This window comes from Aminobacter sp. AP02 (assembly GCF_003148805.1).
GTDB lineage: Bacteria > Pseudomonadota > Alphaproteobacteria > Rhizobiales > Rhizobiaceae > Aminobacter.
In genome coordinates, this window is the sequence record NZ_QGGX01000001.1 from 171,995 (window position 1) to 229,033 (window position 57,039).

Here is a 57,039-nt window from a genome sequence, read left to right on the forward strand (position 1 = left end):
GAACTGCTTCCAGCGGCGCAGCACGGCGACCGCTCAGGCTGACACGGTGCCCATTCGCCGCAAGCGCAATAGCGATGGCGCGGCCGATGCCGCTACCGGCACCGGTGACCAAAGCGTGACGCCCGTTCTTGCCTTGATTGTTCATGCCTTGCCCGTGGGTGCCGCCGCCGCGCGTGCGAGGTTGTTCTCGTATTGCGCGCGGGCCGTCCGGTACTGCTTCGGCCAGGCCTGCTCGGCATAGCCGATCTTCGCCGCCTCATGGATGACGAAGGACGGATCGGCGAGATGCGGACGGGCGACGGCGCAGAGGTCGGCGCGGCCGGCGGCGATGATCGAATTGGCGTGATCTGCCTCCGAGATCGCACCGACGGCAATGGTGGGCACCTGGATCTCGTTACGGATCTTGTCGGAGAACGGAGTCTGGAACAGGCGACCGTAGACCGGCTGCTCTTCCTTCACCACCTGGCCTGACGAGCAGTCGATCATGTCGGCGCCGGCATCCTTGAACATCTTGGCGAAGATCGCCGCATCTTCGGGCGTATTGCCGCCCTCATACCAGTCGTGGGTGGACAGACGTACTGAGATCGGCTTGTCCTCGGGCCACGCCGCGCGGACAGCGCGGAACACTTCAAGTGGATACCGCGCCCGGTTCTCGTGGCTGCCCCCATATTCGTCGTCGCGCAGATTGGTCAGCGGCGACAGGAAACTCGATAAGAGATAGCCGTGCGCGGCGTGCAGTTCGAGGATGTCGAAGCCAAGTGCGGCTGCCATCTCGGTAGAACGGACGAAATCGGCTGTTACGCGGTCCATGTCCTCGCGGGTCATTTCGCGCGGGGTGTCGGAGTTCTTGAGATAGGGTAGCGCCGAGGCCGAAATCAACGGCCAGGCGCCTTCCGTCACCGGCTGGTCGATGCCTTCCCAGGCAAGCTTGGTCGCGCCCTTGCGCCCGGCATGGCCGAGCTGCATGCCGATCTTGGCCGGCGTCTGATGGTGGACGAAATCGACGATGCGCTTGAAGGCTTGCGCTTGCTCGTCGTTCCACAGCCCAAGGCAGCCTGGGGTAATGCGGGCGTCAGGCGAAACGCAGGTCATCTCGGGGAATACGAGAGCGGCGCCACCCATGGCACGCGAGCCCAGATGGACGAGATGGAAATCGTTGGGCAGTCCGTCGGTGGCCGAATACATCGCCATGGGTGAGACGACGATGCGGTTCTTGAGCGTCAGGCCGCGAATGCTGAAGGGCGTGAACATCGGCGGTGGCACCGAACCATTGGGTGCGGGGTCGACGCCGGCGCGCTCGGCGAACCAGCGCTCGTAGCCTTCCAGCCAGTCCTTGTCGCGCAGGCGCAGGTTCTCGTGGCTGATGCGCTGCGAACGCGTCAGCATCGAATACATGAACTGCTCGGGCTCCAACGTGTCGGCATAGCGCGTGCCGACCACTTCGAACCACTCCATGGCATTGCGCGCGGCGTTCTGGATGCGGGCGACGTCGACCCGGCGCACCTCTTCATAAGCTTCGAGCACGGCGGGAATGCTGGTCTTGTCGTGGCCAATGATGTCGAACTGGCGGGTCAGCTCTATAGCGTCGTCGATGGCAAGCTTGGTGCCCGAGCCGATGGCGAAATGGGCGGTGTGGGCGCTGTCGCCCATCAGAACGACATGGCTTTGGCCATTGAAATGGCTCCACTTTTCGCAGATCAGGCGGCCGAAGTTCAGCCAGGCCGAGCCGCGCAGGTGGCGCGCATTGGTCATCAGCTTGTGGCCTTCGAGCGTGCCGGCAAACAGCTTCTCGCAGAACGCGATGGACTGGTCCTGGTCCATCTTGTCGAGGCCATGCGCCTGGAAGACGTCGTCGGTGGTTTCGACGATGAATGTCGAGGTGTTCTCGTCGAAGCGATAGATATGGGCCTGGAACCAGCCGTGCTCTGTCTTCTGGAAATCGAAGGTAAAGGCGTCGAAGCGCTTGTCGGTGCCTAGCCAGATATAGCGGTTGGGCCGCATCACCATGTCAGGCTTGAAGATATCTGCGTATTTGTGGCGGATACGCGAATTGACACCATCGGCCGAAATGATCAGGTCGGCGTCGGGGAAATCCTGGTCGCCCTGAACGTCGGTTTCAAACACCAGCTCGACGCCGAGATCGAGGCAGCGCTCCTGCAGGATGTTGAGCATTTTCTTGCGGCCGATGCCGACAAAGCCATGGCCAGTGGTGCGGATCTTGCGGCCCTTGAACACCAGTTCGATGTCGTCCCAGTGATTGAAGGCAACCTCGATCGTCTCGGCGGTTGCCGGGTCCCACTGGCGCATCGACTGCATGGTGGCGTCGGAGAAGACCACGCCCCAGCCGAAAGTGTCGAAGGGGCGGTTGCGCTCGACCACGGTCACGTGGTGCGCGGGGTGCTGCTTTTTCATCAGGAGTGCGAAATAAAGACCGGCCGGCCCGCCACCGATACAGACAATGCGCATGCCGTTCTCCTCCGAAGTGCCGCTGTGCCGCCAAGGCGGAGTGGGTCCCAGCCTTGACCTGAGCCCACCATGAACGCGTTTCGGAGAAACTTCAAGCTTAAAGTTATTTGCGCCGCCGGGCGGGCAACCGCCCGCCGTCGGGATGGCGGAGGCTCGGCGTTTGCTATCGCGCGAGGAAGTCGCCAGTGCTGATCATCTCGGCGTAGCCGAACGCCAAGGCGGCCATGACGGCGTCGTGGACCTGGGAGGCAGGAACGGTCTTGCCTTCGAACTCGAGGTCACGGGTGGCGCAGGCATCGTGGACGACGACAGTCTTATAGCCGAAGTCGGTGGCGGCGCGGGTGGCGCCTTCGACGCACATGTGGCTCATGGCGCCGACGATCACCACCTCGTCGATGCCGCCAGCGTCCAGCGTTGCTTTTAGGTCGGTCTCGCGGAACGAATTGACGAAATTCTTGGTGATGACCTTTTCGCCCTCGGCCGGAGCGACAGCGGCGTTGATTTCGATGCCAGGCGTACCGGGCGCGAAGATCGGGGCATCCGCTGCCTTGGAGAGGTGGCGTACGTGGATGACTGTGTCGCCCTTGGCGCGGGCCGCGTCTATGACGCGAGCGGCATTGGCCGTTGCCTGTTCGATGCCGACGAGCGGCATGCGGCCCCCCGGGAAATACTCGTTCTGGATGTCGATGGCGATCACCGCACGCTTGCTCATGTCCCTGCTGCCTTTGCTGTCTGGGGAGGTGTTGCCAGGAATATGCGTTGGTTTATGGTGACGCGCCATTGGCGATATCGACATAACAAGGGGTGATTTCGACAAATGGAAAAAGCCGGCGTCATCGAGATCGGGCTGGTGTTCTATCCAGGTGCTCAACTGTCGGCCGTGCTCGGCATTACCGACCTTTTCGACCTTGCCAACCGCACGGCCGGGCGCAAGAGCCGCGGTGCGCCGCCCTCCGTCCTGCGTGTCAGCCACTGGCGTATGGAGGAGCTGGGACAAGCCCCGACACGGGTGTTCGACACATGTCCTGATGCGCCAGGTGTTCCCGAGGTCTATGTCGTGCCGCCTGCGCTTGGCGACCCGATCTCGCCCGAACATGCAGCCCCGGTGGCTGGCTGGCTGCGCCAGCGTCATGGGGCAGGCGGGGTGCTTGCCTCAGTCTGCGCGGGGGCCTTCGTGCTCGGTGAGACCGGACTGCTGGCGGGAAGGGCGGTGACGACGAACTGGGTCTATGACGAGGTGTTCCGGACACGCTTTCCCGACGCAAAGCTCGACACCGACAGGTTGCTCATCGACGACGGCGACATCATTACCGCCGGCAGCCTGATGGCCTGGACCGATCTCGGCCTAAAGCTCGTTGACCGCTTCCTCGGGCCGACGGTCATGATCGAGACCGCGCGCATCCTGGCGCTCGATCCGCCCGGCCGTGAGCAGCGCTACTACAGTGCCTTTGCGCCGCGTCTCAGCCATGGCGACGCGGCCATCCTGAAGGTGCAGCACTGGTTGCAGGCGGGTGAGGGCAAGGACCTGAACCTCGCAACGCTGGCTGCGCTGGCAGGGCTCGAGGAACGGACGTTCCTGCGGCGCTTCCAGAAGGCGACCGGACTGACGACGACTGAATACGGCCAGCGGCTTCGCGTCGGCAAGGCGCGTGAACTGCTCCAGTTCACCACGCAGTCGGTCGACAAGGTTGCGTGGGAAGTCGGCTACGGCGATCCGGGGTCGTTTCGCAAAATATTCATGCGCATCGTCGGGCTGACGCCGAGCGACTATCGTGCCCGGTTTCGGGCCTAGACGGTTTCGACTACGCGCCCTTGGCGAGCGAGGCGACCACGGAACGCTTGAGCTTGGCAAGCTCATCCAGCAATACCGCACCGTCCTTTGGCGCCAGATTACCGAACAGGTCGGCGATCCAGTCAGCGTGGGCCGCCGCCATCTTTTCGAACTCGGCGCGGCCGAAGGCGGTAAGCGCAATGATCTGCACCCGGCGGTCGGTCGGTGACGTCGTGCGGCTGATATGGCCGCTTTCGGCGAGCCGCTCGACGAGCACGGTGATGTTGCCGGGCGACACCATCATGCGCTTGGACACCTCGCCGAGCACCATGCCATCCTTGGCGCGCTCGAGCTGCGCCATCAGGTCGAAGCGGGGCAGGGTAGAGTCGAATTCTTCGCGCAAACGGCGGCGTATCTCGGTCTCAACCAGGGTAGAGCAGGTCAGCAGACGCAGCCACAGCCTGAGTTCGGTCCCGTGATCGGCGGGCGCTTCCTGCACCTTGGTCTCGCCATCGACCCATCCGGTGGCGCTCGCCGCTTCCTTGCGTTCGTCCATATCTGCCCGGTCTTTCCTCAGCCAGCGAACCGGAAAACAAGCCGGTCCGAACAGGCTTTGTAGTGCCGTTTCGCCGGGTCTTACAAGCTTGAAAGATTCAAGGCTTGGGAATGCCGCCAGCCAGCACCTTGGAATAATCCCTGGCGTCGATGTTTCCACCCGAAATGACACAAACGACGTTTCCCTTGGCGTCATCGCTCTCCATGGCGGCGGCAAGCGAGGCAGCACCTGCACCTTCGGCGACGATCTTCGCCTTCGCAAACAACAGGCGCATTGCCTCCGTCACCTGTTTTAGGCTGACGGTAACCGCGCCATCGATCAGCTCACGCGCCACTGGCCAAAGCTGCGGCACAAGCGATGGCCCGCCAATGCTCTTGATGAAGGAGGGACGGGTTTCGATCTCGACAATGCGCCCGGCGGCAAGTCCTGCCGTCACGGGTGCTGCATTCTCGTCTTCGACGGCAAGCACTTTTGCCCTGGGCCGCAATGCCTTGACGGCACTGGCGACACCCGTGGTCATGCTGCCGCCGCCATAGGGGGTAAGCACGACGTCAACTTCCGGAAGGTCTTCGACGATTTCCACGCCGATCGAGCCGTTGCCGGATAGAACGGCCTGATCGGTCACAGGATTGATGAGCAGTTCAGGGAAATCCGGACGGTCAGCACCGATGATGTATTGCCACCAGGTTTCCATCGAAATGAAACGCACCTGGCCGCCACGGCGGCGCACGCCATCGATCTTGGTCTGTGGTGCACCGGCATACATGTAGGCAGCCATCGGGATGCCGAGCTTGTCGGCGGCCCATGCCATGCCATAGGCCATGTTGCCGGAGCTTGTGGTTGCGACGCCATTGCGCAAGGCATCCGCATCGCGCGACAAAAGCGCATTGAGCGCCGGCCTGAGCTTGAACGCCCCGATGGGAGAAAGCGTCTCGAGCTTGAGGAAAATCTGCCGGTCGGGAAAACCGAGGTCGAGCCGCACAAGCGGGGTGCGTGGAACATAGGGTGCGATCCGCGCCCGTGCGGCAGCGATTTCGTCGAGTGTCGGGCGATAAGGCGCGTTCATTCGGCTGCCGACCTTGATCTCAAGCTGCCGGCGCGCGCGGCGTGCTTGTTTCCGCTGTAGTCCTCGGTGTGCACGTAGACATGCAGTGTGTAGCCGATGTGGTCGATCATCAAGGCTTTTGCCTTTTCGAGGTCGCGGTCGAGCGCAGCTTCCATCAGTGCTGTATGCGGGCCGATCGACTGAGCCTCGCCGAGAGCGGCCATGGCTTCTTCGTAACCCTGCTTCTGGCCCTCGGCAGCACGCAACGTTGGTGCGAGGCCCAAAAACCGATGGTGGCGCCGCAGCTGGTCGGAAATCGTCGAGCGGAAGCGCAAAAGCCAGTTCGACGTCGCAGCGCTCAAAAGTGCGGAATGGAACGCCTCGTGCTTTTCGTCCCAGTCGTCGACGGCAGCGTCGGAAGGGTCTTCGACCGCTGTCTTGCAGCGCGACAGCCTGTAGTGGGCGGTGACGACAGCCGATTCCCAATCGCTGTCACCCTCTTCGATCGATTCCAGCAGCAGTGGCAGCTCTACGACCATCCTTGCACGCGCGAGGTCTTCGAGTTCGGTCCGCGAAACGGGAGCGACGGCAAATCCGCGATTGGAAATGGCCGTGACAAGGCGCTCGGCCTCCAGCCGCGATAGCGCCTCTCGCAACGGTGTCCAGCCAACACCGTATGCATTGCGCAGCGCGCTCAGCTTGAGCGGCGCGCCGGGCATCAGCCGGGTGGTCAGGATATCGCGACGCAGCAGCCGGTAGGCCGCTTCCGTCTTGGTGGAGTGCTCGTCATCCTGCATCGCATTCGTCCATGTGCTCCGCAAAAATTATATATCATGGGAGCGTGTGGCAAGAATTATATATAATGTTTGACAGACCCCTCCGGACTGCCCATGATTGCCCCCATGCTGCCGTTCAGTGAGCGGTGCTTGTCAAATCTGGGAGGAATAGATGAGAAATTTGAAGTCCGGTCTGTTGTCGGGTCTGGTACTGGCCGGCGCGCTCGCCGCCAGCCTTGGTGCAGCCGCCGCCGATCCGATCAAGATCGGCGTCGCCAATTTCGGCGAGCACCCGCAGCTCAATGCAGCCGTCGCCGGATTCAAGAAGTCGCTGGCTGACAATGGCTTTGTCGACGGCAAGGACGTTGTCTACACCGAGAGCCACACCAATTTCGACGCGTCGCTGGTTCCCCAGATGATCGCAAAGCTGCAGGCCGAACAGCCCAAGCTGATGTACACCATCACCACCCCGGTTTCGCAGATCGCCAAGAAGGCGCTCGCCGGCTCGGGCATCGACATCGTCTTCGCAGCCGTCACCGATCCAGTCGCAGCGAAGCTCGTGCCTTCGTGGGAAGCTGGCGATGACGGCATGACAGGCGCCACCGACCTGCAGGACGTCGCCGCAGTGATGGAGTTTACCAAGAAGCTGCTGCCGAACGCGAAGCGCTTTGGCGTGCCGTACAATCCGGGCGAGGCCAATGACGTTGCTCTCGTCGAAAAGATCAAGGAAGCCGCACCTGCCGCAGGCTTCGAAGTCGTTGAAGTCGGCATCGACAACGTCAACGACATCCAGCAGCGCATTGCCTCGCTGGCCGGCAAGGTCGACGTGATCTACGGCCCGACCTCGAACCTGATCCAGCCGGCCATCCCGGCCGTCGCCGCTGCGGCCCGCCAGGCCGGCATCCCGGTCGTCAATGCCGACGACAACGCCGTCCGCGACGGTGTCGTGCCTGCCAGCTTCGCAGTGAACTACGAGCAGGTCGGCATCAACGCCGGCAAGATCGCTGCGGAAATCCTGAAGGGCAAAGACCCCAAGACCATCGCGCCCTCGCGTCCGGCCTATGAAGACCATGCTGCGACGATCTCGAAGAAGGCCATGGCCGCGTTCGGCATCGAAATCCCGGCATCGCTCGCCGACTGCAAGTGCATCGTCGACTGATCCGGCACTTCGTCAAACCAGGTGGCGGCGTCTTTGACGCCGTCACTATTTCGGGAGGGACGGATGCTCGAAATCCGATCTGCACGTAAAGTTTTCTACAAGGGCCAGGCCGACGAGAAGGTCGCTCTGGATGGTCTCAGCCTCAAGCTCGCCACCGGTGAATTCGGCGTCGTCATCGGTTCCAACGGCGCAGGCAAGAGCAGCATGCTCAATGCCATTTCGGGCGCACTCGTTCTTGACTCCGGCCAGATCATAATCAATGGCGACGACGTGACGGACATGCCCGTCCACAAGCGCGCTGTCCGTCTGGCGCGCGTTTTCCAGGACCCGATGAAGGGTACCGCCGCCTCGATGACGGTTGCAGAAAACATGCTGCTCGCCGATCTGCGCAGCAAGAAGCGCACCTTGCGCCAAGGTCTCAACGCTGCCCGCCTTGCCACTTACAAGGAGCGCCTCGAGCTGCTAGGGCTCGGCCTCGAAAATCGCCTCGACACCCGCGTCGAACTACTTTCGGGCGGCCAGCGCCAGTCGCTGTCGCTGATCATGGCAGTTGGCGGCTCGCCCGATCTATTGCTTCTCGACGAGCATACTGCGGCCCTTGACCCGCGCACTGCCGACATCGTCATGAAGGCGACCGTGCGCGCGGTCGAAGCACTGAAGCTCACCACCTTGATGGTGACCCACAACATGCAGCATGCCGTCGATTTCGGTCACAGCGTCATCATGCTCGATGCCGGCAAGCTCCGGCTCGAAATCACCGGCGAGGAAAAGGCCAAGGTCACCGTTGTCGACCTGATCGGCCATTTCTCCGTGAAAACCGACCGCATGTTGCTGGCGAGCTGATCATCATGGACCTTATCCAGACCGTTTTCACGAGCTTCGTCTCGCTCATTCCCGTTACGCTGGCACAGAGCCTGATCCTGGCATTCGTCGTGCTCGGCATCATGATTCCGTTCCGCACGCTTAACTTCCCCGACCTCACCAGCGAAGGCGCGTTTCCGCTCGGCGGCTGCGTTTGCGGCGTGCTTCTGGCGGCGGGCGCTTCACCGCTCGCCGCGATTTCCGTTGCACTGATCGCCGGTTTTCTTGCCGGCTGCTGCACCGCCTTCATCCACCTGCGTTTTCGCATTCATACTCTGCTCGCCGGTATCCTGATGATGACGATGCTCTACAGCATCAACCTGCGCATCATGGGCAAGTCCAACCTTTCGGTGTTCGGCGCGCCCACCGTGTTCGATTGGGCTCCGTTCGTCCAGCCGGGCTTCCCCGCCAGCAAGATCATCATTGCTGGCCTGATTGGCGCTGTCGTCTTCATCTTGCTCAACATGTTCTTCAAGACCGAGAAGGGCACGGCGATCCGCGCTGTCGGTGCCAACCCCGACATGGCCGAAGCACAAGGCATCAATGTCTGGGTCGCCACCATAGGCGGCGTTGGCCTCGCCAGCGCGTTCTCCGCAACCAGCGGTGCGCTGATGGTGCAGTCGCAAGGTTTTGCCGACGTCAACATGGGCCTCGGCATCCTGATCAACGGCCTTGCCGCGCTGATGATCGGCGAAGCAATCGTCGGCAAGCAGACAGTGCTGCGCCAGCTCGCCGCCCCGTTTGTCGGTGCGGTGGTCTACTACCAGCTCGTATCGTTCTGTCTGGCCGCCGGCATGCCACCCCCCGACCTGAAGCTCGCCACCGGCCTGTTCGTGCTCGCAATGCTTGCTCTTCCGAGCCTCAAGCGCAGCCGGGGACCGGCACAAGCACGCGAAACCATTCGCGAATAATCAAGGATAGCCCGCATCATGACCGCAATTCCTGACCTCGCCGCGATCGAGGCAATGGACGCCGCCGATCCGCTGCGTTCGATGCGCGACCGCTTCATCCTGCCGGAAGGGGTGATTTATCTCGACGGCAACTCGCTGGGGGCTGCTTCGCATGCCGCCTTCAGCGAGCTCCAGGCGGCCGCGTCCAAGGAGTGGGCGCAGGACCTGATCCGCGCCTGGAACACCGCCGGCTGGTTCGACATGCCGACCGAACTGGGCGACCGGATTGGCCGCCTGATAGGTGCCGCACCCGGCCAGACTGTCGTTTGCGACACCACCTCGACCAACATCTACAAGGTGCTGCATGCGGCATTGGCGCTGCGGCCCGATCGTTCGGTCATCGTCGCCGAGGGCAACAGCTTCCCGACCGACCTCTATATGGCCGAAGGCGTTGCCTCGACGCGGGCCGGCACAAAGCTTCGTCTCGAAGGCGTCGACGCGCCAGGCATCGAAGAGCTGATCGACGACAAGGTTGCCGTGGTTCTGGTCAACCACGTCAACTACAAATCCGGCGAACTGCGCGACATGGCGGCGTTGACCAAGAAGGCCCATGCCGTGGGCGCGCTGATCGTCTGGGACCTTTGCCATACCGCAGGCGCCCTTCCGGTCGACCTCGACGGCGCCAATGTCGATTTCGCCGTTGGGTGCACTTACAAATACATCAACGGCGGCCCCGGCGCGCCGGCCTTCATCTATGCCGCAACCCGGCATCTCGCCGATGTGCGCCAGCCGCTGAGCGGCTGGTGGGGCCATGCCAGGCCTTTTGCTTTCGAGCAGGGCTATACGGCGGATGCCGGCATCCGCCGGTTCTTGTGCGGCACCCAGCCGATCCTGACGATGCGTGCGCTCAAGGGCGCCCTCGACGTCTGGGACGACGTCGACATGGCGGCGCTGCGGACAAAGAGCATCGCCTTGACCGACCTGTTCATAAAGCTGGTCGAAGCCAAATGCGGTGCGTATGGCCTCAAGCTGGAAAGCCCGCGCGACGGGTCGAGGCGTGGCAGCCAGGTCTCGTTCGAGCATGAAAACGCCTATGCAATCATGCAGGCGCTGATCGCGCGTGGCGTCATCGGCGATTTCCGTGCACCGGCCACCGTTCGCTTCGGCTTCACCCCGCTTTACGTCGGCTACAAGGATGTGTGGAAGGCGGTGGAAGTGCTCGAAGACATCATGCGCACCGGCGCCTGGAAGGAAGCCCGCTTCGCCGTCAAGTCGGCCGTGACGTGAGCGGCCAGAGCCAGGCTGGATAGAATAGGGAAAGGGCGGCTCAGCCGCCCTTTTTCATACACCGAGATAGCGGTCCTGAACTTCAGGTGTCAGCGCATCGGGCGTCCCGGAAAAAACCGTCACGCCCTTCTCAAGCACAAAGCAGCGGTCAGCTACCGGCAGAAGCTCCGACAACGTCTTGTCGACCACAAGGATCGACTGGCCAGAAGCCTTGAGCTTGCGGATCGCCGCCCAGATGTCGTGGCGGATCACAGGTGCAAGGCCCTCGGTCGCCTCGTCCAGAACGAGCAGGCTTGGATTTGTCATCAGCGCGCGGCCGATGGCCAGCATCTGCTGCTCGCCGCCCGACAGCGTGTTGGCATATTGGTCGCGGCGTTCGCCGAGACGCGGGAACAGATCGACCACCCTTTCCAGCGTCCATTCGCTGCCGCGGGCTGCGGCGAGCAGGTTTTCCAGAACGGTCAGGTTTGGAAAGCAGCGCCGTCCCTCTGGCACCAGCCCAAGCCCTAGACGCGCGATGCGGTGCGGGCGCATGCCGGCGACCTGGCGGCCGCCAAAGCTGATCGATCCCGAGCGCGGTTTTGCAAGCCCGAGTATGGAGTTAATCGTCGTCGTCTTGCCCATGCCGTTGCGGCCCATCAGTGCGACGACCTCGCCTTCACGCACGTCGAGCGTAACGCCGAACAGCGCCTGCGATGCGCCGTAGAAGGTCTCGACGCCTTTGAGTTCGAGCAGGCTCACGCGGCTTCTCCGAGATAGGCCCGTCGCACTTCGGGATCGTTGCGGATATCGTCCACCGTGCCCGTTGCGATCACGCGACCGTAGACAAGGACCGAGATGCGGTCGGCGAGCGCAAACACGGCATCCATGTCGTGCTCGACCAGAAGGATCGGTGCTTGCTGGCGCAAGCCATCGAGGAACTTGGTCAGCGCCTTTGAGCCCTCCGGTCCCATGCCGGCCATGGGTTCATCAAACAGGAAGGCTTTCGGCCCAAGCGCCAGCGCAATGGCGATTTCAAGCTGGCGACGTTCGCCATGGGAAAGCTCGGCGGCAGGCACGTGGGCGCGTTCGGCGAGGCCGACGCGTTTTAGCATCGCCATCGCCGGTTCGGTCAGGCTCTTGTCGCTCATGACAGGGCGGAAGAAGCGGAAGCTCGTTCCCTGACGCGCTTGCACCGCAAGCATGACGTTGCGCAGCGCGGAAAACTCCTGCGCAAGCGAAGAAATCTGGAAGCTGCGGCCAAGGCCGAGACGGGCGCGTGCTGCCATGTCGAGCCCGGCTATGTCCTGGCCGAGGAAGGTGATCGTGCCGCTGTCGGGCCGGAATGAGCCTGAAAGTTGGTGGATCAAGGTGCTCTTGCCCGCACCGTTGGGGCCGATCAGCGCGTGGATCTCGCCCGGCATGAGATCGAGGCTGACGCCGTCAGTAGCCTTCAGCGCGCCGAAGGTCTTCTTGAGGTCGCGGATTTCGAGGACTGGCTCAGCCATGACGCGCCTTTCCGGCCAGAAGGCCAAGCAGTCCGCCCCGTGCGAACAGGACGACGCCGAGCAGGATCAGGCCGAGGAAGAACTGCCAGCGCTCGGTGATGCCGCCGAGTGCGAACTCGAACAGCACATAGAGCATGGCGCCTGCGACGGGGCCGAACAGCCCGCCCTTGCCGCCGAGGATGATGAGCACGATCAGCTCGCCCGACATGTGCCAGGACAGCATAGAGGGGCTGACGAAGCGGTTGAGGTCGGCAAACAGCGCGCCAGCCAATCCTGTCACCATGGCCGAGATGGCAAAGGCAACGAGCCTGATGTTGAATGGCGCGATGCCGACGGCGGACAGCCGCGTCGCGTTCTGCCGCGCCGCCTGCAATGCGGCACCGAAGCGGGAGCCGCGCAGAAGCCAAAACAGGCCAAGCGCTGCCATCAGCACCACATAGCAGATCAGGAAATAGGGCAGGGGTTGTGCCGTGTTGACGCCGGGAAAGGCGTTGCGGACATAGATCGACAGCCCGTCCTCGCCGCCATAGGCTGGCCAGGATATGGCGAAGTAGTAGATCATCTGCGCGAAGGCGAGCGTGATCATGATGAAATAGACGCCTGTCGTACGCAGGCTGATTGCGCCGATCGGTAAGGCGACGAGACCGCAGACCATGATCGCCACCAGCCAGATGACCGGCATCGAAGTCGTGCCGGGCAGGCCAAAAAACAGCGGTTCCGCATTGAAGGCGTGGGTCGCGAGTATACCGGCGGCATAGCCGCCAAGGCCAAAGAACGCGGCATGGCCGAAGGACACCAGCCCGCCCAGCCCAAGGGCGATGTTGAGGCCGGTGGCGGCGAGTGCCAGGATGGCGATGCGCGTGGCGAGCGTGACGTAGAACTGTTCGCCCATGGCTGAGGCGCCGAGCGGGATCGCCAGTAGCAACAGGGCCAGCACAATGTTGACGATGGTTTCGCGGCTCATGGCGCTTCTCACGACTGTGCCGCAAACAGGCCGCTCGGCCTGAAAGCAAGGATCAGGGCCATGACGATGTAGATCAGCATGGAGGCGAGCGCGGCGCCGATCAGCCCTGCCTGTGCCGCCGGCATCATCAGGGCCAGCGCCTTGGGCAACAGGAAACGGCCCATCGTATCGACGAGGCCGACGAGGATCGCGCCAAACAGCGCGCCCTTGATCGAACCGATGCCACCAATGACGATGACGACGAAGGCGAGGATGAGTGCTGGCTCGCCCATGCCGACCTGCACCGACTGCAAAGCACCAACCATGGCGCCGGCAAGGCCGGCCAAGGCGGCGCCCAACGCGAAGACGACCGTGTAGAGCGTGCGGATGTCGACACCGAGGGCCGCGATCATCTCGCGGTCGGATTCGCCGGCGCGGATGCGCATGCCGAGCCGGGTACGGGAGATCAGCAGATAGAGCCCGAGAGCAACGGCTATGCCCACGCCGATAATAGCAAGGCGGTAGAGCTGGTATTGGCCACCGCCGGGCAGGGGCACTGCCCCTTGTAGCAGCGGCGGGATGTCGAGATAGAGCGGGAACGAGCCGAACAGCCAGCGCGTGCCTTCAGAAAAGATCAGGATCAGCGCGAATGTCGCCAGCACTTGGTCTAGATGGTCCCTGTCGTACAACCGGCGAATGACCGTCATTTCCATGATCGCGCCCGCCGCGGCAGCCGCAATCAGGCTTGCCACCAGTCCGATCCAGAACGAGCCCGTGGCGGCTGCGACCGCGGCACAGGCAAAAGCACCAACCATGTAGAGCGAGCCATGGGCGAGGTTGATCAGGCCCATGACGCCGAAGATCAGCGTCAGGCCGGCGGCCATGAGGAACAGCATCACCCCGAGCTGCAGCCCGTTGAGAACTTGTTCGAGGAGCAGCGCTAAGGACAAAGGGACGCTTTCACTGGCTGGGTTTAAAGATGCGATGAAGACGCCTCCCTCTCCCCGTTCATGGGGAGAGGGTAAGGGTGAGGGGCAGCTCGGACGTTTGAGCGTATGCGTCGTCCCTCATCCGCCTGCCTGCACCTTCTCCCCGTGAATGGGGACAAGGAAGCCTACATCTTGCATTGCTCGGCGTAGGCGTCCTTGTGGTCTTCGAAGGCGGTTCCAACGATCTTGTTGGTCAAGACGTCGCCTTCCTTGATCACTTCGCGGACATAGATGTTCTGGATCGGGTGATTGTTGGTGTTGAAGGTGAACTCGCCGCGCACCGACTTGAAGTCTGCGGCCTTGAGCGCCGCACGGAACGCGTCCTTGTCCTTGACGCTTGCCTTGGACAGCGCCGACAGGATCAGGTTCGCCGTGTCCCAGCTCTGTGCAGCATAGACCGAAGGCAAGCGGTCGTACTCGGCCTTGAAGGCCTCGACGAACTGCTTGTTGGCTTCGTTGTCGAGGTCCTTGGACCAGCTCGACGAGTTCTTGACGCCGAGGGCCGCGTCGCCGACCGCAGGCAAAATGTCCTGGTCGAAGGAGAAGCCCGGGCCCATGACCGGGATATTCACGCCCGACTGGGCGTACTGCTTCATGAAGGAGATGCCCATGCCGCCGGGTAGGAAGAAAAATACCGAGTCTGCACCGGAATCGCGGATCTGGGCGATCTCGGCGGCGTAGTCGGTCTGGCCAACCTGGGTGTAGACCTCGCCTACCAGCTCGCCCTTGTAGTAGCGCTTGAAGCCCGTCAGCGAATCCTTGCCCGCAGGATAGTTGGGGGCGAGGATGAAGGTCTTTTTGTAGTCCTTGTTGGCGTATTGCCCCATCGCCTCATGGAAGTTGTCGTTCTGGTAGGCGACGTTGAAATAGTTCTTGTTGCAATTGGCGCCTGCGAGCGCCGACGGGCCGGCGTTCGGCGACAGGTAGATGATGTCCTGTGCCACAGCGTTCGGTACCACTGCCATGGCCAGGTTCGACCAGATGATGCCGGTAAGCAGGTCGACCTTGTCGCTCTGGATCATCTTTTCGGCGAGCTGGACGGCGATTTCGGGTTTCTGCGCATCGTCTTCGATGACCAGCTCGACATCCTTGTTGCCGGATTGCTTCATGGCCAGCGCGAAGGCATCGCGCATGTCGACGCCGAGGCCCGCGCCACCGCCCGAAAGCGTGGTGATGACGCCGATCTTGACCGATTCGGCATAGGCCAGGCCGGACGCCGCCAGCGACAAGGTGAACATGCTGGCTGCCAGAATATTCTTCATTTCTCTCTCCCTCCCAGTGATTTCTAAAATAGATAAAATAGCTTCAGAGCCGGGTGCGAACTTTCCAGAGTTCAGGAAACAGTTCAACCTCCAGCATCTTCTTCAGATAAGAAGCGCCCGACGTGCCGCCGGTGCCGCGTTTCATGCCGATGATGCGTTCGACCGTGGTGACATGGTTGAAGCGCCAGCGCCGGAAATAATCCTCGAAATCGACGAGCTTCTCGGCCAGTTCGTAAAACATCCAGTAGCGCTGCGGATCGCGGTAGATTGCCTGCCAGGCGACCAGCACTTCTTCGCTCTCGGTGCGGGTCTCGCGCCAGTCGGTGCGCCTGGCGTCTGCACCGACATCGAAGCCGTTGCGGCCAAGCAAAAGGATTGCCTCGTCATAAAGCGACGGCTGGGCGAGAACCGCCTCCAGCTTTTCGGTGAGTTCGGGCTGGTGCGCGTGCGGGCGCAGCATGGCCAGGTTGCGGTTGCCGGCCATGAACTCGATGGCCCGGTACTGCCACGACTGGAAACCCGAGGACTGGCCGAGCGAGTCGCGAAACTCGGTGTATTCGCTCGGCGTCATCGTCCTCAGCACGTCCCAGGCGCTGTTGAGCTGCTCGAAGATGCGCGACACGCGCGTCAGCATCTTGAAGGATGGCTCAAGCCTGTCGGCCCGGATTGAGCGGATCGCAGAGCCGATCTCGTGGAGGGCCAGCTTCATCCAGAGCTCCGAGGTCTGATGCTGGATGATGAACAGCATCTCGTCATGCGCCGTCGACAGCGGAGCCTGGGCGTCGAGGATCTTCTCCAGATGCAGGTAGTCGCTGTAGGACATGCGGTCCTTGAATGACATCTGCGCGCCCTCGGTGGAGGGATCGTATGGCTTGCTCAATTCATCTTCTCCGCGCGCAGCCGGAAGCGCTGGATCTTGCCGGTCTGGGTTTTGGGCAGGGCGTCGATGAACTTCACCGATCGCGGGTACTTATAGGGCGCGATCGTTGCTTTGACATGGTCCTGCAGACGCTTGATCGTTGCGGCATCGGCAATCACGCCCTGCACCAGTACGACATAGGCTTCGACGATCTGGCCGCGCTCGCCGTCATCGGCCCCAATGACCGCGCATTCGGCGACTTCAGGATGCGAAAAGAGCGCGGCTTCGACCTCGGGTCCGGCGATGTTGTAGCCGGCGCTGACAATCATGTCATCGGAGCGGGCGGCAAAATGGAAGAAGCCATCGACATCCTGGATGAAGGCGTCGCCGGTGAGGTTCCAGCCGTCGCGGACATATTCGAGCTGGCGGTCGTCGGACATGTAGCGGCAGCCGGTAGGTCCACGCACGGCGAGCTTGCCGACGGTGCCGCGCGGCACCTCGTTCATGTCGGCGTCGACGACGCGCGCCTCATAACCGCCGACGGGCTTGCCGGTGGAGGCAGGCTTCATGTCCTCGAAACGGTTGGAGATGAAGATGTGCAGCATCTCGGTGGCGCCGATGCCGTCGAGGATCGGCTTGCCGGTCTTTTGCGTCCACTCCTCGAAGACGGGTGCGGGCAAGGTCTCGCCGGCCGAGACGGCAACGCGCAGCGACGACAGGTCGGCGCCTTCGTCCATGGCTTTCAGCATCGCGCGATAGGCGGTGGGCGCGGTGAAGGAGATCGTCGCCTTATAGGTCTCGATGATGTGGATCATGTTGGGCGGCGTCGCCTGCTCAAGCAGCGTCGCGGCGGCGCCAAATCTTAGCGGGAAAATGGCGAGGCCACCGAGGCCGAAAGTGAAGGCCAAGGGGGGCGAGCCGACGAAGACGTCGTCGGAGGTGACCGAAAGGACCTCTTTTGCATAAGCGTCGGCGATGATCAGCAGGTCGCGATGGAAATGCATCGTCGCCTTTGGCACACCAGTCGTGCCCGAAGTGAAGCCAAGCAGGGCAACATCGTCGCGGCCGGTCTTCACTGCTTCAAAGATCACGGACTTGTCGAGTGCGACGCGATCAAGCTCGGCGTCATGGTTGGCTGTACCGTCGAAGCCGACAACCTTCTTGAGGAACGCACTGTCTTTGGCGCAGGCGATCATCTCGTCCATCAGGCGTGTATCGCACAACGCGATGGTGATCTCAGCCTTGTCGACGATCTTGGCGAGTTCGCCGGCCCGCAGCATCGGCATGGTGTTGACCACGACGGCGCCCGCCTTGGTGGCGGCGAGCCAGCAGGCGACCATGGCCGGGTTGTTGGCCGAACGGATCAGCACGCGGTTGCCGGGCTTGACGCCATAGTTCTCGACCAGCGCATGCGCCAGGCGGTTGGTCCAGTCGGACAATTCCTTATAGGTGCGACGACGACCATTGCCGATCAGGGCTGTATGGTCGCCCAGGCCCTTTTCGACCAGCCGGTCGGTCAGCTCGACGCCGGCATTGAGGAATTCGGGATAGTTGAAACCGTCGAGCAGGAAGTCCGGCCACTGACCTTGTGGTGGAAGGTTGTCGCGCGTGAACGTGTCGATATGCGCTGACGGTCCAAGCATTCTGCGGCTGTCCCCTGGATGCTCATCGCCCCGGCGATTTTGCCGTGCGTGTGATTGAATGCGTAACTTGCGGGGAGGCGTTGCGCCGACGCCGGGCTGTCCGTCCGGCACATGCGGCGGCACCTGTTACGATCGAAGATGCGATCGGCCTTGGCACAGCGAGACCTCCCACGCTCTCGACTGATGGGGGAGAATTGCACCAGTCCAAAATTATTTCAAGCATAAAGTTTTTGGAGTTGACCCATTGACGGCTTCCAGCGTGCTGGCCATTGCTAGGTTGCTTGAAACCATGCCGCCAGAGGAGGGCGCCGGTGCTCGAACATCACATCGCCGATTGGGACAACGCCTACACCAACGGCGCAAACATCGCCGGTGGCGACCGTTGGCCTGCGGCATGGGTCGGCCCAGCGCAGGCGTTTCGCGACGCACAATTTGCTGCAGGCAGAGCGAAGCTTGACATCGCTTACGGCGACAGGCCACGCAACCGGCTCGACCTGTTCCTGCCTGAAAGCACGGCCAAGGGGCTCGTGGTGTTCGTCCATGGCGGTTACTGGATGGCGCTGGACAAGAGCTACTGGTCGCATCTTGCCGCAGGCCCGATCGCCAACGGTTATGCGGTGGCAATGCCGTCTTACACGCTATGCCCTGAAGGTCGCATCGGCGGAATCGTCAATGAGATCAGCGCTGCCATCGCCAAGGCGGCCGAGATGGTCGAAGGCCCGATCATGCTGACCGGCCATTCGGCGGGCGGGCACCTGGTCAGCCGGATGATCTGCGCCAACACACCGCTTGCGCCCAGCGTTCAGCGCCGCATTCGCCATGTTGTGTCAATCTCAGGCGTTCACGACCTCCGTCCGATCATGCGCACCGGCATGAACAAGACGCTTGCTATCGACGAGGCTGAGGCCCTCGCAGAAAGCCCAGTCTTGCTGCGACCAATGGAAAACGCGCGCATCACCTGCTGGGTCGGCGGCGGCGAGCGGGCCGAATTCCTGCGCCAGAACGCGCTACTCGCCAATATCTGGACTGGACTGGGCGCTGCGACCAATGCCGTGGTTGAGCCAGACCGCCATCATTTCAGCGTCATCGACGGCCTGGCCGATCCGAACCACGCGCTAACACGGACCTTGATCGGTTAAGATATGAGCGGGCGACCAATTCGCCCGCCTCGATCAGTGTACGGACTGGATAGGTGCTGGTTCGCCGCGCATGCTGACGACAGGCTCGCCTTGCGATGTCGGCGCCGCCAGACCGGTCGCGACAACCGACACCTTGAACTGGCCTTCGAGCGAGTTGTCGAAAATGGCGCCGACGATGATGTCGGCGTCGTCGCCGACCTCTTCGCGAATGCGCGTGGCGGCCTCATCGACCTCAAACAGCGTCATGTCCATGCCGCCGGAAATTGACACCAGAACGCCCCTGGCGCCCCGCATCGAGTTCTCGTCGAGCAGCGGATTGGCGATCGATGCCTCGGCGGCCTTGGTGGCCCGGTCCGGGCCGCTGCCGACGCCGGTGCCCATCATGGCGCGGCCCATGTCGCGCATCACGGTCTTCACGTCGGCAAAGTCGAGATTGATCAGGCCTTCCTTGGTGATCAGATTGGTGATGCAGCTGACACCCGAGTAGAGAACCCGGTCGGCCATGCCAAACGCATCTTCGAAAGTCGTCTTTTCCGTCGCGATGCGGAACAGGTTCTGGTTCGGAATGACGATGACGGTATCTGCCGCCTGACGCAAAAGCTCGATGCCTTGCTCGGCCATCTGCATGCGGCGCTTGCCCTCGAAGGTGAAGGGCTTGGTGACGATTGCAACCGTCAGGATGCCAGCTTCGCGTGCAGCCCGCGCGATCACAGGTGCCGCACCGGTTCCGGTGCCGCCGCCCATGCCTGCCGTCACAAAGCACATATGTGTGCCAGAAAGCTGATCCATGATTTCGTGGATGGATTCTTCAGCTGCAGCCTGGCCTATCTCCGGCAAGGAACCGGCGCCCAGGCCCTCGGTGACCATGGCTCCTAGCTGGACCAGCCTTGTGGCCTTGGACATCGTCAGCGCCTGCGCATCGGTATTGGCGGCAATGAACTCGGTGCCTTCCAGGCCCTCGGCGATCATGTTGTTGACGGCATTGCCGCCGCCGCCACCGACACCGATGACGGTCAGCTTGGGCCTCATTTCCGAGATTTCAGGTTTCTTGGAAGTGCTCATGGTTCCGTTTCCTGCGCAGCGCCCCTGCCCGAATCGGACTGGCTCAGGGAATCAGATTGATCGGGAAGCTGCAAGGAATAGCCTGCGGATTGCGGCTTTAAACCGGCAAGATCCGATTTTGTGGTGGAAAGGCGCGATTTGGAGGTGCGGCACTTTTGGCTGCCCAACGGCTGCGCCCCAGCGCAGCCGTTGGGCGTCAGTCTAAAGCGACTTGGCCGCCTCATCGATAAGTGCGCCGGTCTCTTTCGGATGCGAGGCCAGCGAAGCTTGCGTCCAGCGTGATGGTCTTGCGTGTCTTCATGCGATCGGCCATCCAGTACTCGGTTTCGGGCGGGATCATGTGGTCGCGACTCGAAACCTGATGCCAGCTTGGCTTGTTATGCCATGCCGCCGGCCTCGATTGTGTTCAAAGCAGCGCCCTGAGATCGGCTTTTGCGTCACCGCCATTACCAGGGCATCAGCCGCGCTGAGATCCTGGCCGAAATTTTGGTGGAAGCTGTCCTGGGCGAGCCACAGGAAACCGTCCTTGTCGGCACGGATGCTGGCCGCGCCCGAAGGTAGCTCATGCCGGGCAAAGATAGCGCCAAGGCTGTCGCCCTCATCAGGTGCAAAGGCGGCGATATAGACCCGCCCAGCGACGTTTGGAGCATGACCCGCACGGTGATCACCGCTGCTCCATAAGAATGGCCGACCAGTAGTGTCGGCCCCTCCTGGGCGGCGGCAAGCTTCCTTGTGCGCTCGATATCGTCGGCCAGCGCCGTCAATGGGTTCATGAACCGCGGCGAGCTTGTTACGCTTGGCGTGGAGCAGCAGAATGACATGACGCTGGTGCCAGTCTCCTTGTTTAGTTGGAGCCGTTTTTGCTTCCGGTGGCAGGTTGTCTTGATAGATGGCACGCCGCTCCAGCGCCTCAGGCAGGTTGCAACCGGCAGGCTGAGATACACGAACTAGAGGTTCTCCTTGAGCAGGACCTCGATGCGGATGCGCTCCTGTGAGGCCAGGAGCTCGCGGTGGTCGGAGCGGGCGCGCATGATCCGGAGCGCACTGCGAACTGCGTGGCCGGGGTCCTGAGCAATCACGGCGTCGATGCGCTCGTCCATCAGAGCCTGTTCGCTGAAAGGGGTGCGTTCGTGGGCGACGACAGTGAGGGGGCGGGAACCTTGCGCGTTCCATACCGCAGTCAGCGGCACCCTCGCTTCCGAACTCAGGACATAGACACCCACGGTATCCGGATTGTGCTGCAAGGTGCGCTGGATGATGAGGTCGGCGCGCTTTTCATCCGCATAGGTTTCCAGTGACGGCAGGCTCTCGAGATGCGGGAACTGAGTATTGATGATGCTGTCGAAGCCGAGGCGACGCTGGATACTGTCGAGTGCCATCATGGTTTCGGCGACAATCATGATCTTGCCGGCTTGCGCGCCGAGGAAGCGGCCGGCGATCTTTCCCGCAGTCGCGCCGGCAGCAAAATTGTCGACGCCGACGTAATCCGCGCTTTCCAGACGCTCCTGGCCGGAAAGGAACTGCACGACCTTGACGTCGCGCTCGACGAGACGCACCAGCGCGTCGCGCACCTGCGGCGATTCCGGTGCCATCACGGCAACTCCGTCGACCGAGCAATGGTCTATGGCGGTCAGGTATTTGGCGACGTGGTGCGGGTCGATCATCGGGATCCGTACGACCTCGACCTCGGTGGATTCGGCGCGCAACACGTCCTTTGCTTCGCTAACCCGGGCGATAAGTTCGGTAAGGTACTGGTCGCCTGACGTCGGCAGGACGAAGCGGAAGCGATAGGTCTTGTTGCGCGCCAGTGCCACTGCGGCAGGGTTGCGTATGAAGCCGATGCGTTCGATGGCTTCGGCGACCTTCTTCGCGGCCTTGGGACTGACGTTCGGGCGTTCGTTGAGGACACGGTCGATGGTTGCGAGACTGACGCCCGCGGCTTCTGCCAGGTCTTTTGCGGTTGGCCGCACTCTTTTGATCTCATTTGCTGCTTCGAACCGGATTTCTCCAACAAAAGCAGATGAAAAGCAAGTTTTGAGGTGCGCACCTCAAATTTTGCTTGCCTTGAGGTGCGCACCTCAATTATGACTCTTGCTGTGGGCGCTCGGAGGATAGTAGCGAGCCACGCAGGCGGCGCGGAGGAGACGAGCCCGCCGGGAAGGTCATTCCGCGTCAGATGCCCGCAGAGGGCGTTTCAAGCTTCCGATGGAGGTCGGGAGCGGGAAGGGAGGTCCCAGCCATGAACTTTCGCCATTCCAAGTCCTTGGCCGCTTTCGCTGCCATGTTGGCCGCTGGTGTCGCCGGCACGAGCCATGCAAACGCAAAAGACCTGACGCTCTGCTGGGCCGCCTGGGATCCAGCAAACGCGCTCGTCGAGTTGAGCAAGGACTTCGAAGCCAAGAGCGGCGTCACGATGAAGTTCGAGTTCGTGCCCTGGCCGAATTTTGCCGACCGCATGCTCAACGAGCTGAATTCGGGCGGCAAGCTCTGCGACCTGATGATCGGCGATAGCCAATGGATCGGCGGTGCCGCGGAAAACGGCCAGTACGTCAAGCTCAATGATTTCTTCGACAAGGAAGGAATCAAGATGGACGATTTCATTCCGGCGACTGTCGTCGGCTATGCCGAATGGCCCAAGAACTCGCCGAACTATTGGGCGCTGCCCGCCTTCGGCGATGTCGTCGGCTGGAGTTATCGCAAGGACTGGTTCGAGCGCCCCGAACTCCAGGCCGAGTTCAAGCAGAAATACGGCCGTGATCTCGCGGTGCCCAAGACCTTCGCGGAGCTCAAGGATATCGCCGAGTTCTTCCAGAAGCGCGAGATCGACGGAAAGACGGTCTATGGTGCGGCGATCTACACGGAGCGCGGTTCCGAAGGCATCACCATGGGCGTCATGGATGTGCTCTATAGCTACGGATTCCAATACGAAAACCCCGACAAGCCCTATGAACTCGATGGCTTTGTGAACTCCGCCAAGGCGGTCCAGGGGCTGGAGTTCTACAAGCAGCTCTATGATTGCTGCACGCCGCCTGGGCATTCCGACGCCTACATGTCGGAGGACATCGATGCCTACAAATCGGGCCAGGTCGCCCTTCAGATGAACTTCGCCTTCACCTGGCCGGGCATCAATGCAGACGCCAATGTCGGCGGCGACAAGTCAGGCTATTTCCCGAACCCCGCCGGTCCCGATGGCGTCGCCTTTGCCCAGCTAGGCGGCCAGGGCATCTCGGTGGTCTCCGCCTCGGAGAAAAAGGACGATGCGCTTGCCTACATCAAGTGGTTCGCCCAACCGGAAATCCAGCAGAAATGGTGGCAGATGGGCGGCTACTCGGCGCTGCGCAAGGTTGTCGAGGATCCGGGCTTTGCGACCAGCCAGCCTTATGCGCAGACCTTCCTCGACTCCATGGCCATCGTGAAGGACTTCTGGGCCGAGCCTGCCTATGCCTCGCTGCTGCAGGCGGCGCAGAAGCGCTTCCACGACTATGTGGTCGCTGGCCAGGGCTCCGCCCAGGACGCGCTCGACGGTCTTGCCAAGGACTGGACGCAAGTCTTTGATGACGACGGCAAGTACTGACTGCTGATAGCCTCGGCCCGTGCCTCCCAGCGGGCCATGGCGCGGACGGAGCCGGGTTCTGCCCCGGCTCCGTCGCCGCACCGTCGCAAATCAGGGGACCACTATGCTGCATTCACCGGTGGATCGGGTCGCTGAGGCGACGCCGCGCGCCATTGCCAAACGTTTCAGGGGCCTGTCGGATCGTTCGCTCGCCTGGCTCTTCGTGGCCCCGACGATCGTGCTGCTGCTTGCGGTGAACATCTTTCCGCTGATCTGGACGATCCGGCTGAGCTTCACCAATTTCCGCGTCAATCGCCCCAATGCGGAGGTCGAGTTCGTCGGCCTGAAGAACTACATCAGCATCCTGTCCGACAAGGACATCTGGCTGACGATGCAGGCCACCGCCCACTTCCTGATCTGGACGCTGGTGCTTCAGGTCCTGATCGGCTTCGCACTGGCCTATCTGATCAACAAGAAGTTCCGCGGCAATGACCTGTGGACGACGATTATCGTGCTGCCGATGATGCTGAGCCCGGCGGTGGTCGGCAATTTCTGGACCTTCCTCTATCAGCCGCAGATCGGTCTGTTCAACTACGCCGTCGGCTTCCTGACCGGAGCCGATCCGTCGAGCTTCTCGATGATCGGCGATGTCACGCTGGCGCCCTGGGCGATCATCATCGTCGACACCTGGATGTGGACACCGTTCGTGATGCTCATCTGCCTTGCAGGTCTGCGATCCATTCCCGACAGCATCTATGAAGCGGCCGAATGCGACCGCGCCAGCAAATGGCGACAATTCTGGACGATCACCATTCCGCTCGTCCTGCCGTTCCTGATGCTGGCCGTGCTGTTCCGCGGCATCGAGAATTTCAAGATGTTCGATCTCGTCGTCCAGCTCACCGGCGGCGGGCCCGGCTCGATCACCGAGCTTACCTCGATCAACCTCAAGCGCGAGGCCTTCGAGAAGTGGCGCACGGGCTATGCCTCGGCTTACGCGGTCATCCTCTTCGTCACCGTATTCGGCCTTGCCTCGATCTACGTCAAAGCCCTGAACAAGGTGAAGCAGCGATGAGCAGCTATTCCGTCACCGAGCCATCACGCCGGCAGAAATGGGTCGCAGGCATCCTGGTCGTGCTCTACGCGCTGATCACAATCCTGCCGCTGGTCTGGATCATCGGCACGAGCTTCAAGACCCCGTCCGATGCCATCGCCTATCCGCCGAAGACCTTCTTCACGCCGACAGTCGAAGGTTATGTCAACGTCTTCACAACGCGCACCCGTCTTACCGAGGAGCAGTTGCGGGCGATCGGCGAGCCGCAGACCTGGTACGACAGGCTGGTGCGCAAGGACGGCCTGGTTATCTCAGGCCCGTCGCGTTTTGCCGAACGCTTTACAAACTCGATGATCATCGGCTTCGGCTCGACTGTGCTCTGCATCGTGCTCGGCACGGCCGCCGCCTACGCATTCTCGCGCTTCAAGGTACCGCTGAAGGACGACCTTCTCTTCTTCATCCTGTCCACCCGCATGATGCCGCCGATCGCGGTCGCCATCCCGATCTTCCTGATGTTCCGTTCGCTCGGCCTCAGCGACACCCATGCCGGCATGATCCTGCTCTATACAGCGGTCAACCTGTCGCTCTCGGTATGGCTGCTCAAGGGCTTCATCGACGAGATCCCGATCGAGTACGAGGAGGCGGCGCTGATCGACGGCTACACGCGCTTTCAGGCGTTCTACAAGGTCGTGCTGCCGCAGGCTGCTACTGGGATCGCCTCCACTGCGGTCTTCTGCCTGATCTTTGCCTGGAACGAATACGCCTTCGCGGTGCTTCTGACTTCGGGCAACGCCCAGACCGCGCCGCCATTCATCCCGACCATCATCGGTGTCAGCGGCCAGGATTGGCCGGCGGTTGCGGCGGGCGCCACTCTGTTCCTCGTGCCGGTCATGGTGTTCACCATCCTGCTGCGGAAACACCTCCTTCGCGGCATCACGTTCGGAGCTGTACGTAAATGACCAGGTTCTTCGACGGATTGCTCCACTTTCGCCGCGGCGCCTGGGAAATGCTGGCGTCGGTGCTGATCGCTGCGGGCGTGTTCATGCTCATGCAGCCCTTCGCCCTGGTCCTCTATTCCTGGTCCTTCCTCGTAACCCTGCTGGGCACGGTGATGTTCATCATCGTCAGCCATTTTCCGGAGTAGGCCCGTGGCGCAGATCAGAATCCAGAATGTGCGCAAGGAGTTCGGCGCCTTCACCGCTGTCCGCTCCTCGAGCTTCACCATCGAGGATGGTGAATTCTTCATGCTGCTGGGGCCGTCGGGCTGCGGCAAGACGACAACGCTCAGGATGATGGCCGGCCTCGAATTGCCGACCTCTGGCGAGGTCTTCATCGACGGCGAGGAGGTCGGCATGAAGCCGGCCAGCCAGCGCGACATCGCCTTCGTCTTCCAGATGTTTGCGCTCTACCCGCACATGAACGTGCGCAAGAACATCTCCTATCCGCTTGTCAGCCAGGGGATGAAACGCGAGGACGTAAGGACTCGCGTCCAGGCGGTCGCCCGCATCCTCAAGATCGAGCACATCCTCGACAAGCCCGTCGGCGGCCTTTCCGGCGGCGACCGCCAGCGTGTCGCGCTCGGCCGCGCCATCGTGCGGCGACCCAAGGCGTTTTTCATGGACGAGCCTCTGGGCGCGCTCGATGCCGAGTTTCGCGAGCACATGGCCGAGGAGCTCAGGGCGCTGCACAACCGCATGGGCGCGACGACTGTCTATGTCACGCATGACCAGCTCGAGGCGATGCAGATGGGCGACAAGATCGTGGTCATGAACCATGGCGTGGTCGAGCAGTTTGGCCGGCCACAGCAGATCTACGATTGGCCGGCGACGAAGTTCGTCGCCCAGTTCATCGGCTCGCCGCCGATGAACTTCCTCGACTTCGAGGGCATGATCGGCATCGGCGGCGACAGCATCGACCTCGGCGGTATCAAGGTGAAGGTGCCGGTTTCGCGGGAGGGCCGAGCCGGCCGCCTGGTGCTTGGCGTTCGCCCGGAGCATGTGACGTTCCGCGACGATTCCGCCTACCGTGGCAGGGTGAGGGCCGTCGAGTATCTCGGCACCACCCAGATCGTGACACTGGCCACCGGCCATGGCGACCTGAAGGCGCGTATCCCTTCCGGTCATGCCATACGCGAAGACGAGACGATCGGCCTCGACTTTGACGCTCGAACGCTGTCGCTATTCGATGCGGAGAACGGCAAGGCGCTGCTCTCCGAGGCCAACGCGGGAGTATTGGGGCATGGCTGAGATCGTCCTCGATAACGTGACGAAGACGTTCGGCGGCACGGTTGCGCTCGACAATGTGTCCCTGACGGTTCCAGACGGCTCCTTTGTCGTTCTGCTCGGCCCGACTGGGGCAGGCAAGACGACGACGCTGCGGATGGTCTCCGGCCTCGACATGCCCGACAGCGGTGAGGTCCACATCGGCGGCCGGCCGATGAAGGGGCTTTCGCCCGCCGAGCGCAACGTGGCGATGGTGTTCCAGCAATACTCGCTCTACCCGCACCTCACAGTGCGGCAAAACCTCGAGTTTCCGTTGAAATCCCCCCTGCTCAAGACGCCAAGGGAGGCGATCGACCGCAAGGTGCAGGAGGTCGCGGAAGTCCTCCAGATCGCGCACAAGCTGGAAAACAAGGCGACCGCACTTTCCGGCGGAGAGATGCAGCGTGTTTCGATCGGCCGTGCGCTCGTGCGCAACCCGAAGATTTTCCTCATGGACGAGCCGCTGAGCTCGCTCGATGCCAAGCTGCGGGCCGACCTGCGCATAGAGCTGAAGCGCATCCAGGCAAAGTCGGGCGCGACGCTGCTTTATGTCACCCACGACCAGATCGAGGCAATGACCATGGCGACCCATGTCGGCGTGCTCAACGAGGGCAGGCTGGTGCAGTTCGGCCCGCCGCGCGAAATCTATGAGCAGCCGGTCAGCATCTATGCCGCGACGCGCCTCGGCCAGCCGCGCATCAACGTGCTGCCGGCCGACCTCTTCGCCGGCGCCCCTGCGGGGGCTAAAAGCATCGGTCTTCGCCCGGAACATATCATGCAGGGTGAAGGCGAGGAGGCGCTCGTCAAGCGGGTAGAGCATCTTGGTGACCAGACGCGCCTCCATCTCACCCTGAAGAAGCACGACCTGATCACCGTCACCGATGCGCATACGCGGCTGAGAGGCGGCGAGACGCTTCGGATCCAACCGTCACGGCCGCTCTATTTCGATGCGGCGGGCATGCGCATAGCTTGAGGAGATATCCATGGCGCAATTCATCAACAGGCGCGAAGACGTCGTCACCGAGGCGATCGAAGGGGTACTTGCCCTTTCCGGCGGCGCGCTGACCCGCCTCGACGGCTATCCGCATATTCGCGTCGTGTTGCGCAGCGACTGGGACAAGTCGAAAGTGGCGCTCGTCTCGGGCGGCGGCTCCGGTCACGAGCCCGCCCATGTCGGCTTCGTCGGCAACGGCATGCTGACGGCGGCCGTCTGCGGCGACGTCTTCGCCTCGCCCAGCGTCGATGCGGTGCTTGCCGGCATCCTGGCGGTCACGGGGCCAGCCGGATGCCTGCTGATCGTCAAGAATTACACCGGTGACCGCCTCAATTTCGGCCTCGCCGCCGAGCGCGCGCGCGCCTTCGGGCTGAACGTCAGCATGGTGATCGTCGGCGACGATATCGCACTGCCCGACCTGCCTCAGGCGCGCGGCGTCGCCGGCACGCTGTTCGTGCACAAGATCGCAGGAGCGCTCGCCGAACAGGGCGCTGACCTGGAAACGGTGACTGCGGCGGCAAAGCGCGTCATTGCCGCCACACACTCGATCGGCATGTCGCTTGACACCTGCAGCGTTCCGGGCTCTCCCAAGGAGGATCGCATTCCACAAGGCATGGCCGAGCTCGGCCTTGGCATCCATGGTGAGGCCGGTGTCGAGCAGATCGACTTTGCCGGCGCCCGCGCTTCCGTGGCAACGATGGTTGAGCGGCTGGCGTCCCTGATGGGCGAGGGGCAGCATGTGGCGCTCATCAACAATCTGGGTGGCACCTCGGTCGTCGAGATGTCGGTGCTTGCGCACGACCTTCTCCAGTCGTCCATTGGTGAAAAGATTACCCATGTTGTAGGCCCGGCCCCGCTGATGACCTCGCTCGACATGCAGGGCTTTTCCATCTCAGTCTTTCCTGCCGACAGGGCGGAATTGGAGCTGCTGAGCGCACCAGTCACGATGCCTTCCTGGCCAGGGCTCTCACGCGTACGGACAATTGCGGTCGCGCCCATGCCTGATGGGCTGACGCCGATCATGCCGATGCCGTCGAACCATACGGCGACGCGCGCCTTCCTGGTCAATTGCTGCAACGTGCTGATCGCCGCCGAGCAGGACCTCAACGCGCTCGACGCCAAATCGGGCGACGGGGACACCGGTTCGACGCTGGCGGGCGCCGCCCGTGCACTAATCAACGCACTCGACCGCCTGCCGCTGTCCGACCATACCCAGCTCCTGCGCGCCATCGGCCAGGAATTGAGCCAGACGATGGGCGGATCGTCCGGTGTGCTGCTCGCCATCTTCTTCGCTGCCGCCGGCGACGGTGCATCGAGTGGCCTGCCAATGCGCGAGGCGTTGCGAGCGGGACTGGCCCGCATGCAGGAGATCGGCGGTGCAAGAGTCGGCGACAGGACGATGGTTGACGCGCTGTCTCCCGCGCTGGAAGCTCTCGATGAGAGCTTCTCGGCTGCAGCCAATGTGGCTCGCAAGGGCGCAAATTTCACCTCGACCCTGACCCGCGCCAAGGCCGGCCGTGCCGCCTACATCAATGCCAGGCAACTCGAGGGTCACGTCGATCCAGGCGCTGAGGCTGTGGCAAGGCTGTTCGAGCATCTGGCGGGCTAAAGGCAGCCAAGGTGACTGTGCGGCTGCCCTACCTACATTTTGCGCTACACTTACCAGGCAAGGGTGCAGCCGCTCAGACGGAACGGGAATATTTGTCCCTGTCTCAAGGTAGTCTGGAGAACCACGTTGCTGTTAGATAGCGGCTGGAAGCATTGTCGCCAGATTGCCGGACCGCCTCGATTGCATGAACTCGACGGCGACAACGTCTCACGGCTTTCTTGTCTGCAGAGACCCGCCGATTGAAGAGCGAAGCCCACACAAGAGGGTATGGAACCTGAGCTCAGGGATCAGTTTCCCCCAGGCGCGAGCGGCTATTGGCCACGCATGTATTCGCTGTGTTTCCATCATAGCGAGGCCTGCATAAGAACCGCTTGCTATATCGAGACTAGGGAAACCTGTCGGCCGCTGCGAGATGTTGCAAGAACGCTAACAACGTGGGGTTTTCCTCCCGCGAACCGCCAGGGAGGCTCGTTCTTAGGCGCAGCACCCTTCACGGAGCTTTCCCGACCTCAATCCGTCGCCTCAGGCTCAATGCTCTTCGGCAAGTTGTCGAGGCGGGCCTTAAGGTTCGGCGGCGCAAAGTCGAGGAGTGAGCGCAGTTTGGCAGCCATGAAGCGTGTGAGAGACTAGACGAAGCTGACGGGCAGGGGCGACGGCTGATAGTCTTGCGCCAATGGCGTGAGCTGTTCTGATCGCATTGGCCACGTGATAGCAAATGGCGACTGCCATCCTAATGCCTGCGCGCGCATTCCGTGTGTGTTGGAGGCATTCATTACGTCTGTACCTTCTGCGCGTAGATGCCTGTCTCCATGATCACCCCGGTGTACAACCTCATACGATGATGCCCTTTGCGGTCGCTGAATGCGGCCGGCTTACCTTGTCTGGTATGGGAACGGCATCGTGATTGACACTTCAGTCCACTTTGAGACGCAAGTCAGCCACTTTGCTCGTTCGCTCATACGGGCAGCGATCCAAGCCTAGTCCTTCTTCTGACGGTTATTCTCTTTGGACGCCTCCCCGAGCGGTGAGGCGCAGGTGTCTCTATGATCCTGTTCAGAGAAAAACATCCTCACGACGTTAGCAGCACCGTTTCGTTGCCCCATTGCACCTTGGTGCGCGCTGTTGCGCAGTCCGACAAGTCCGCCGCCAAACTCCAGTCGTGCCTGCTGAGGCGCGGATATCAACCCTACGAGCGCGCGGTGAATATGTTGCCAGGTGCCGATGGAAGCGTCGGATGAGCCATCTATCTTGACGCCGTGCAAAATACGGTGACGCGTTAGGTTCAGGAACACAACTCTGGGTGTCCGCCGCCGGGCACGAGGACTTTAGGTTCCACTTCAGTGGTTTGGCTCTTGGGCAAAGACAATGGCCTTCCGCATACATTGTGCATATATATGGAGGAAATGATGATGGAGCCTGCGACGTCATGACAGCAAACTGGTCCCCCTCTGTCTCGAAAGCCGCAGGACCGCTTTACCTGGCAATTGCTGATGCACTTTCGAGCGATATCGCGTCGGGGCGGCTGCCTGCCGGGTTTCGCCTGCCGCCGCAGCGCACGCTGGCCGATCAGCTCGGCATCGACTTCACGACGGTGAGCCGTGCCTATGCCGAGGCGCGCAAACGCGGGTTGGTGGAGGGCCGTGTCGGCCAGGGGACCTATGTCCGGGCGCAACGCCCCACTGGAGCTGCCGCTGCGGTCGCCGGCATCATCGACATGAGCATGAACCTGCCACCGCGCTTCAATGATCCGGGTCTGGCGGCCAAAATGTGGGATGGCATTGACGAACTCAGGGCCGGCGACGGGCTCGAACTCCTGATGCGCTATCAGGAAGCGGGGGGTGCCTCGCGCGACAGGGCCGCGGGCGCGATGTGGCTTGCGCCGCGCCTGGGTGACATCGGACCCGGCCGCTTGATGGTCTGCCCCGGCGCCCAGGGTGCATTGCTGGCACTGATCGGCGCGCTGGCAGCACCTGGTGAGACGATCTGCGCCGAGGCATTGACCTATCCGGGTTTGCTGGCCGTCGCCGAGCATCTGCGCATCGGTGTCGCGGGCATTGCGATGGATGCGCAAGGGCTCATTCCGGAGGCGTTCGAGGAAATCTGCCGCGAACGCGCGCCAAAGCTGCTCTATTGCACGCCAACATTGCACAATCCGACGACGGCAACGCTGTCGCATGCGCGTCGCGAGCGCATCGTTTCGATTGCGCGGCAGTACAATGTGCTGATCGTCGAGGACGACGCTTACGGCGCGTTGCCCGGCAATCCGGTGGCGACCTTCGCAGCACTCGCGCCCGACATCGTCTACCACATTGCCGGCCTTGCCAAATGCGTGGCACCGGCCTTGCGCGTCGCCTATGTGGTGGTCCCGCAAGGACGCACCACCGCGCATCTGGCAGGGGCGATCCGCGCCACGGCCGGCATGGCCTCGCCGCTGACGTCAGCTATCGCCACGCGCTGGATCGAAAACGGCGTTGCCCAGTCCGTTCTCGCCGCGATCCGCAGCGAAGCGCGAGAGCGCCAGGTGATCGTGTCGAGGATTTTGCCGGCAAAGCTGGTTCAGGCCAACCCCGAAGGTTTCCATGTCTGGCTGAAGCTTCCCGGCCACTGGAACCGCAGCGATTTTGCGGCCCGCTTGCGTTCGGCTGGGATCGGCGTCGTTACAAGTGACGCCTTTTCAGTCGTGGGGCCCGCGCCCGAAGCCGTACGGCTCGGGCTTGGCGCAGCACCCGATCACGCCTCGCTTTCGGCTAGCCTGGAGACGGTCGCCGAACTGCTTGCTCAGCAGTCGACCATGTCGCCTATGGTTGTGTGACGGACGGCAGGGAAAGGGCCCGCAAACGGCTCGACCCGGCCCATGCCAAGGACTTCATTGAGCAAGACTTCGTCGCTGACCCTGCGGAACATGCCTGGCGACATCCATCGGGCATTTCCATCGACGTTCGGTGCGCCACGCCCGGAGCGGACATCGTCGATCCACAGGGTGCGGGTCTCAAGCGAAATACGGGTCAGGCCAGTCGAATTCGGCACGCCGGCATGGGCATGTGCGCTCGAAAAGGCGATGATCTCGCCCGGCGCAATGACAACCGGTGTTGCATCGGTGACTTCCAGTTCCTCGGTCAGATGCGGGATCGCTGAATCCGCATCGACCGCGTTGCGCCCGCCGGCCTTCGAGCGCTCCAGCAAGGCGGCAAGGTCGAAGTCGGCGCTGGTGTTGGCGACCGGACGGTCCCACAGCGACGGATAGATGGCAAATGTGCGGCCTTCGGTGATGTCGTAGATGGGTGCCCACCAATTGGTCTGGGCATAGAGGTTCGAGCCCCAGGTGTCGCGGTGGAAGGCGATGGTCGCGGTGGTGCGAGCGCGCGGAACAACGGCTCCACGATCCTGGTGCGGCTGGAACCTGAGATAGAGAGAGTCGCGCGCCAGCCCGTCCGCGTCCAGACCGATTGCATCGAACAGGTCGCGCCAAAGGCGCTTGACCTCGGGCGAGCGCGCGAAGTCGCGTTGGCGTTGCGCGAAACTTTCCGTCTGCTGCTGATGCGTCAGGTGCCGGTGGATTTCGACCGGTACGAACGGCGTGAACGCGTCTTCCAGGAAGGCCTGTGTGAATGCCGCGAGCTCGCGCATCGGCTTCGAATAGCCGAGGCGGAGCACGTCGCCGGCATATATGCGGTCATGGAACACGCGAGGGTCGAGCGCACTGGCGACGTCGGTGTACATGCGATTTATCCGTTGTCGGGGGTCAGATGGTCAGGCCGGCGAGGCCCATCAGGAAGCGGAACAGATAGGCCACGATACCCAGCCCGAGCACGCTGGCTGCCCAGATGAGGACGAGCCAGCCGATCCGCTTCGGCCAGGAAGGTGGTGCGTCGGACGGGACTGCCATCAGTGATAACCCTCGCCCGCTTTCACCTTGCCGCGGAAGACGTAATAGGACCAAGCGGTATAGGCGAGGATGAAGGGGATGATGAACAGCGCGCCCACCAGCGTGAAGCCCATGCTTTGCGCGGGGGCGGCGGCTTCGCGGATGGTGATGTCAGGCGGGATGATGTTCGGCCACAGGCTGATGCCAAGCCCGCTATAGCCAAGGAACAGCACGAACAAAGCCAGCAGGAACGGCGCGACATGCGGCGTGCCTTGCAGCGATCGAAGGATCAGCCAACTGCTGACCAGCACCAGCACCGGCACCGGCGAGAAGAAAACGATGTTGGGGAAGCTGAACCAGCGTTCGGCGATGTCGGGGTGGGCAAACGGCGTCCACAGGCTGACAATGCCGATGACGGCGAGCAGGGTCAGCGTGATCGGCCGCGCCAGCACCACCATGCGGTCATAAAGCGCGCCTTCGGTCTTGATGATCAGCCATGTGCTTCCGAGCAGCGCATAAGCGACGATTAGGCCAAGCCCGGTGAACAGGCTGAATGGCGTGATCCAGTCCAGCGCGCCGCCCGTGTATGAGCCGTTTTCCATCGGAAAGCCGTTGAGAAACGCTCCAAGCGATACGCCCTGGAAGAAGGTCGCGACATAGGAGCCGCCGGCAAAGGCCTTGTCCCAGAACGGCTTGTGGTGCTCGTCCGCCTTGAAGCGGAACTCGAAGGCGACGCCGCGCCATATCAGCCCGAGCAGCATCAGCACCAGCGGCAGATAGAGCGCGCTCAGGATCGTGGCATACGCAAGTGGGAAGACCGCCATCATCGCGGCGCCGCCCAGCACGAGCCAGGTCTCGTTGCCGTCCCAGACCGGGGCAACCGTGTTGACCATGGTGTCGCGGTCCTCGCGGTCGCGCACAAATGGGAACAGGATGCCGATGCCGAGATCGAAACCGTCCATGATGACATACATCATCAGGCCGAAGGCGATGATGACAGCCCAGATTACGGGTAGATCGATGCCCATGGTTTCAGCCCTTCCTGTCCTGGTGAGCGGACGCGAACATGTCCATCTGGTCGTGTGCTGCCGATAGCGGGCGGGCCGGACGGCCGCTCTCGTCGTCGGGCTCATGTTCGGATTCGGCCGGACCCTTGGCGACGAGCTTCAGCATGTAGCTGGTACCGATGCCGAAGACGATGAAGTAGACCACGATGAAGACGATGAGCGTGGTGCTCATCGCCAATGCCGAATGGTTCGACACGGCGTCCTTCGTGCGCATCACGCCATAGACGATCCATGGCTGCCGGCCGATCTCGGTGGTGAACCAACCGGCTAGGATGGCGATCAGTCCCGTCGGCCCCATCACGGCGGCGAAGCGAAGAAACAGGTTCGTTTCGAACATCCTGCCCCGCCACCTGAGCCAAAGTCCCCAGACGCCGAGCAAAAGCATGAGCATGCCGAGGCCCACCATTATGCGGAAGCTCCAGAACACCACGGTCGAATTCGGCCTGTCTTCCTTCGCGAACTCCTTGAGGCCGGGGAACTGGCCGTTCCATTCATGGGTGAGGATAAGGCTCCCCAGATGCGGTACCTTCACGGCAAAGCGCGTCGTCTCGGCTTCCATGTCAGGCCAGCCGAACAAGGTCAGCGGCACGGCTTCGCCGGGCTTGTTTTCCCAATGGCCTTCGAGTGCTGCGATCTTGGCCGGTTGGTGCTTCAGCGTATTGAGGCCGTGCAGGTCGCCGATGAAGATCTGGATAGGGGCCGAGACGAGCAGCATCCACATCGCCATGGACAGCATGGTGCGAACGCGACGATTGTCGTTGCCGCGCAGCAGGTGCCAGGCGCCGGAAGCGCCGACGAAAAGCGCGGTGGCCAGGAATGCGGCCACCGTCATGTGTGCGAGGCGGTAGGGGAAGGATGGGTTGAAGATAACTTCGAACCAGTTCACCGGCACAACGACGCCGTTGATGATCTCGAACCCTTGCGGGGTCTGCATCCAGCTGTTGGAAGCGAGGATCCACGTCGCCGAGATCAGCGTGCCGAGGGCCACCATGAGCGTCGAGAAGAAATGAAGGCCCGGCCCGACCTTGTTCCAGCCAAACAGCATGACGCCGAGAAAGCCGGCCTCGAGAAAGAAGGCTGTCAGCACCTCATAGGCGAGCAAGGGGCCAGTGACCGAACCGGCGAAGGCGGAGAAATAACTCCAGTTGGTGCCGAACTGATAGGCCATCACCAGGCCCGAGACCACACCCATGGCGAAGTTGACCGCAAAGATCTTCGACCAGAAATGGTAGAGGTCGCGATAGACCGTATCACGCTTCCACAACCACAAGCCTTCCAGCACCGCAAGGTAACTTGCGAGGCCGATGGTGATCGCGGGGAAGATGATGTGGAAGGAGATGGTAAAGCCGAACTGTATTCGAGCCAGTTCAAGTGCTGTCAGGCCGAACATTAGAGACCTCTCTTGCATGCGCAATCGGCTTGCGCGCGATTGCCGGTCGAAGCGTAATACTCGTCGATTCCCGTCAGGTATTGCTCACGCCTTGCAATAGACCTGCATCTTGATCCGCGCAGCGCGCAAAGTCGACGCACCCCCACGGACATTTTGACCCATGCGTCCGACAGGCATGATAGCCGACCTATGTACATACAATTTGTCCATTCAATGGCAATTGAATGGAGTGTATGCCAATTATATGCAAATCGTTCTTGCCGGCAAGGCAGAAGCGCCCTATGTATGGATGCGATAGGGCGCCCGAAACGTGTGGCGCTGCCCGCGTGTTCGCGACCCGCAAGAAGGAGGCGCGTATGTCACAGTCAAGATTTTCGGCGGAAGGGTTCACCCCGACCGACAACCCGATGAAAACTGGCATCCAGGGGCTATGCCCCCGCTGTCAGATGGGCCACCTGTTTTCCGGGTTTTTGAAACTGGCGCCCAGATGCGAAGTCTGCGGGCTGGATTATTCCTTTGCCGATCCAGCCGACGGCCCCGCTTTCTTTGCCATGACCATCGCCGCTGTGCCCGCGCTCGCTTTGGGCGTCTGGCTCCAGATGGAATATGGCCTGCCGCTTTGGGGGCATTTGTTCATCACCTTGCCGCTCACGGTGTTGAGCTGCATGGCCCTGCTCAGGCCGCTCAAGGGCTGGCTGGTGTGCTCGCAGTATTTTCACAAGGCCGAGGAAGGTTCGATCGATTTCGATTGGCACGCCAAGGCCAAGGGCAATCAGCAGAACGGCCATACGCCAGCTGCCTGATCAGTGGCGGCGTGGCTGTACTGCAGCCTCGACGAAAGCCGAGACGGCCTCGATATATTGCTCGATGGTCGTGCCCCGCTTGCGGTACTTTGCCCGCTTTACATACCAGTCCTGCAATAGCGGCTTGATCAGCGATGCCGTGAGTTCGATGTCAGCTATGGCGAAGGTGCCGTTGGCCACGCCTTGGCGCAGAACGGCGGCAAAAATCTCTTCGGTCGCAGCCTCGCTGTCTACCGCCATACGGCGCTCATGCGCCGGAAACGATTTCGCTTCCATATAGGCGAACACGAACCACGGCTGCATCGCCTCGGTCAGCCGAATATGCGTCTCGATCAGCCATTTGAGGTGATCAGGCGGGTCTTTTCTGATCTCGTCCGCCGCAGCCCCCAGCACCTCGTTGACCGTCGTCGTGACCTCGCCAAGGATCATCGACAGCAGCGTCGTCTTGTTGTCGAAATAGGAATAGAGCCCGCCCATGCTGAGGCCGGATGCTTGCGCCAGGTCGCGCAGGCTGGTGGCGTGGAAACCCTGCTTGTTCGAAAGCTTCAGCGTTGCCTCGATGATGCGGGCGAGATTGGCGACAGCGACATGCGGCTTCTGCACGCGCACGGTGTCGCGATGGCGTTCAAGGATACGCGCGCACAACGTTTCCGTCGAAAATGCAGCCGTCCACTGCCTGTGTCCTGCGAAGTTCAATCCGACTCCTATCGTCCGCAGCATGTGTTGCGGCATCGTCCATGCCGAAATAGCAGCAAATGCACGGTTGCAAAAGGGGAGGCAGACGCATAAAGAAAACGAGCGCTCGCTCGATTTTTTTGAGGTACTCACTGGATGCTGTTCGACGATCTCAAAGGAAAAACCGCACTGATCACCGGCGCTTCCGGCGGCCTTGGTCTGCATTTCGCCGGGTTGCTGGCAAGCCATGGTGTTAGCGTCAGCCTCGCGGCGCGCCGCCGCGAGGCGCTCGACGAGGCTTGCGCGAAGATCAGGGCCTCGGGCGGCAAGGCGATTGCGATCCAGATGGACGTGACTGACAGCGCCTCGGTGGCCGCCGCACTCGCAAACAAAAGCTTCGACATCGTGATCAACAATGCCGGTATCTCCGGCGCGGCCCGCGCGCTCGACCTAGCGGAGGCCGAATGGGACCGCGTGCTCGACACCAACCTCAAGGGCGTATTCGTCGTTGCCCAGGCGGTGGCGCGCGGTATGAAGGCCGCCGGCCGTGGCGGAGCCATCGTCAACATCGCCTCGATCCTCGGCCATCGTGTCGCTGGCAATCTCAGCGCCTATGCCGCCTCCAAAGCCGGCGTGATCCAGCTGACCAAGGCCTTGGCGCTCGAATGGGCGCGCGAGGGCATCCGGGTCAACGCGTTGTGCCCCGGCTATATCGAGACCGACATCAACCGCGAGTTCTTTACCTCCCCAGCCGGTCTCGACCTCATCAAGCGTATCCCGCAGCGCCGCCTCGGCCAGCCGCAAGAACTCGACGGCGCCTTGCTTTTGCTCGCCTCCGCCGCCGGCAGCTACATCACCGGCTCGTCGATCGAGGTCGATGGCGGCCATCTCGTTTCATCCCTGTGAGTGCCGTCATGAATTTCGACATCCCCGCCCGCGCTGAAGACTACCGCGCCCGTGTCGCCGATTTTGTCGCGCGCGAGATCCTGCCTTGCGAAGCCGACAAGGCGTCTTATGACGAGCATGGCAACATCGCCCTGCCGCTGCTTGAGACACTTCGCGCCAAGGCAAGGGCCGCCGGCCTGTGGTGCCTGCAGCTCAAGCCCGAGACCGGTGGCGCCGGCCTCGGCAAGATGGGCATGGCGGTCTGCTACGAGGAGATGAACCGCTCGATCTTCGGCCCGGTCGTGTTCAATTCGGCCGCGCCCGACGACGGCAACATGATGGTGCTGGAAGCGCTCGGAACGCCCGAGCAAAAGGAAAAATGGCTGAAGCCGATCGTCGAGGGCAAGGTGCGCTCTGCCTTTGCCATGACCGAGCCGCATCCCGGTGGCGGCTCCGACCCATCGATGATGATGACGCGGGCTGAAAAGCGCGGCGACAAATATGTCATCACCGGCCGCAAGTGGTTCATCACAGGGGCGGAAGACGCCAGCCAATTCATCCTGATCGCCCGCACCTCCGACGACCCAAAGCACGGATTATCGGCATTGATGTTCCATAAGGATCAGCCGGGCTGGAGCATCAAGCGCCGCATCGAGATCATGGGGCCGGAGGAACACGGCGGCCATTGCGAGATCGAGTTCGACGGGCTCGAGATCCCCGCCGAGAACCTGCTTGCGGGCGAAGGCAAAGGCATGAAGGTCACGCAGGTACGGCTCGGGCCGGCACGCCTGACCCATTGCATGCGCTGGCTCGGCCTTTCCAAGCGCTGCGTCGAGATTGCGCGCGCCTATGCAGCCGAGCGCTACGGCTTCGGCATTCGCCTTGCCGACCGTGAGAGCATCCAGCTCAAGCTCGGCGACCTCGCCATGCGCATCGAGATCGGCCGCATGCTTGTGATGAGGGCGGCGTGGGAACTGGACCGAGGCGGCTTCGCCCGCAAGGAAGTATCGATGGCCAAGGTGCAAGTGGCAAATGTGCTGCATGACGCCGCCGACGTGGCGATCCAGATCAACGGCGCGCGGGGCTATTCCAGGGACACCGTGCTTGAATGGATCTACCGTTACGCACGTCAGGCGCGGCTGGTCGACGGTGCGGACGAAGTGCACAAGATGGTGCTGAACCGCTTCCTCAATGAGGAAGGCTCCGACTTCTGGCGCTGGAATGTCGAGGGCGAGGCTAAGGTTTGATGGCTGGGGGCGACAAGGTGCAGGTCAATGCGGATTTCGATCCGGCGGCGCTCGAGGCGTTTCTCGGCGAGCGCTTCGGCGTGGGCAAGATGACGCTTGAGCGAATTGGCGGGGGCCAGTCCAACCCGACCTATTTTGTCGATTTCGGCGCGCGCCGCATGGTATTGCGCAAGAAGCCGGCGGGGCCGATCCTGCGCGGTGCACATGCCATCGACCGGGAGTTCCGCGTGCTCGAAGCACTTGCGCCGACCAACGTGCCGGTGCCGAAACCGGTACTCTATCATGATGGCGACGCCCCCCTTGGCACGCCGTTCTACTTGATGGAGCGGCTCGAAGGCCGCGTTTTCCATGACTGTTCTTTGCCGGGCATGTCGTCCGGCGAGCGGCGTGGCATCTATCTCGGCATGGCCGAGGCGATGGCCGCGCTCCATGCCGTGCGACCGGACGATGTCGGCCTCAGCGATTATGGCAAACCGGGCAATTATTTCGAACGCCAGATTGGCCGCTGGACAAGGCAGCTCAGGGAATCTTCAGGGGAACGAATTCCTGTTCTGGAGGCTGTTGCCGACTGGCTGCCGCAGCACTTACCGGTAGATGACGGGCGCGTCGCCATCGCCCACGGCGACTTCCGCCTCGGAAACCTGCTGTTTCATCCCGAAAAGCCCGAAGTAATCGGCATTCTCGACTGGGAACTGTCGACGCTGGGCCATCCGCTCGCCGATCTCGGCTTCTGTTCGATGACCTGGCATTCGGCACCAAACGAATATGGTGGCATCCTTGGCCTCGACCGGGAGGCGCTGGGCATCCCGAGTCAGCGTGAATTCCTCGACCATTATTTCGCCCATGCGGCACCGACGGCGCCGCTCGAACGGTTCCATCTGGTCTTTTCGCTGTTTCGGTTTGCGGTGATCTTCGTCGGCATCGCCGACCGGGCCCGCGCCGGCAACGCGGCGGCGGCCGATGCCGCCGACGTCGCGCCGCTTGCCGGCCGTTTTGCCGCACGCGCCATGGAAATCATCGACGGCGCCCGACCTTGGTGAGGCGGCATTGAGATACAAAAAGCCCGCGGTGTCGCGGGTTTTTTTTTGGGTAGCGCTTGGCTGCGACTATTGCACAAGCATGCCTGCGGGATCGAAGTCGGGCTTTGCTCGCTTGACGATGTCAGCTGCGATGCGCGCGGAGCCAGCCGACATGGTCCAGCCCATATGGCCGTGCCCGACATTGAACACCATGTTTGCGAAGCGTCCGCCACGCCCGAAGATCGGCGTGCCTTCAGGCGTCATCGGCCTCAGGCCAGCCCAATATTGCGGCCTGGCGTAGTCGGCGCCATTGGGGAAGATGTCGCGAATGGCCGCGAGCATGTGGCGGAAATCCTCGGGCTTGTGCGACCGGTCGAAGCCGGCGAATTCGGCGGTCGCCGTCACGCGCATGCGGTCGCCGAAGCGAGCATAAGCGACGAGATTGTCCTCGTCGACACCACCGACAGTGGGCGGAACGTTGCTGGCGTCGAGCGGCATCGTCACCGAGTAACCCTTGATCGGGTAGACCGGCAGCGACACGCCGAGGCGGCGGGCGAAATCGGGGGCGAAAACGCCGAGGCAGAGCACGAATTCTTCCGCCGCCACCAAACCTTTGGAGGTGGTGACACGGGCGATGCGGTCGCCGTTGGTCTCGAAACCCTTGACCTCGGTGTCGAACATGAACGTGACGCCGAGCTTTTCGGCACAGTGGCGGGCGAGATTCTGGGTAAAGACACGCGCATCGCCGCTGCCGTCGGACGGACAATAGACGGCCCCGGCAAACTTGTTTTTCACCGACGCCAGCGCTGGGTCGATGCGGGCTGCCTCATCGGGGGACACAGCACGCAGTTCCAGCCCTTCCTCGGACAGGATGCGGGTGTTGGCCGATCCGCGCGCGAAGGATTCAGGCTTGCGGTAGAGATAAAGAAGGCCGCCGTCGAGGCCGTGATAGTCGACACCGGTATCGGCGATGATGCCTTGCAGGCGCTCTTGCGAGTAGCGGCACAGGCGCACCTTGCGCTTGGTGTTGGTGCGCGCCTTCTCGGCGGTGCAATTCATCAGGAATTTCCACGACCATGACCACAGCCGTGGATCGAGGCTGGGTTTGAATCGCAGGGCCTGGCTGTCATCGAACAGTGAGCGGAGGAGGATGCGCGGCGCCTTGGGCGACGACCAGGTGTAGGCGTGGCCGGGCGCGATGAGCCCGGCATTGGCGAAGCTGGTTTCGCCCGCCGCTTCAGAAAGCCGGTCGATGACCGTTACCTCATGCCCGTCGCGGGCAAGCTCATAGGCGGTGGTGACGCCGACAACTCCGGCGCCGAGCACGGCAACGCGCATCCTCAATCTCCGTGATTATACCGTTGCGGCTCAGAGAGCGGCGATGACGGCGATCTCGACTGTGTACTGCGGTGCGGCGAGCTTGGATTCGACGGTCGCGCGGGCAGGCGCATTGTCCTTGGCGACCCAGGCATCCCACACGGCGTTCATCTCGGCGAAACCAGCAATGTCGGCGAGCCAGATGGAAGCTGAAAGGACCTTTGTCTTGTCGGTCCCGGCCTTGGCCAGCACTGCGTCGATGCGATCTAGGATGTTCTTGGTCTGGGCGGTGACACTTTCGCCGGCTGCATCGAGCGCTACCTGCCCGGACACATAGACAGTGTTGCCGTGCACAACTGCCTGGCTCATGCGCGGGCCAACGTCAATTCGGGTGATGTTGCTCATAGTCTCATACTCCAGGTTAAGTTCGAATGCATTGAGACTATATGTCGACACAAGTGTATCCACAAGAGGATTGTGGACTGCACTTTGTCATGGCATTAGTTCGTCAATGCGAGCCCGCCGAGCGGACTCGACCAACGGACAAGCCCGACCGAAGACGGAGTGCAGGTGCAAAAAACAGCCAAGCCGAAGAAGACGGGACGCGCCGCAGACAGCGTCGACAAGGTCTATGACGCGGTCAAGGAACTGGCGGTCGAATATCGCTTCAAGCCGGGCGAGCGCGTCAATGAGGTCGAATTGGCGACTAGGCTTGGCGTGTCGCGCACGCCGGTGCGCGAGGCGCTCAACCGGCTGGCGCGCGACGGCTTCATGAGTTTCGTGCCCAATCGCGGCTTTTATGCCCGCGACATCACGCCTGAGGGCGTACGGGAATTGTATGAGCTGCGCGCGGCGATCGAGCGGGCCGCATTCCGTCTCGCCTGCGAACGTGGAACCGATGCCGAGATTGGCGAGACCATCGCGATTTGGCAAAACAACAGCAATCTTGGTCCGACGACCGACTGGGCCAAGGTGGCGGAGGCCGACGAGGCGTTTCATATCGCGATAGTCACCCTGTCCAAGAACGGCCGGATGCTGAACGCGCTCGAAGCTGTTAACTCGCTGATCCGGTTCTTCCGCCGCATTGACCTCGAGAGCAATCGCCGCCGGGGCGGCACCTATGACGAGCATGCGGCCATCATCGACTGCCTCAGGCGACGCGATGGCGACGCAGGCGGCGAACTCATCGAGCGCCACATCACGCTAAGTTCTGCGCATGCCGTCGAAGTGACCAAGGAAGGCTTGGCGCGGATCTTTTTCGGACGTCCTGAATAGCAAGGCCGCTCAAGGGGCGGTTGGCCGTGCTCGGCCCGATCGATTTCGATTGAGGCGCGCCAAGGCCAAGGGAAGTCAGCAAGACGGCCAGACGCCGGCTGCCTGTCAGGCCGCACGGCGTCGTGAAGTTTAGATCTTGTGGGCGCCTGATTTCAGAGTCCGGTCCCTCGAATGACCACTGCGACAGTCATGACGAGGATCCAGATGTCAGCGCGAAACGACATGACGCTAGCGTATTTGGTGTCGTGCAAGGCCCGTTCTGCAAACGAGCAGCCGTTGCGCTCGCTGATCTGCCACAGGCCTGTTATGCCCGGACGCATGTCAAAATAGGCGGTTCCAGGATAGCGCTGACGCTGCTCGGGAAACATGGGGCGAGGGCCGACCAGACTCATGTCTCCGACGAATACGTTCCAAAGCTGTGGCAGTTCGTCCAGGGAATATTTGCGCAAATACCACCCGATCGGAGTGATGCGCGGATCGCTGCGCAATTTCTGAGTGCGATCCCATTCTACGCGGGCTGTGGGGTCGCTTCTAAGGTGTTCTTCCAGCCTTTTGTCGGCATTCGGGACCATCGAGCGCAACTTCCACAAGGTGAAGACCTTGCCGTCCTTGCCGAGGCGTGGCTGGCCATAAAAGGCCGTGCCGCCGCTCAAGCGGATCGCGGCCGCGATAAGCCCTACGATGACGAGCGCAATGGGAGCCAAAAGCAATGTCGCAGCCACATCGAAGGCGCGCTTGGCCCCCAATTCGATATACCCTGACCGGTGTTGCCGTCCAGGTCGCGTGTCATCGCCCGTTAGGTCGTGTATCTGCGGCCGGAAATTGACATCCGCCATGAATACTCTCCGCTCGATCCGATTATAGTTGGAAATGATCTTTTCAAGGACCCGATCAGTTCTTGAGTTTGTCCCGAAAACTATAGATCATATCCAAGATATAGTTGAGTATACGCGATATTAACCAAGCTCGCCTTGGGCGCACAATAAATCGCCCATGAGTAATTCGATGTAGTTGGAAAGCCGGAGGGTACTTCGCCATTCGCCCAGGCAGGCGCGGAGCGGAAGCGCAAGAAGCTGGCTGGTAGCAGCGCTTGCGCGTTCTCAATAGCTGCGCGCGCGCAACGGCCAACTTGGTATGTCAGGCGTAAGTATTTGATTTATTTAATATGAAATGGCCGATGGGGCAGTAGTATGCCCAAGGAAGCAAAGCTTCGAATAGGTGCCGCGATCCTGTGAGGAGCAACGAAAAATTTGGCTGCAGTGCCGTTTGTTTGCCAGGTCGCGGCGTTGTCGAAGGGCTGTAGGTTCCGACCTTTAGATAGGCCATCCACCGTAAGGATGATGTGGGTTAGGACTTTTCCCGATTCCACGCTTCCACAGTCGCGGCCGTATTGTCGCGCAACGCCAGACCAAACATCCGCCGTGCGCGATAGAGGCGAATCCGGGTCAAGCAGACGAGTGCGAGGCAGCGGGAACGCAAGCCGGAAATGCGATCCGAGCGCATGATCCTGAAGGTCTCGCCCAAGGGAGAAGCAGCAACCAGCGCGCTGTTGGCTAGCCACAGAAGGGTACCTGACGGATGGTGGCGAACATTTCTGAATTCATGCGCGACATGCCGGTCCCAACGCCGCGTCAGTTCGGCGAACGATTTGCACGAGGCGGTCAGCACTTTAGCCGTTGGCAGATAGGCGATACGATACCCCTGCGCGGTCGCTCGCTGCCCCCATTCCGTGTCTTCCATTGTGGCAATGCCGCCAAAAGGGCCAACTTTGCCGAAGACCTCGGCGCGCACGGCCATATTGCCCGTCGCCGAAAAACCATGACGCTCGACATAGCTTTGGTTGCGGTAGCTGTAGACGTTTTCATAGGCCTCGACGCCCGTCAGACGTCCTGGGTCGGCCGGGATGATCCTTATGTCTCCGCCAATGAAATCGATTTCTCGATGCCCATCCATGAAGTCGACGATCGCTTTGACCCAACCGGCTTGGGCGACGCAGTCCGCGTCGATAAATGCCAGCAAGGACGCGCGAGCAATGCTCGCACCCCGGTTTCGCGCCGGGCCCGGGCCGCGTGCCAGCTCGCGCTGAAGGTTTACATCGGTCGCGACGCGGCAGGCGGCTTCCGGCATTTCGGTCGAACCATTGTCCACGACGATGATCTCGAACGGAATCCCATCCGATCGCTGCGCTTCCAGCGCAAGCAGGCAGCGTCGCAGGTCGTCTGGTTCGTTGAGGTGCGGGATGATCACGCTGAGGCGAGGCGGCAGGGACATCAGCTTTCCTCGATCAATGGCGGTCAGCTTGCGGGGGCGATCCGTCGAGACGTTTTTGCAGCGCTCAGCGGAACGTTGGAAGAGATAAAATTTACCACGCGAAATCCGGATTAGGAAGCTCATCAGGAACGTTGGGATTAATACTTATTGGTTAGGTAAGTCATGTCGATACTAAACCTGTCGGACATCGAAACAGAGCAGAAGTTTCTTTCGGAAGCGATATGCGTTGTTGGCGGAGGTATTGCTGGACTTCTTCTTGCGCGTCGCGTCGCAAGGGCTGGCCGCAGGGTCGTCGTCATCGAAAGCGGCGTCGACGCCTTCGATGATGCCGTTCATGCCCTCAACGAGATCGAGCACCCCGGAGAACGCTACTCCAGAGAATTGACGGGGCGCTATCGTGGGCTCGGCGGCACATCGAGCCGCTGGGGGGGGCGGATGATTCCGCTGAGCGAACATGACACCAGCGCAAGGAATCACGTGTCACAGCCGGCGTGGCCATTTGAGTATGAAGGCCTGACACCCTCTCGCGACGAGATCGAACGGCTATTTGGCGTGGGAAGCGGCTCCTACGAATCCATAGCGGACGAACGCGGCCCAGGTTGGGAAGCCTTTCCGCAGGGCGCAGCGAGCTTGACACCCCGATGGGCGAAATGCCCGAGTTTCAAGCGCAGCAACCTCGCTACCTTGCTTCGCAACGAGCTGAAGAACCAGAAGAACCTGGAGATCTGGCTCGGTGCGACCGTATGCGATTTCCACCTCGACCGCGCCAGCGGGCGGCTCAACGCGATAACCGCCCGCGATTTTGGCAACAAGCGGCTGACCGTTCGCGCAGATCGCTTCGTGTTCGCCGCTGGAACCATCGAAACGACGAGGCTGCTGCTGCTGCTCGATGCCGCCTCCGACGGCCAGGCATTTAGCCGCTGCAAGGTGCTCGGCCGTTACTTCCAGGACCACCTCAAGGCGGAAGTCGCAACAATTAGCCGCAAAGATCCCGTCGCTACCAATCGCCTTTTCGCCTACCGCTTCGTCAACTCGACGCGGCGTGACCTGCATCTCGAACTGTCGCAAGCCCGCCAGCGTCAGGATCAGGCAGCCAGTGCCTTCGTCTATGTTGCGATGGATCTCGCCCAGAGCCCACTTGCCGATCTGAAGCGGATCGCGCACGGGCTGCAACAGCGCAAGGTCGAGCTCCGCGACGTTCGGAGCATCATGAAAAGCCCAGGGTTGATCGCGCAGGCCACGTATTGGAGGTACATCCGCAAACAGCTTTTTGTACCGGCCAGCGTGGACCTGCGCCTCTTGATTTGCGCCGAGCAGCTGCCGGATTGGTCGAACCGTATCAGCCTTTCGCGGGCCCGCGACCGAATGGGAATGCCGAAGGTGAGGCTCGACTGGGGCCCTAAGCCGGCGGATGAGCGAACGTTCCGCTCCGCGCTCGCCGGACTTGAAGCGTATTGGCGCGAGGCAGGCTTTGATCGTCTGTGCCCGCTGGTCTGGTCGCCGGCCATCGACCACCCGTCGGTCCCCATCACAGATCGCGCGGAGGCCTGCGCGCATCCATCCGGGTCGACGCGCATGGGCACCGATCCCGCGCAATCGGTGGTAGGGCCCGATCTCTTTTGCCATGCCGTTCCGAATGTGGCGGTTGCCAGCGCTTCAGTCTTTCCTACCGCGGGCAGCGCCAATCCGACCTTCACAATCATGAAGCTGGCCCTATGGCTGGCCGATTCCTTTCTTGCAACGGCAGCGCCATGCAGGCCGGTATGCGCCGGTGCTGCCGATAGCATCGAGGGGACGACATACCCAGTGCATATCTGAAACAGGCGGCACGGCGACGCGGCGCTGCAGCGAACGATGCTCCGAGGTCTTTTTTGGGGGATACAATGAGACCATTCCATTTCGGCACGCGTACCCCCGCAAGGGATCGAGAAACCGACCAGTTGCGCTTTCACAGGTTGCTGGAAGCGCTGACCGAACTTTCGGTGCAGCTGGATCATGAAACCGCAGGGCTGCAAGCACGATACGTAAGGGCATCCGACGATGCCGCCTTTTCGTTTCAGGAACTGGAGAACGGCGGCGGGGCGGGCCTGTCGTCAAAGGTCGATGACCTGACAATCTCCATGGCCCGATGCCTGGCGCGGATTGCCGCATTGCAAGGGCAGGTGGCCTTCATCGAGATGCTGCGGCAAAGCGTGATTTCCTACGCCGAGGACATGGCAATCGACGGCGCTGGTGAAGACCACTCCAACCAATGGTCACACCATTGAATGCTACCCCCGGTGCGCAACGACACCAAGCCTCCAACCGTCCGTAGGGGTAGGTAGCCTAGCCATAGGAATTAGGCCAAAGGTTGATGTCTGCGCCGCCTCACCACTAACGACGGTCTATCATCCCATCCGCCTCCGCTTGAGAATGGGCAATCCGGCGGCTTGCCGGTCTGGGGTTCTCGGGTTTGGCGGCTCGGCATGGGCGACATAGACATTCGCTTCTACCTTTCGATCTTGCTGAGACGGTCGCCGTATTTTCTGGCGATCGTGGCCACGGTTTCGGCACTTGGCATTGCGATCGCCTACAATCTGCCGCCGGTCTATCGCGCCAGCGCAAAGATCATGGTGGAAACGCCGCAGATACCGGCTGACCTTGCCCGCTCCACTGTCTCGACCAGCTCGGCCGAGCAGATGCAGGTCATGGAACAGCAGATCATGACGCGGGAATACCTTCTGGCGCTGGCCGAGCAGCTGAATGTTTACGGCGCCAAAAAGAGTGAACTTTCAAGCTCAGACATCGTCGACAACATGCGCTCGCGTACGCTTTTCAACGAAGCGGAGGCATCTCGTGATGGCAAGGGTGCCATGCTGTTCGATGTTTCGTTCGATGCGAGAGAACCGGCATTGGCCGCCAAGGTTGTGAACGAATTGGTCTCGTTCATCCTAAGCAAGAACCAGCGTCTGCGTACCGACAGCGCGGGGGAAACCATGCAGTTCTTCGATCAGGAAGTGGCCAGGCTCGGGGCCGAGCTTACTGGGCTTGAGTCGAAGATTCTCAAATTCAAGAACGAAAACAAGAATGCGCTTCCTGATGGCCTCGACTTCCGCCGCAGCCAGCAAAGCAGCCAGCAGGAAAGGTTGCTCTTGCTCGAACGTGAAGAATCCGGTCTTCGCAACCGGCGCAACAATCTCGTGCAGATGTATGAATCCAACGGACAAATGATCACGACCGGGCCGGTCACGATCGAACAGCAAATGCTGCAGGATTTGAACCGGAGCCTGTCGGAACAGCTTGCGATATTCTCGGAATCGAGCCCGAACATTGTGACGCTTCGTTCCCGGATCGCAGCGCTTCAAGGCAAGTCGAAGCAAGCTGAAGCAGGCGCAGTTGGCATCAAGAAGACAGGGCCGACCGAACTCGACCTGCAGCTATCCGACATCGATGAAAGGCTGCGCTTCATTGCCCAGGAAAAGACCTACATCAAAAAGAACCTCGTTGATCTGAATCAATCGATCTCGGCAACGCCCGGTAACGAAACCCAGCTGAACGCGCTCGAGCGCACCCGAGCCAACATCCAGGGTCAGTACAACAACGCGATCGCACGCCAGGCGGAAGCTTCCACGGGCGAGCAGATCGAAATCCGGTCCAAGGGAGGGCGCTTCACAGTCGTCGAACCTGCCATCGCACCCCAGAAGCCGGTTAGCCCGAACCGCCGCCGTATTGTAGGTGCCAGCCTTGCCGCCGGCATCGGCCTTGGGATGGGATTGATCGTGCTGCTCGAGCTCCTCAACAAGAGCATACGTCGCCCTGTGGAACTTGCGCAGCTGTTGCAGGTACAGCCTTTGGCGACTGTTCCATACATCTGGGTAGACGGAGAAAAGCGCACCAGAAACAAGAGGCTGGCATTCATGTTCGTAGCGACTGCGAGCGTCATACCGGCTTTCTTGCTGGGCATTCACCACTACTACATGCCGATCGGAACCTTCTTCGAGAAGTTCGTGGTCGCTCTCGACAGCAGCAGGATGATGTAGCCGGCTCCGAGGGCCTCGGATCGCGGCGGGAAGGAAACTATGGAGCGGATCCAGACAGCGTTGCAGAAGGCGAAGGAGCAGCACGGCACCGCGTGGCGGCGTGAGCTGCCGCCGACGAGCCCGACTCTGCCGACGTTGGACATGCCGTGGCCGAAGATTCCGGTTCGCCAGCCCGACCTGAAGGTGATGGCGAAGAACCGCATAGTGACGGCAAGCCATGGCGATCCGGCGCATGCCGCGTTCGACATCTTGCGCACGCGCCTCCAGCATGAGTTTCGTCAAAACAACTGGACATCGGTCGGTATCACTTCGCCAACGCCCGGATGCGGCAAGACCATGGTCTCTTTGAACCTTGCATTCAGCCTGGCCAATCAGAAGAATTGCCGGGTCGTCGTCGTCGATCTTGACCTTCGGCGCCCGCAGGTGGCCAAGACCCTTGGCATTGCAAATCCATGCGCCCTGGAAACGTACTTTAAAGAGCAAAGCGACATCACGGATGTCTTTGTGCGTTATGGAGACAATGTGGCGGTTGCCGCAAACGGCCGTCCCGTCCGTTTTTCCGCCGAGCTCCTGCAAGCGCCCGAAACGACACGCGTCCTCAAAGCGATGAAGCAGCGACTGTGCCCGAACGTGATCATCTACGACTTGCCGCCGATTCTTGCCAATGACGACGTAATGGCGTTCCTGCCGAACGTCGATTGCGCCATTTTGGTTGTTGCCGCCGAGGCCACTACTGTCAGCGAGGCGGATCTTTGCGAACGAGAGCTATCCGAACGAACCAAGATGCTCGGCGTCGTGCTGAACAAGTGTCGGTATACGCCCGACAAGTACGGTTACTGAGCGGGAGGCCGCCTTGGGCAGCAGCGCACACGCCTTTGCATCTCCGCGCTCAGCGATGACAAATCGCCGCCCGCCCTGGCAGGCCTGCAATGTCCAATGTGCTGTTGCAGGTGTCGAACGATGATGTCGAGCAGCATCCAGATTTACGCGCAACACTTCGGCTTGCGCGGCCGGCCATTCAGCTTGCTGCCAGATCCCGACTATCTGTTCTGGTCGCCTGGCCATACGCGCGCATACGCGATGCTGGAGTACGGACTCGCAACCTTCGCGCCTATCACTGTGATCACTGGTGAGGTCGGCGCGGGCAAGACCACGCTCATCAGGCATCTGCTGCGCGCCGCGCCCCAGGAGCTGACGATCGGGCTGATCTCGAACGCCCACGGCGAGCGCGGCCGATTGCTGCATTGGGTGCTATCGTCGCTTGGACAGGATTTTGGCGAACGCACGCCCTATGTCAGGCGGTTCTCACAGTTCGAGGCATTCTTGCGCGCTGAGCGGGAGGCCGGACGCCACACGGTTCTCATTTTCGATGAGGCTCAAAACCTCTCGGAAAAGATGCTCGAGGAGCTCAGGTGCTTTTCGAATATGAACGGCGAACGCGATGAACTTTTGCAGATCGTCCTTGTCGGGCAGCCTGAACTGAGCCGGATCATCGGCCGGCCCGGCATGGTTCAGTTCGCGCAACGTGTGGCGGCGCGCTTTCATCTTGCGGCTATGCCCCGCGAGGCCGTTGGCGACTACATCGCGCATAGGCTCAAGGTTGCCGGTGCCGGCCGGGAGATCTTCACGCCTGAGGCCTGCGACATGATCTACGAAGCCAGCCGCGGCCTGCCGCGCGTCATCAACCAGCTTTGCGACTATGCGCTCGTCTATGCCTTTGCCGAGGAGAGGAATGGCGTAAGCGCCGACCTCGTCAGGCAGGTCGTGGCGGAACGCAGACTTTCCATGGCGAGCCCGCCACCTGCAGAAAGGGTGTTCCAACAGGGCTGAGCCACATTGAGGGCCGGCGCTAAGCCGGGAAGGGGGATTTCGTCATGCGCAAGATCCTGGTTGTCTACGGCACCCGTCCCGAAGCCATAAAGATGGCGCCGCTGATCGAGGAACTGGGCCGATCAGCTCACTGCACTGCGGTCGTTGCCGTGACGGGGCAGCATCGCGCCATGCTTGACCAGGTCAACCTTCTCTTTGGCATCCGGCCGGCCCACGACCTGAACATCATCACCGAACGACAGCGGCTGGAGGACATCACGGCCCGCGTGCTCGACGGGGTTTCGAAGGTCATCGTTGCCGAGGAACCCGACGCTGTCGTCGTCCAAGGTGACACCACGACCTGTTTCGCTGCCGCACTCGCCGCGTTCTACCGCAGGGTCCCGGTGGTGCATCTGGAAGCGGGGCTGAGGACAGATGACCGCTATAATCCATTCCCTGAAGAAGCGAACCGCCGGCTTACCACCCAGCTTGCCGCCATACACCTCGCACCTACCCGCAGCTCGAAGGCAAATCTGGTTCGCGATGGTGTTCGCGAACGCGACATCGTCGTCACTGGCAACACGGTCATCGACGCGCTGCTCGACGTCGCTGGGCGCGACGTGCCCGTCGCCAATCCGGACTTGTACAGGATCGCCGGCCGCCGCAGCGTGCTCATCACGGCGCACCGCCGTGAATCTTGGGGCGAGCCGATGGCGCGCACGGCCCGGGCCATCGCGCGCCTCGCGCGTCTTTTCCCGGATGTCACCTTCCTGCTACCGGCGCATCTCAATCCAGTTGTACGTGAGGTGCTGTTGCCGCCGCTGACCGGGCTTGCCAATGTCGTGGTCACCGCTCCATTGGACTACAGCGATTTCGTCTGGGCGATGCATCGCTGCGACGTCGTGTTGACCGACAGCGGCGGGGTCCAGGAGGAGGCGCCGACGTTCGGAAAGCCGGTGCTGGTGCTGCGCGACACCACTGAACGGCCCGAAGCAATTGCTGCGGGGACAGTGCGGCTAGTCGGCACGGAAGAGGATTTGATCGTCGCTGAAACCACCACCTTGTTGACCGACCAGGCCGCCTATCAGGCAATGGCGCGCGAGGCGAACCCTTATGGCGATGGCCGGGCCGCGCGGCGCTCCGTTCGCGCTATCGAGCATTTCTTTGGGGTTGGCGAGGCGCCCGTCGAGTTCGACCCGGTCAAACGGGCGACGATGATCCATTCAACGCCACGCACCGCGCGTGTCGTAAACGACCTTGCCTCCTAGCCGTGTGTGGCGGATTGCCTTGAACGGCTCGTGCTCGACCAACAGGACGACGATGTCGGCTTGCTCCACTGCCTGATACGCATTCTCCAGTTTTAGGTTGGAGTGGGCGGCAAGCAGTGGTGGCATGGCATGGACGAAGGGGTCGGCGATCAAAATTTCCACGTCAGGCAACGCGCTGGCGATGTGCCCGACGACCTCGATCGCCGGGCTCTCGCGGATATCGTCGACATTGGCCTTGAAGGTCAGCCCCAGGCACGCAATCGTGGGCGCACGGAAGCGTTGGGCCTTTGCCACCACCTGCTCGGCGACATGATGGGGCCTGCGGTCGTTTATCTCGCGCGCGGTGCGGATCAGCGGCGAAAGATGGGGAGCGGCAGCGACTATGAACCAGGGATCCACCGGAATGCAGTGGCCGCCGACACCGGGACCAGGATTGAGGATGCTGACGCGCGGATGCCGGTTGGCTAGGCGGATCACCTCCCACACGTCGATATGCAGCGCTTCGGTGATTTGCGACAGCTCGTTGGCAAACGCGATATTGACGTCTCGGTAGGCATTTTCCACCAATTTGGCCATCTCGGCGCTGGCGGCATCGGTCAACAGGATTTCGCCTTGCGCGAAGACGCGGTAGATCGAGGCGGCGCGCGCGGCGCAACGTGGCGTCAGGCCGCCGACGACGCGGTCGTTTGTGATCATCTCGATCATGATGCGGCCAGGGAGCACGCGCTCGGGGCAGTGCGCAAAGAAAATGTCAGCGCCTGACTCGCCATCGGCCGGCATCTTCAGGTCGGACCTGAGAGCGCCTACCCACTGCTTCACCTTTTCCGTGGTGCCGGGTGGCGAGGTCGATTCCAGCACCACGATGTTGCCGGGCCGCAGGCGAGGCGCAATCTGTTCAGCGGCTTTGCGCACATAGGAAAGGTCGGCCGTACGGTCGCTGTTGAATGGCGTCGGCACTGCGATGATATAGGCGTCGGCTTCGGGCGTTTCGGTCGTGGCGGACAGCCGGCCCATGGCGACGGCGCCGCTGACCGCGACAGCAAGATCTGGCTCGACGAAGGGAACTTCGCCGCGGGTTATTGCGGCTACGGTCGCCGGATTGACGTCGACGCCGATCACCTCAACCCCTCGTGTGGCCAGTGCCACGGCGGTAGGCAGGCCGATATAGCCCATGCCGATTATGGCCAGCCGGCCACTGAACAGGTCATTCATGGAAGGCGCCCACCTTTCCGAAAACTTCAATGATTGTGAATCGCACGGAAAGCCCCACCGGTCCTGGCCGGCTTGAAGGCCTGCGCAGGATGGATCAGTTCACGAACGGTCAGGGCGATGAAGGCGCTGTTGGTCGCTAGATAGCGCCACCAAAGCCGCCGCGGCTCCTGCAGAAGCCGAAAGGCCCATTCCATACCGCTCTGTTGCCAGGCAACTGGTGCGCGCGCCGTGATCCCGGCCATGATGTCGAATGAGCCGCCCACCCCATGCAGCACCGGCACCTCGAGCGACGCGCCGAAGGTGCCGAGAAAGATCTCCTTCTTGGGCGACGTCATGCCAAGGAAAAGCATGTCGGCACCCGACTTGCGAATATCTGCCGCAACGCGTTCGCTGTCGGACGAATCGAAGTAGCCATGGTGGCTGCCAGCGATGCGAAGCCCCGGGAAGCGCTCGCGCAGCTGCTGCTCCAGTTGCCTCAATACCTCCGGCCGCGCACCGAGCAAGTATACCGAACGGCCGGTATTGTGGGCGAGTTGCAGCAACCGCTCGAAGATGTCGATCCCCGCCACGCGCTCGGGCAGAGGGCGACGCAGAATCCGGCTCGCCCAGACGATCGACTGACCATCAGCGAGCAGCACGTCGCACTCGATGAGTGAATTGCGCAGCAATGGGTCCTTGCGCATCTTCACCACCTTCGCGGCATTGAGCACGCCCAAAAGCACCCTGCTGCGCGTCACAAGTGCCGTCTGGCAACGCTCGACCACGTCCTCCATCCGCATCGCATCGAGATACATGCCGAACAATAGTCGCCGTTCCGCTCGCATTCCGTTTCTCCCAAGATGCTAACGGCGCATACGATCCACCGCGCCGCCGCAAAGCCACGCATAGAGCAGCCAACCCAGTTCGTAGGGGCGGCACTCGCGGTCCACCTGGTTGGGTGGAAAGATCGTGTCGAGTCCGGGCAGATGCAGGCCGGGCTTGAGGGCCGTGGTGACGGCGGCGATCATGCGCACTGCCTTGCGCGGCTCGCGGCGGCCCGCCTTGCGCCAGATGACGCTTTCCTGCTCCGATACCAGCGGCGATGTCACTTCGGGATGCCTGTCGAGCCATTGCAGACCCTTGATGACCGCCTCAAGGTGATCGGTGCCACCGGCTTCACGCAGGTCGAGCAGTGCCATTGGGCCCATTGCATGCTGGTGCACGCTGTAGACGGGATAGCCCTCGACCACGCTGCCGTCGCGTATGTCGTAGTGCCACCACCATTGGCCTTCAGGCCCCTGCACAGCGCAGATGGCCGCCGCGCAGGCGTCGGCGGCGGCGAGTGCCGCACGATCATTTCGCAGAGCATGCAGGCGCGAAAGGCCTTGGATGGAATAAACCTGATCGGCAAAGCAACCGACATGCGCACGTAGCCTGCCATTGGCTGAAGCTGGCAGCATGTGCGGGAACAATCCGGACGCGCCTTGCTCCTCCATGAGTCTATTGGCAGCTTGTGTGGCAAGTTCCCCGGTGTCGGCCAACTGTCGGGCAGCAAGTGCTGCGATGAGCGTCCAGGAGCAGGTAACTGTTTCTACCGGCGCCTCCGAGGACAGCATTGTGGACAGACGTTGAAACAATGGCGCTGCGTAGCGGCCGGCGACCTCAGCCAAAGTCCAAGCTGCAAGGGCCACCGCGCCCATATCTATCGAGACTTCGGCACGCGCGGCGGCGACCAAAGCCAGATCGGCGGCCGTACTGCCGCCCAAAACCTGCCGCTGTATGTCCTCGTCGACATAGCCGAGCCCGAGCGCGACATTGCTGGTATATCGCAGGCTGTCACCCTCGCGGCGTACCCCAGGACCGTTTGAGGAGTAGGTTGCACGCACCGTGTGCGCAAAGGCGCCGTGGCGATGCATCTGGGGCAGGCCGCGCTTGGCCAGTGCGATGAGCTCATCGGTGCGCTGGCGTGTTGTGGCCGACTTGACGTCCAGCGCTTGCAGCCGATTGATCGGATAGACCCCATTCAGGTCTACCAGTTCTGGCTTCGGATAGTTGCTGCTTCCCAACTGAGCCTCCGATCCCGTACCCTCCGCGGCTGGAGAGCCGCCGGTTCCCCAGACTAACTTCTGACGTTGAGATGACAGGCGAGGATGAGATCGCTCGCATTGCCAGACGCCCGCTTAGCCAGCCCGAAACAGATGCTAGAAAATCTGGTCAAATAAGCCATCGCTCTGAAAGGCTTACACAGTCGGGCCGCATGCGATGCCGATGGGGGCGGCTTACGCCGATTGGATTAAGCCCGTTTACGAGGGACGCTTCTTTTAGCCGAACGAGTGAGCTTGCATACGCCGATCTCCCCCGCTGCTTGCTGTGCCACAGTGCCGGATAGTGGCGGGAGGAAGCGCGCACGCGCAGGGCCGCCGGCGAGGGATGGATCGATGAACCTGATCGGGCAGCACAGCAGTCGTAGTCCGGAGACTGCGGAAGAACAACAGCTCCTGGCCGCAGTGATCGTCACCTACAATAGCGCCGGCGTCCTGCCTGGTTTGCTGGATTCGCTATCGCAGGGTTTTGAAGGCGTCGCGCGTCGCGAGGTGATTGTGGTCGACAACGCCTCTCAAGATGACAGTGTGGCGTTGGCGCTGGCTCATCCGATCGGCGCGAAGGTCATTCCCATGGGTCGCAACGCGGGCTACGCCGCCGCGATCAACGCAGCCGCCGCCCAGCTCGGCCCCGATGCAAACATGCTGATCCTAAATCCCGACATCCGGCTGCTTCGTGGATGCGCGCGCGCGTTGCAAGAATACCTGTCAGACCCCTCGGTGGGTATCGTCGTGCCACAGATCCTCGATGAGGACGGAAGCTACGCGAAGTCGCTGCGCCGCGAACCTTCCTTGGTAACCGCCTGGTCCGACGCGTTGTTGGGCACTCGGCTTGCTGCCCGTATCGGAACGGGTGAGATCGTTGACGACCCGGCACTTTACCAAAGTGGAGGCCCTGTCGAGTGGGCAACCGGTGCGATCCTGGTTGTTCCCGCCGCGACCCGCCGCAAAGTGGGCAACTGGGATGAGAGTTTCTTCCTCTACAGCGAAGAGGTCGACTACCTCAGGCGCGTGCGCGCCACCGGGGCTAGCGTCGTCTATGTGCCTCAGGCGCAGGCTGTGCACATCGGGGGCGAATATCACGACAACGTTTTCCTGACCGCCCTCATGACCAACAACCGAATCCGCTACTACCGGCGCCATCACAAAATGGTGGCGACGGCGCTGTTTCGC

At 61.8% G+C, this 57,039-nt stretch carries 53 protein-coding genes (2 of these 53 only partly in view); 26 read left to right on the top strand and 27 right to left on the bottom strand.

Annotated elements, in window-relative coordinates; genetic code table 11:
* The 3 genes from C8K44_RS00735 to C8K44_RS00745 form a co-directional block, all read right to left on the bottom strand.
* Positions 1-145, bottom strand: the 5' end (the start) of a protein-coding gene (locus tag C8K44_RS00735; RefSeq protein ID WP_109573837.1) for an SDR family NAD(P)-dependent oxidoreductase. 647 nt of this gene lie to the left of the window's left edge; 145 of the gene's 792 nt are visible here — the first part of the coding sequence; its start codon is at positions 143-145; the stop codon falls past the left edge of the window.
* On the bottom strand, positions 142-2,466 hold the full coding sequence (locus tag C8K44_RS00740; RefSeq protein WP_109573838.1) for a bifunctional salicylyl-CoA 5-hydroxylase/oxidoreductase: 2,325 nt from the start codon (positions 2,464-2,466) through the stop codon (positions 142-144). Before C8K44_RS00740 ends, C8K44_RS00735 begins: the two co-directional genes overlap by 4 nt.
* A 163-nt stretch (positions 2,467-2,629) precedes the next feature.
* A complete protein-coding gene (locus C8K44_RS00745) occupies positions 2,630-3,178 on the bottom strand; it encodes a cysteine hydrolase family protein (protein WP_109573839.1) in 549 nt (182 codons plus the stop codon).
* A gap of 105 nt (positions 3,179-3,283) precedes the next feature.
* Here C8K44_RS00745 and C8K44_RS00750 point away from each other — a divergent pair, with 105 nt between their 5' ends.
* Positions 3,284-4,258 (top strand): helix-turn-helix domain-containing protein, encoded by a 975-nt coding sequence (locus C8K44_RS00750; RefSeq protein WP_109573840.1) that lies wholly within the window; start codon positions 3,284-3,286, stop codon positions 4,256-4,258.
* Between the two features lie 10 nt (positions 4,259-4,268).
* Here C8K44_RS00750 and C8K44_RS00755 read toward each other — a convergent pair whose 3' ends face one another.
* The 3 genes from C8K44_RS00755 to C8K44_RS00765 all read right to left on the bottom strand — a co-directional run bounded on the left by C8K44_RS00755 (position 4,269) and on the right by C8K44_RS00765 (position 6,635).
* Complete coding sequence (locus tag C8K44_RS00755; protein ID WP_109573841.1) at positions 4,269-4,793, bottom strand: MarR family transcriptional regulator; 525 nt, start codon at positions 4,791-4,793, stop codon at positions 4,269-4,271.
* Positions 4,794-4,890: 97 nt separating this feature from the next.
* Complete coding sequence (locus C8K44_RS00760) at positions 4,891-5,859, bottom strand: pyridoxal-phosphate dependent enzyme (protein WP_109573842.1); 969 nt, start codon at positions 5,857-5,859, stop codon at positions 4,891-4,893.
* Complete coding sequence (locus C8K44_RS00765; protein WP_109573843.1) at positions 5,856-6,635, bottom strand: GntR family transcriptional regulator; 780 nt, start codon at positions 6,633-6,635, stop codon at positions 5,856-5,858. Before C8K44_RS00765 ends, C8K44_RS00760 begins: the two co-directional genes overlap by 4 nt.
* 151 nt (positions 6,636-6,786) lie before the next feature.
* Between C8K44_RS00765 and C8K44_RS00770 the strand changes: the two genes are divergently transcribed.
* From C8K44_RS00770 to kynU, 4 genes are all read left to right on the top strand, one after another.
* Complete coding sequence (locus C8K44_RS00770; RefSeq protein ID WP_109573844.1) at positions 6,787-7,773, top strand: ABC transporter substrate-binding protein; 987 nt, start codon at positions 6,787-6,789, stop codon at positions 7,771-7,773.
* A gap of 63 nt (positions 7,774-7,836) precedes the next feature.
* Positions 7,837-8,616, top strand: a complete 780-nt coding sequence (locus C8K44_RS00775; RefSeq protein ID WP_109573845.1) for an ABC transporter ATP-binding protein — start codon at positions 7,837-7,839, stop codon at positions 8,614-8,616.
* Between the two features lie 5 nt (positions 8,617-8,621).
* On the top strand, positions 8,622-9,545 hold the full coding sequence (locus C8K44_RS00780; RefSeq protein ID WP_109573846.1) for an ABC transporter permease: 924 nt from the start codon (positions 8,622-8,624) through the stop codon (positions 9,543-9,545).
* 18 nt (positions 9,546-9,563) lie between these two features.
* Positions 9,564-10,811, top strand: a complete 1,248-nt coding sequence (gene kynU, locus C8K44_RS00785; protein ID WP_109573847.1) for a kynureninase — start codon at positions 9,564-9,566, stop codon at positions 10,809-10,811.
* Between the two features lie 54 nt (positions 10,812-10,865).
* Here the strand turns inward: kynU and C8K44_RS00790 are convergent, their stop codons facing one another.
* The 7 genes from C8K44_RS00790 to C8K44_RS00820 all read right to left on the bottom strand — a co-directional run bounded on the left by C8K44_RS00790 (position 10,866) and on the right by C8K44_RS00820 (position 17,994).
* Positions 10,866-11,552, bottom strand: coding sequence for an ABC transporter ATP-binding protein (locus C8K44_RS00790; RefSeq protein ID WP_109573848.1), 687 nt, complete (start codon positions 11,550-11,552; stop codon positions 10,866-10,868).
* A complete protein-coding gene (locus C8K44_RS00795) occupies positions 11,549-12,298 on the bottom strand; it encodes an ABC transporter ATP-binding protein (RefSeq protein WP_109573849.1) in 750 nt (249 codons plus the stop codon). The genes C8K44_RS00790 and C8K44_RS00795 overlap by 4 nt, the downstream gene beginning before the upstream one ends.
* A complete protein-coding gene (locus tag C8K44_RS00800; protein WP_109573850.1) occupies positions 12,291-13,262 on the bottom strand; it encodes a branched-chain amino acid ABC transporter permease in 972 nt (323 codons plus the stop codon). The genes C8K44_RS00795 and C8K44_RS00800 overlap by 8 nt, the downstream gene beginning before the upstream one ends.
* 8 nt (positions 13,263-13,270) lie before the next feature.
* Positions 13,271-14,191: a branched-chain amino acid ABC transporter permease gene (locus C8K44_RS00805; RefSeq protein ID WP_109573851.1), complete on the bottom strand. Its 921-nt coding sequence runs from the start codon at positions 14,189-14,191 to the stop codon at positions 13,271-13,273.
* Between the two features lie 164 nt (positions 14,192-14,355).
* Positions 14,356-15,492, bottom strand: a complete 1,137-nt coding sequence (locus C8K44_RS00810; RefSeq protein WP_109573852.1) for an ABC transporter substrate-binding protein — start codon at positions 15,490-15,492, stop codon at positions 14,356-14,358.
* Between the two features lie 43 nt (positions 15,493-15,535).
* Entirely contained in the window at positions 15,536-16,333 is a 798-nt protein-coding gene (kynA, locus tag C8K44_RS00815) for a tryptophan 2,3-dioxygenase (RefSeq protein ID WP_199226988.1), read from the bottom strand.
* Between the two features lie 35 nt (positions 16,334-16,368).
* Positions 16,369-17,994 (bottom strand): AMP-binding protein, encoded by a 1,626-nt coding sequence (locus C8K44_RS00820; protein WP_109573854.1) that lies wholly within the window; start codon positions 17,992-17,994, stop codon positions 16,369-16,371.
* Positions 17,995-18,305: 311 nt separating this feature from the next.
* Between C8K44_RS00820 and C8K44_RS00825 the strand changes: the two genes are divergently transcribed.
* Entirely contained in the window at positions 18,306-19,133 is an 828-nt protein-coding gene (locus C8K44_RS00825; RefSeq protein ID WP_109573855.1) for an alpha/beta hydrolase, read from the top strand.
* A 33-nt stretch (positions 19,134-19,166) separates the two neighbouring features.
* On the opposite strand, the gene ftsZ is transcribed toward C8K44_RS00825, so the two are convergent.
* Together ftsZ and C8K44_RS00840 are read right to left on the bottom strand one after the other, a co-directional pair.
* Positions 19,167-20,195 carry a cell division protein FtsZ gene (gene ftsZ, locus C8K44_RS00830; protein WP_109573856.1) on the bottom strand — a complete coding sequence of 343 codons (1,029 nt, stop codon included), beginning with the start codon at positions 20,193-20,195 and terminating at the stop codon, positions 19,167-19,169.
* 947 nt (positions 20,196-21,142) lie between these two features.
* On the bottom strand, positions 21,143-22,165 hold the full coding sequence (locus C8K44_RS00840) for a LacI family DNA-binding transcriptional regulator (protein ID WP_109573857.1): 1,023 nt from the start codon (positions 22,163-22,165) through the stop codon (positions 21,143-21,145).
* 311 nt (positions 22,166-22,476) lie between these two features.
* On the opposite strand from C8K44_RS00840, the gene C8K44_RS00845 reads away from it, so the two are divergent.
* From C8K44_RS00845 to C8K44_RS00880, 8 genes are all read left to right on the top strand, one after another.
* A complete protein-coding gene (locus C8K44_RS00845) occupies positions 22,477-23,769 on the top strand; it encodes an extracellular solute-binding protein (protein WP_245417326.1) in 1,293 nt (430 codons plus the stop codon).
* Positions 23,770-23,872: 103 nt separating this feature from the next.
* The gene (locus C8K44_RS00850; RefSeq protein ID WP_109573859.1) at positions 23,873-24,820 is read left to right on the top strand and encodes a sugar ABC transporter permease; all 948 of its coding nucleotides are present in this window, start codon (positions 23,873-23,875) and stop codon (positions 24,818-24,820) included.
* On the top strand, positions 24,817-25,758 hold the full coding sequence (locus C8K44_RS00855) for a carbohydrate ABC transporter permease (protein ID WP_109573860.1): 942 nt from the start codon (positions 24,817-24,819) through the stop codon (positions 25,756-25,758). The genes C8K44_RS00850 and C8K44_RS00855 overlap by 4 nt, the downstream gene beginning before the upstream one ends.
* Positions 25,755-25,943: a hypothetical protein gene (locus tag C8K44_RS00860; protein ID WP_109573861.1), complete on the top strand. Its 189-nt coding sequence runs from the start codon at positions 25,755-25,757 to the stop codon at positions 25,941-25,943. The genes C8K44_RS00855 and C8K44_RS00860 overlap by 4 nt, the downstream gene beginning before the upstream one ends.
* A gap of 4 nt (positions 25,944-25,947) precedes the next feature.
* Positions 25,948-27,045, top strand: a complete 1,098-nt coding sequence (locus C8K44_RS00865; RefSeq protein ID WP_109573862.1) for an ABC transporter ATP-binding protein — start codon at positions 25,948-25,950, stop codon at positions 27,043-27,045.
* Positions 27,038-28,033 (top strand): ABC transporter ATP-binding protein, encoded by a 996-nt coding sequence (locus tag C8K44_RS00870; protein ID WP_109573863.1) that lies wholly within the window; start codon positions 27,038-27,040, stop codon positions 28,031-28,033. Before C8K44_RS00865 ends, C8K44_RS00870 begins: the two co-directional genes overlap by 8 nt.
* A 10-nt stretch (positions 28,034-28,043) precedes the next feature.
* Positions 28,044-29,663: a dihydroxyacetone kinase subunit DhaK gene (locus tag C8K44_RS00875; RefSeq protein ID WP_109573864.1), complete on the top strand. Its 1,620-nt coding sequence runs from the start codon at positions 28,044-28,046 to the stop codon at positions 29,661-29,663.
* A 1,426-nt stretch (positions 29,664-31,089) separates the two neighbouring features.
* On the top strand, positions 31,090-32,475 hold the full coding sequence (locus tag C8K44_RS00880) for a PLP-dependent aminotransferase family protein (RefSeq protein WP_109573865.1): 1,386 nt from the start codon (positions 31,090-31,092) through the stop codon (positions 32,473-32,475).
* Here C8K44_RS00880 and C8K44_RS00885 read toward each other — a convergent pair.
* The 4 genes from C8K44_RS00885 to C8K44_RS00900 are packed head-to-tail and all read right to left on the bottom strand — an operon-like array spanning position 32,442 to position 35,985.
* Positions 32,442-33,383: a hypothetical protein gene (locus C8K44_RS00885; protein WP_109573866.1), complete on the bottom strand. Its 942-nt coding sequence runs from the start codon at positions 33,381-33,383 to the stop codon at positions 32,442-32,444. The genes C8K44_RS00880 and C8K44_RS00885 overlap by 34 nt on opposite strands.
* A 22-nt stretch (positions 33,384-33,405) precedes the next feature.
* Complete coding sequence (locus C8K44_RS00890) at positions 33,406-33,549, bottom strand: DUF2474 domain-containing protein (protein WP_109573867.1); 144 nt, start codon at positions 33,547-33,549, stop codon at positions 33,406-33,408.
* Positions 33,549-34,556 carry a cytochrome d ubiquinol oxidase subunit II gene (gene cydB, locus C8K44_RS00895; RefSeq protein WP_109573868.1) on the bottom strand — a complete coding sequence of 336 codons (1,008 nt, stop codon included), beginning with the start codon at positions 34,554-34,556 and terminating at the stop codon, positions 33,549-33,551. Before cydB ends, C8K44_RS00890 begins: the two co-directional genes overlap by 1 nt.
* 4 nt (positions 34,557-34,560) lie before the next feature.
* Positions 34,561-35,985: a cytochrome ubiquinol oxidase subunit I gene (locus tag C8K44_RS00900; protein ID WP_109573869.1), complete on the bottom strand. Its 1,425-nt coding sequence runs from the start codon at positions 35,983-35,985 to the stop codon at positions 34,561-34,563.
* Between the two features lie 356 nt (positions 35,986-36,341).
* Here C8K44_RS00900 and C8K44_RS00905 point away from each other — a divergent pair, with 356 nt between their 5' ends.
* Complete coding sequence (locus tag C8K44_RS00905; RefSeq protein ID WP_109574048.1) at positions 36,342-36,788, top strand: DUF983 domain-containing protein; 447 nt, start codon at positions 36,342-36,344, stop codon at positions 36,786-36,788.
* Here the strand turns inward: C8K44_RS00905 and C8K44_RS00910 are convergent, their stop codons facing one another.
* Positions 36,789-37,484, bottom strand: coding sequence for a TetR/AcrR family transcriptional regulator (locus C8K44_RS00910; RefSeq protein ID WP_245417302.1), 696 nt, complete (start codon positions 37,482-37,484; stop codon positions 36,789-36,791).
* Between the two features lie 135 nt (positions 37,485-37,619).
* On the opposite strand from C8K44_RS00910, the gene C8K44_RS00915 reads away from it, so the two are divergent.
* Genes C8K44_RS00915 through C8K44_RS00925 form a run of 3 tightly spaced genes read left to right on the top strand, consistent with a single transcriptional unit; the run spans position 37,620 to position 40,635 of the window.
* A complete protein-coding gene (locus C8K44_RS00915; protein ID WP_109573871.1) occupies positions 37,620-38,369 on the top strand; it encodes an SDR family NAD(P)-dependent oxidoreductase in 750 nt (249 codons plus the stop codon).
* 8 nt (positions 38,370-38,377) lie between these two features.
* A complete protein-coding gene (locus tag C8K44_RS00920) occupies positions 38,378-39,595 on the top strand; it encodes an acyl-CoA dehydrogenase family protein (protein WP_109573872.1) in 1,218 nt (405 codons plus the stop codon).
* On the top strand, positions 39,595-40,635 hold the full coding sequence (locus tag C8K44_RS00925; protein WP_109573873.1) for a phosphotransferase family protein: 1,041 nt from the start codon (positions 39,595-39,597) through the stop codon (positions 40,633-40,635). Before C8K44_RS00920 ends, C8K44_RS00925 begins: the two co-directional genes overlap by 1 nt.
* 66 nt (positions 40,636-40,701) lie before the next feature.
* Here the strand turns inward: C8K44_RS00925 and C8K44_RS00930 are convergent, their stop codons facing one another.
* On the bottom strand, positions 40,702-41,952 hold the full coding sequence (locus C8K44_RS00930) for a D-amino acid dehydrogenase (protein ID WP_109573874.1): 1,251 nt from the start codon (positions 41,950-41,952) through the stop codon (positions 40,702-40,704).
* Between the two features lie 30 nt (positions 41,953-41,982).
* A complete protein-coding gene (locus C8K44_RS00935; protein ID WP_199226979.1) occupies positions 41,983-42,336 on the bottom strand; it encodes a RidA family protein in 354 nt (117 codons plus the stop codon).
* Positions 42,337-42,501: 165 nt separating this feature from the next.
* On the opposite strand from C8K44_RS00935, the gene C8K44_RS00940 reads away from it, so the two are divergent.
* Positions 42,502-43,206 carry a GntR family transcriptional regulator gene (locus C8K44_RS00940; RefSeq protein WP_109574050.1) on the top strand — a complete coding sequence of 235 codons (705 nt, stop codon included), beginning with the start codon at positions 42,502-42,504 and terminating at the stop codon, positions 43,204-43,206.
* Positions 43,207-43,358: 152 nt separating this feature from the next.
* On the opposite strand, the gene C8K44_RS00945 is transcribed toward C8K44_RS00940, so the two are convergent.
* Positions 43,359-44,042, bottom strand: a complete 684-nt coding sequence (locus tag C8K44_RS00945; RefSeq protein ID WP_109573875.1) for a sugar transferase — start codon at positions 44,040-44,042, stop codon at positions 43,359-43,361.
* 511 nt (positions 44,043-44,553) lie between these two features.
* The gene (locus tag C8K44_RS00950; RefSeq protein ID WP_245417303.1) at positions 44,554-45,600 is read right to left on the bottom strand and encodes a glycosyltransferase family 2 protein; all 1,047 of its coding nucleotides are present in this window, start codon (positions 45,598-45,600) and stop codon (positions 44,554-44,556) included.
* A 39-nt stretch (positions 45,601-45,639) separates the two neighbouring features.
* Here C8K44_RS00950 and C8K44_RS00955 point away from each other — a divergent pair, with 39 nt between their 5' ends.
* The 6 genes from C8K44_RS00955 to wecB all read left to right on the top strand — a co-directional run bounded on the left by C8K44_RS00955 (position 45,640) and on the right by wecB (position 52,573).
* Positions 45,640-47,295, top strand: a complete 1,656-nt coding sequence (locus C8K44_RS00955; RefSeq protein ID WP_109573876.1) for an FAD-dependent oxidoreductase — start codon at positions 45,640-45,642, stop codon at positions 47,293-47,295.
* A gap of 122 nt (positions 47,296-47,417) precedes the next feature.
* On the top strand, positions 47,418-47,744 hold the full coding sequence (locus C8K44_RS00960) for a hypothetical protein (protein ID WP_146203890.1): 327 nt from the start codon (positions 47,418-47,420) through the stop codon (positions 47,742-47,744).
* A gap of 198 nt (positions 47,745-47,942) precedes the next feature.
* Positions 47,943-49,496, top strand: coding sequence for a Wzz/FepE/Etk N-terminal domain-containing protein (locus tag C8K44_RS00965; protein ID WP_109573878.1), 1,554 nt, complete (start codon positions 47,943-47,945; stop codon positions 49,494-49,496).
* A 39-nt stretch (positions 49,497-49,535) separates the two neighbouring features.
* Positions 49,536-50,336, top strand: a complete 801-nt coding sequence (locus C8K44_RS00970) for a CpsD/CapB family tyrosine-protein kinase (RefSeq protein ID WP_245417304.1) — start codon at positions 49,536-49,538, stop codon at positions 50,334-50,336.
* A 120-nt stretch (positions 50,337-50,456) separates the two neighbouring features.
* Complete coding sequence (locus tag C8K44_RS00975; protein ID WP_199226980.1) at positions 50,457-51,326, top strand: AAA family ATPase; 870 nt, start codon at positions 50,457-50,459, stop codon at positions 51,324-51,326.
* Between the two features lie 44 nt (positions 51,327-51,370).
* Positions 51,371-52,573, top strand: coding sequence for a UDP-N-acetylglucosamine 2-epimerase (non-hydrolyzing) (gene wecB / locus C8K44_RS00980; RefSeq protein WP_109573879.1), 1,203 nt, complete (start codon positions 51,371-51,373; stop codon positions 52,571-52,573).
* Here the strand turns inward: wecB and wecC are convergent.
* The 3 genes from wecC to C8K44_RS00995 form a co-directional block, all read right to left on the bottom strand.
* Positions 52,529-53,785: a UDP-N-acetyl-D-mannosamine dehydrogenase gene (gene wecC, locus C8K44_RS00985; RefSeq protein ID WP_109573880.1), complete on the bottom strand. Its 1,257-nt coding sequence runs from the start codon at positions 53,783-53,785 to the stop codon at positions 52,529-52,531. The genes wecB and wecC overlap by 45 nt on opposite strands.
* A 26-nt stretch (positions 53,786-53,811) precedes the next feature.
* Positions 53,812-54,507: a WecB/TagA/CpsF family glycosyltransferase gene (locus C8K44_RS00990; protein WP_245417327.1), complete on the bottom strand. Its 696-nt coding sequence runs from the start codon at positions 54,505-54,507 to the stop codon at positions 53,812-53,814.
* A 120-nt stretch (positions 54,508-54,627) separates the two neighbouring features.
* Complete coding sequence (locus tag C8K44_RS00995; protein ID WP_109573882.1) at positions 54,628-55,830, bottom strand: hypothetical protein; 1,203 nt, start codon at positions 55,828-55,830, stop codon at positions 54,628-54,630.
* A gap of 372 nt (positions 55,831-56,202) precedes the next feature.
* Between C8K44_RS00995 and C8K44_RS01000 the strand changes: the two genes are divergently transcribed.
* Positions 56,203-57,039: the 5' portion of a glycosyltransferase family 2 protein gene (locus tag C8K44_RS01000; RefSeq protein WP_109573883.1), read on the top strand. It continues 84 nt past the right edge of the window; the window shows 837 of its 921 coding nt (coding positions 1-837); its start codon is at positions 56,203-56,205; the stop codon falls past the right edge of the window.

Bases quoted from the DNA above. Each gene is read 5' to 3' on its own strand.
- C8K44_RS00905 (WP_109574048.1), top strand. From the start codon at position 36,342: ATGTCACAGTCAAGATTTTCGGCGGAAGGGTTCACCCCGACCGACAAC.
- C8K44_RS00885 (WP_109573866.1), bottom strand. From the start codon at position 33,383: ATGTACACCGACGTCGCCAGTGCGCTCGACCCTCGCGTGTTCCATGAC.
- C8K44_RS00965 (WP_109573878.1), top strand. From the start codon at position 47,943: ATGGGCGACATAGACATTCGCTTCTACCTTTCGATCTTGCTGAGACGG.
- ftsZ (WP_109573856.1), bottom strand. From the start codon at position 20,195: ATGAGCACTTCCAAGAAACCTGAAATCTCGGAAATGAGGCCCAAGCTG.
- C8K44_RS00795 (WP_109573849.1), bottom strand. From the start codon at position 12,298: ATGGCTGAGCCAGTCCTCGAAATCCGCGACCTCAAGAAGACCTTCGGC.
- C8K44_RS00850 (WP_109573859.1), top strand. From the start codon at position 23,873: ATGCTGCATTCACCGGTGGATCGGGTCGCTGAGGCGACGCCGCGCGCC.
- C8K44_RS00970 (WP_245417304.1), top strand. From the start codon at position 49,536: ATGGAGCGGATCCAGACAGCGTTGCAGAAGGCGAAGGAGCAGCACGGC.
- C8K44_RS00900 (WP_109573869.1), bottom strand. From the start codon at position 35,985: ATGTTCGGCCTGACAGCACTTGAACTGGCTCGAATACAGTTCGGCTTT.
- C8K44_RS00975 (WP_199226980.1), top strand. From the start codon at position 50,457: ATGATGTCGAGCAGCATCCAGATTTACGCGCAACACTTCGGCTTGCGC.
- C8K44_RS00745 (WP_109573839.1), bottom strand. From the start codon at position 3,178: ATGAGCAAGCGTGCGGTGATCGCCATCGACATCCAGAACGAGTATTTC.
- C8K44_RS00775 (WP_109573845.1), top strand. From the start codon at position 7,837: ATGCTCGAAATCCGATCTGCACGTAAAGTTTTCTACAAGGGCCAGGCC.
- C8K44_RS00870 (WP_109573863.1), top strand. From the start codon at position 27,038: ATGGCTGAGATCGTCCTCGATAACGTGACGAAGACGTTCGGCGGCACG.
- C8K44_RS00755 (WP_109573841.1), bottom strand. From the start codon at position 4,793: ATGGACGAACGCAAGGAAGCGGCGAGCGCCACCGGATGGGTCGATGGC.
- C8K44_RS00810 (WP_109573852.1), bottom strand. From the start codon at position 15,492: ATGAAGAATATTCTGGCAGCCAGCATGTTCACCTTGTCGCTGGCGGCG.
- C8K44_RS00930 (WP_109573874.1), bottom strand. From the start codon at position 41,952: ATGCGCGTTGCCGTGCTCGGCGCCGGAGTTGTCGGCGTCACCACCGCC.
- C8K44_RS00945 (WP_109573875.1), bottom strand. From the start codon at position 44,042: ATGGCGGATGTCAATTTCCGGCCGCAGATACACGACCTAACGGGCGAT.
- C8K44_RS00920 (WP_109573872.1), top strand. From the start codon at position 38,378: ATGAATTTCGACATCCCCGCCCGCGCTGAAGACTACCGCGCCCGTGTC.
- C8K44_RS00950 (WP_245417303.1), bottom strand. From the start codon at position 45,600: ATGAGCTTCCTAATCCGGATTTCGCGTGGTAAATTTTATCTCTTCCAA.
- C8K44_RS00855 (WP_109573860.1), top strand. From the start codon at position 24,817: ATGAGCAGCTATTCCGTCACCGAGCCATCACGCCGGCAGAAATGGGTC.
- C8K44_RS00925 (WP_109573873.1), top strand. From the start codon at position 39,595: ATGGCTGGGGGCGACAAGGTGCAGGTCAATGCGGATTTCGATCCGGCG.
- C8K44_RS00760 (WP_109573842.1), bottom strand. From the start codon at position 5,859: ATGAACGCGCCTTATCGCCCGACACTCGACGAAATCGCTGCCGCACGG.
- C8K44_RS00845 (WP_245417326.1), top strand. From the start codon at position 22,477: ATGTTGGCCGCTGGTGTCGCCGGCACGAGCCATGCAAACGCAAAAGAC.
- C8K44_RS00765 (WP_109573843.1), bottom strand. From the start codon at position 6,635: ATGCAGGATGACGAGCACTCCACCAAGACGGAAGCGGCCTACCGGCTG.
- C8K44_RS00800 (WP_109573850.1), bottom strand. From the start codon at position 13,262: ATGAGCCGCGAAACCATCGTCAACATTGTGCTGGCCCTGTTGCTACTG.
- C8K44_RS00770 (WP_109573844.1), top strand. From the start codon at position 6,787: ATGAGAAATTTGAAGTCCGGTCTGTTGTCGGGTCTGGTACTGGCCGGC.
- kynA (WP_199226988.1), bottom strand. From the start codon at position 16,333: ATGTCATTCAAGGACCGCATGTCCTACAGCGACTACCTGCATCTGGAG.
- C8K44_RS00860 (WP_109573861.1), top strand. From the start codon at position 25,755: ATGACCAGGTTCTTCGACGGATTGCTCCACTTTCGCCGCGGCGCCTGG.
- cydB (WP_109573868.1), bottom strand. From the start codon at position 34,556: ATGGGCATCGATCTACCCGTAATCTGGGCTGTCATCATCGCCTTCGGC.
- C8K44_RS00875 (WP_109573864.1), top strand. From the start codon at position 28,044: ATGGCGCAATTCATCAACAGGCGCGAAGACGTCGTCACCGAGGCGATC.
- C8K44_RS00740 (WP_109573838.1), bottom strand. From the start codon at position 2,466: ATGCGCATTGTCTGTATCGGTGGCGGGCCGGCCGGTCTTTATTTCGCA.
- wecB (WP_109573879.1), top strand. From the start codon at position 51,371: ATGCGCAAGATCCTGGTTGTCTACGGCACCCGTCCCGAAGCCATAAAG.
- C8K44_RS00935 (WP_199226979.1), bottom strand. From the start codon at position 42,336: ATGAGCAACATCACCCGAATTGACGTTGGCCCGCGCATGAGCCAGGCA.
- C8K44_RS00915 (WP_109573871.1), top strand. From the start codon at position 37,620: ATGCTGTTCGACGATCTCAAAGGAAAAACCGCACTGATCACCGGCGCT.
- C8K44_RS00750 (WP_109573840.1), top strand. From the start codon at position 3,284: ATGGAAAAAGCCGGCGTCATCGAGATCGGGCTGGTGTTCTATCCAGGT.
- wecC (WP_109573880.1), bottom strand. From the start codon at position 53,785: ATGAATGACCTGTTCAGTGGCCGGCTGGCCATAATCGGCATGGGCTAT.
- C8K44_RS00890 (WP_109573867.1), bottom strand. From the start codon at position 33,549: ATGGCAGTCCCGTCCGACGCACCACCTTCCTGGCCGAAGCGGATCGGC.
- C8K44_RS00820 (WP_109573854.1), bottom strand. From the start codon at position 17,994: ATGCTTGGACCGTCAGCGCATATCGACACGTTCACGCGCGACAACCTT.
- C8K44_RS00880 (WP_109573865.1), top strand. From the start codon at position 31,090: ATGACAGCAAACTGGTCCCCCTCTGTCTCGAAAGCCGCAGGACCGCTT.
- C8K44_RS00955 (WP_109573876.1), top strand. From the start codon at position 45,640: ATGTCGATACTAAACCTGTCGGACATCGAAACAGAGCAGAAGTTTCTT.
- C8K44_RS00780 (WP_109573846.1), top strand. From the start codon at position 8,622: ATGGACCTTATCCAGACCGTTTTCACGAGCTTCGTCTCGCTCATTCCC.
- kynU (WP_109573847.1), top strand. From the start codon at position 9,564: ATGACCGCAATTCCTGACCTCGCCGCGATCGAGGCAATGGACGCCGCC.